This is a genomic window from Burkholderia sp. GW821-FHT14F03, assembly GCF_058803765.1.
The window spans coordinates 1-42,202 of sequence record NZ_JBXAPG010000055.1 but is presented as its reverse complement, the minus strand read 5'-3'; the positions used below and the strand labels follow the sequence as shown (position 1 = coordinate 42,202).

At 65.9% G+C, this 42,202-nt stretch carries 36 protein-coding genes and 2 pseudogenes; 30 read left to right on the top strand and 8 right to left on the bottom strand.

The window, feature by feature from the left end; genetic code table 11:
- The 3 genes and pseudogenes from AC1RQF_RS28535 to map all read right to left on the bottom strand — a co-directional run.
- A pseudogene (locus AC1RQF_RS28535) lies at positions 1 to 526 on the bottom strand (hypothetical protein); the annotation flags it as partial.
- A gap of 106 nt (positions 527 to 632) precedes the next feature.
- On the bottom strand, positions 633 to 3,209 hold the full coding sequence (locus AC1RQF_RS28530; RefSeq protein WP_274002485.1) for a [protein-PII] uridylyltransferase: 2,577 nt from the start codon (positions 3,207 to 3,209) through the stop codon (positions 633 to 635).
- Between the two features lie 40 nt (positions 3,210 to 3,249).
- Positions 3,250 to 4,065, bottom strand: coding sequence for a type I methionyl aminopeptidase (map, locus tag AC1RQF_RS28525; RefSeq protein WP_274002487.1), 816 nt, complete (start codon positions 4,063 to 4,065; stop codon positions 3,250 to 3,252).
- A 378-nt stretch (positions 4,066 to 4,443) separates the two neighbouring features.
- Here map and rpsB point away from each other — a divergent pair, with 378 nt between their 5' ends.
- The 16 genes from rpsB (at position 4,444) to AC1RQF_RS28445 (ending at position 20,057) form a co-directional block, all read left to right on the top strand.
- Positions 4,444 to 5,184, top strand: coding sequence for a 30S ribosomal protein S2 (gene rpsB, locus AC1RQF_RS28520; protein ID WP_492873467.1), 741 nt, complete (start codon positions 4,444 to 4,446; stop codon positions 5,182 to 5,184).
- Positions 5,185 to 5,360: 176 nt separating this feature from the next.
- Positions 5,361 to 6,242 carry a translation elongation factor Ts gene (tsf, locus tag AC1RQF_RS28515; protein WP_492873466.1) on the top strand — a complete coding sequence of 294 codons (882 nt, stop codon included), beginning with the start codon at positions 5,361 to 5,363 and terminating at the stop codon, positions 6,240 to 6,242.
- A gap of 160 nt (positions 6,243 to 6,402) precedes the next feature.
- Complete coding sequence (gene pyrH, locus AC1RQF_RS28510) at positions 6,403 to 7,116, top strand: UMP kinase (protein WP_252987338.1); 714 nt, start codon at positions 6,403 to 6,405, stop codon at positions 7,114 to 7,116.
- An 83-nt stretch (positions 7,117 to 7,199) separates the two neighbouring features.
- Positions 7,200 to 7,760 (top strand): ribosome recycling factor, encoded by a 561-nt coding sequence (gene frr, locus AC1RQF_RS28505; protein ID WP_274002491.1) that lies wholly within the window; start codon positions 7,200 to 7,202, stop codon positions 7,758 to 7,760.
- A gap of 47 nt (positions 7,761 to 7,807) precedes the next feature.
- Positions 7,808 to 8,590: a polyprenyl diphosphate synthase gene (gene uppS / locus AC1RQF_RS28500; RefSeq protein WP_274002492.1), complete on the top strand. Its 783-nt coding sequence runs from the start codon at positions 7,808 to 7,810 to the stop codon at positions 8,588 to 8,590.
- Positions 8,584 to 9,405: a phosphatidate cytidylyltransferase gene (locus AC1RQF_RS28495; RefSeq protein ID WP_492873465.1), complete on the top strand. Its 822-nt coding sequence runs from the start codon at positions 8,584 to 8,586 to the stop codon at positions 9,403 to 9,405. The genes uppS and AC1RQF_RS28495 overlap by 7 nt, the downstream gene beginning before the upstream one ends.
- A 16-nt stretch (positions 9,406 to 9,421) precedes the next feature.
- Positions 9,422 to 10,618: a 1-deoxy-D-xylulose-5-phosphate reductoisomerase gene (locus tag AC1RQF_RS28490; protein WP_274002495.1), complete on the top strand. Its 1,197-nt coding sequence runs from the start codon at positions 9,422 to 9,424 to the stop codon at positions 10,616 to 10,618.
- 11 nt (positions 10,619 to 10,629) lie between these two features.
- Complete coding sequence (gene rseP, locus AC1RQF_RS28485) at positions 10,630 to 12,000, top strand: RIP metalloprotease RseP (RefSeq protein WP_492873464.1); 1,371 nt, start codon at positions 10,630 to 10,632, stop codon at positions 11,998 to 12,000.
- A 67-nt stretch (positions 12,001 to 12,067) separates the two neighbouring features.
- Positions 12,068 to 14,374, top strand: a complete 2,307-nt coding sequence (bamA, locus tag AC1RQF_RS28480) for an outer membrane protein assembly factor BamA (protein ID WP_274002498.1) — start codon at positions 12,068 to 12,070, stop codon at positions 14,372 to 14,374.
- A 67-nt stretch (positions 14,375 to 14,441) separates the two neighbouring features.
- A complete protein-coding gene (locus AC1RQF_RS28475) occupies positions 14,442 to 14,942 on the top strand; it encodes an OmpH/Skp family outer membrane protein (protein ID WP_274002499.1) in 501 nt (166 codons plus the stop codon).
- A 15-nt stretch (positions 14,943 to 14,957) separates the two neighbouring features.
- Positions 14,958 to 16,040: a UDP-3-O-(3-hydroxymyristoyl)glucosamine N-acyltransferase gene (gene lpxD, locus AC1RQF_RS28470; RefSeq protein ID WP_492873463.1), complete on the top strand. Its 1,083-nt coding sequence runs from the start codon at positions 14,958 to 14,960 to the stop codon at positions 16,038 to 16,040.
- A gap of 125 nt (positions 16,041 to 16,165) precedes the next feature.
- The gene (gene fabZ / locus AC1RQF_RS28465; protein WP_274002501.1) at positions 16,166 to 16,633 is read left to right on the top strand and encodes a 3-hydroxyacyl-ACP dehydratase FabZ; all 468 of its coding nucleotides are present in this window, start codon (positions 16,166 to 16,168) and stop codon (positions 16,631 to 16,633) included.
- Between the two features lie 54 nt (positions 16,634 to 16,687).
- Positions 16,688 to 17,476 carry an acyl-ACP--UDP-N-acetylglucosamine O-acyltransferase gene (lpxA, locus tag AC1RQF_RS28460; protein ID WP_274002503.1) on the top strand — a complete coding sequence of 263 codons (789 nt, stop codon included), beginning with the start codon at positions 16,688 to 16,690 and terminating at the stop codon, positions 17,474 to 17,476.
- A gap of 3 nt (positions 17,477 to 17,479) precedes the next feature.
- Complete coding sequence (lpxB, locus tag AC1RQF_RS28455; RefSeq protein WP_274002505.1) at positions 17,480 to 18,649, top strand: lipid-A-disaccharide synthase; 1,170 nt, start codon at positions 17,480 to 17,482, stop codon at positions 18,647 to 18,649.
- On the top strand, positions 18,646 to 19,278 hold the full coding sequence (rnhB, locus tag AC1RQF_RS28450; protein ID WP_443111569.1) for a ribonuclease HII: 633 nt from the start codon (positions 18,646 to 18,648) through the stop codon (positions 19,276 to 19,278). Before lpxB ends, rnhB begins: the two co-directional genes overlap by 4 nt.
- Positions 19,275 to 20,057 (top strand): TrmH family RNA methyltransferase, encoded by a 783-nt coding sequence (locus tag AC1RQF_RS28445; RefSeq protein ID WP_274002506.1) that lies wholly within the window; start codon positions 19,275 to 19,277, stop codon positions 20,055 to 20,057. The genes rnhB and AC1RQF_RS28445 overlap by 4 nt, the downstream gene beginning before the upstream one ends.
- Before the next feature lie 80 nt (positions 20,058 to 20,137).
- Here the strand turns inward: AC1RQF_RS28445 and ppsR are convergent, their stop codons facing one another.
- Positions 20,138 to 20,953, bottom strand: coding sequence for a posphoenolpyruvate synthetase regulatory kinase/phosphorylase PpsR (ppsR, locus tag AC1RQF_RS28440; protein ID WP_274002508.1), 816 nt, complete (start codon positions 20,951 to 20,953; stop codon positions 20,138 to 20,140).
- Positions 20,954 to 21,171: 218 nt separating this feature from the next.
- Here ppsR and AC1RQF_RS28435 point away from each other — a divergent pair.
- From AC1RQF_RS28435 to AC1RQF_RS28420, 4 genes and pseudogenes are all read left to right on the top strand, one after another.
- A pseudogene (locus AC1RQF_RS28435) lies at positions 21,172 to 21,930 on the top strand (phytochelatin synthase family protein); the annotation flags it as partial.
- A 267-nt stretch (positions 21,931 to 22,197) separates the two neighbouring features.
- Positions 22,198 to 24,600 carry a phosphoenolpyruvate synthase gene (gene ppsA, locus AC1RQF_RS28430; RefSeq protein WP_492873462.1) on the top strand — a complete coding sequence of 801 codons (2,403 nt, stop codon included), beginning with the start codon at positions 22,198 to 22,200 and terminating at the stop codon, positions 24,598 to 24,600.
- A gap of 115 nt (positions 24,601 to 24,715) precedes the next feature.
- Positions 24,716 to 25,150: an NfeD family protein gene (locus tag AC1RQF_RS28425; protein WP_492873461.1), complete on the top strand. Its 435-nt coding sequence runs from the start codon at positions 24,716 to 24,718 to the stop codon at positions 25,148 to 25,150.
- Between the two features lie 49 nt (positions 25,151 to 25,199).
- Positions 25,200 to 26,132, top strand: coding sequence for an SPFH domain-containing protein (locus AC1RQF_RS28420; RefSeq protein ID WP_274002513.1), 933 nt, complete (start codon positions 25,200 to 25,202; stop codon positions 26,130 to 26,132).
- Positions 26,133 to 26,225: 93 nt separating this feature from the next.
- Here AC1RQF_RS28420 and smpB read toward each other — a convergent pair whose 3' ends face one another.
- Complete coding sequence (gene smpB / locus AC1RQF_RS28415; RefSeq protein ID WP_274002514.1) at positions 26,226 to 26,672, bottom strand: SsrA-binding protein SmpB; 447 nt, start codon at positions 26,670 to 26,672, stop codon at positions 26,226 to 26,228.
- Between the two features lie 99 nt (positions 26,673 to 26,771).
- On the opposite strand from smpB, the gene AC1RQF_RS28410 reads away from it, so the two are divergent.
- Positions 26,772 to 27,209, top strand: a complete 438-nt coding sequence (locus tag AC1RQF_RS28410) for a type II toxin-antitoxin system RatA family toxin (protein ID WP_274002515.1) — start codon at positions 26,772 to 26,774, stop codon at positions 27,207 to 27,209.
- Between the two features lie 4 nt (positions 27,210 to 27,213).
- Entirely contained in the window at positions 27,214 to 27,537 is a 324-nt protein-coding gene (locus AC1RQF_RS28405; protein WP_274002517.1) for an RnfH family protein, read from the top strand.
- Between the two features lie 147 nt (positions 27,538 to 27,684).
- On the opposite strand, the gene AC1RQF_RS28400 is transcribed toward AC1RQF_RS28405, so the two are convergent.
- Positions 27,685 to 28,653 (bottom strand): DMT family transporter, encoded by a 969-nt coding sequence (locus AC1RQF_RS28400; protein WP_274002519.1) that lies wholly within the window; start codon positions 28,651 to 28,653, stop codon positions 27,685 to 27,687.
- A gap of 282 nt (positions 28,654 to 28,935) precedes the next feature.
- Here AC1RQF_RS28400 and guaB point away from each other — a divergent pair, with 282 nt between their 5' ends.
- The 8 genes from guaB to AC1RQF_RS28360 all read left to right on the top strand — a co-directional run bounded on the left by guaB (position 28,936) and on the right by AC1RQF_RS28360 (position 39,394).
- Positions 28,936 to 30,396: an IMP dehydrogenase gene (guaB, locus tag AC1RQF_RS28395; protein WP_274002521.1), complete on the top strand. Its 1,461-nt coding sequence runs from the start codon at positions 28,936 to 28,938 to the stop codon at positions 30,394 to 30,396.
- Positions 30,397 to 30,401: 5 nt separating this feature from the next.
- Positions 30,402 to 30,998 carry a hypothetical protein gene (locus AC1RQF_RS28390; RefSeq protein WP_274002522.1) on the top strand — a complete coding sequence of 199 codons (597 nt, stop codon included), beginning with the start codon at positions 30,402 to 30,404 and terminating at the stop codon, positions 30,996 to 30,998.
- An 86-nt stretch (positions 30,999 to 31,084) separates the two neighbouring features.
- Positions 31,085 to 32,704, top strand: coding sequence for a glutamine-hydrolyzing GMP synthase (gene guaA, locus AC1RQF_RS28385; RefSeq protein ID WP_274002523.1), 1,620 nt, complete (start codon positions 31,085 to 31,087; stop codon positions 32,702 to 32,704).
- A gap of 520 nt (positions 32,705 to 33,224) precedes the next feature.
- Positions 33,225 to 35,933: an AAA domain-containing protein gene (locus AC1RQF_RS28380; RefSeq protein WP_492873460.1), complete on the top strand. Its 2,709-nt coding sequence runs from the start codon at positions 33,225 to 33,227 to the stop codon at positions 35,931 to 35,933.
- A 308-nt stretch (positions 35,934 to 36,241) separates the two neighbouring features.
- Entirely contained in the window at positions 36,242 to 36,988 is a 747-nt protein-coding gene (locus AC1RQF_RS28375) for a glucose 1-dehydrogenase (RefSeq protein WP_274002526.1), read from the top strand.
- A 150-nt stretch (positions 36,989 to 37,138) separates the two neighbouring features.
- Positions 37,139 to 37,996, top strand: coding sequence for a DJ-1/PfpI family protein (locus AC1RQF_RS28370; RefSeq protein WP_492873459.1), 858 nt, complete (start codon positions 37,139 to 37,141; stop codon positions 37,994 to 37,996).
- A 128-nt stretch (positions 37,997 to 38,124) separates the two neighbouring features.
- Positions 38,125 to 38,589, top strand: coding sequence for a YybH family protein (locus tag AC1RQF_RS28365; RefSeq protein WP_492873458.1), 465 nt, complete (start codon positions 38,125 to 38,127; stop codon positions 38,587 to 38,589).
- Positions 38,590 to 38,683: 94 nt separating this feature from the next.
- A complete protein-coding gene (locus AC1RQF_RS28360) occupies positions 38,684 to 39,394 on the top strand; it encodes a DJ-1/PfpI family protein (protein WP_492873457.1) in 711 nt (236 codons plus the stop codon).
- A 29-nt stretch (positions 39,395 to 39,423) separates the two neighbouring features.
- Here AC1RQF_RS28360 and AC1RQF_RS28355 read toward each other — a convergent pair whose 3' ends face one another.
- Both AC1RQF_RS28355 and AC1RQF_RS28350 read right to left on the bottom strand, forming a co-directional pair.
- Positions 39,424 to 40,371 (bottom strand): GlxA family transcriptional regulator, encoded by a 948-nt coding sequence (locus AC1RQF_RS28355; protein ID WP_274002532.1) that lies wholly within the window; start codon positions 40,369 to 40,371, stop codon positions 39,424 to 39,426.
- 72 nt (positions 40,372 to 40,443) lie between these two features.
- The gene (locus AC1RQF_RS28350; RefSeq protein ID WP_492873456.1) at positions 40,444 to 41,697 is read right to left on the bottom strand and encodes a lipoprotein-releasing ABC transporter permease subunit; all 1,254 of its coding nucleotides are present in this window, start codon (positions 41,695 to 41,697) and stop codon (positions 40,444 to 40,446) included.
- Between the last annotated feature and the right edge of the window lie 505 nt (positions 41,698 to 42,202).

Sequence of the window (42,202 nt, the reverse complement as noted above, 5' to 3'; positions counted from 1 at the left end):
GGGCGCTGTCGCGCGGGCCGGTCCGGTCATCGGCGGAGCGGAACGGGCGGCCTTCGCCGCGCGGTGCGCGCGGCTTGGCATCGCCGGCGCGGTCGTCGCGTTTCCAGGCGGGTTTCGCATCGCTACGGCGCTCGGTGCGTGCGTTGTCGCGCGGGCCGCCGCGGTCATCGGCGGAGCGGAACGGACGGCCTTCCCCGCGTGGTGCGCGCGGCTTGTCGTCACCGGGGCGGCCGTCGCGCTTCCAGGCGGGTTTCGAATCGCTACGGCGCTCGGGCCGTGCGCTGTCGCGCGGGCCGCCGCGGTCATCGGCGGAGCGGAACGGGCGGCCCTCGCCGCGCGGCGCGCGCGGCTTGGCGTCGCCGCCGCGATCCTCGCGTTTCCAGCCCGGCTTCGCGTCGGTCCGACGCTCGGCGCGCGAGCCGTCGTCGCTTGCGCGGAATCCGCGGGCGGGGGCGCGATCCGCGCCGCCGGCGGGTTTCTTCTTGGCCGGCGCGGCGGGCTTCGCGGCGGGCGCGACGGCGCGCACCGGCTTGCGGCCGACCAGGCTGCCGGCGCGCACGGGGGCGCGGCTCGGCGAGGCCGGTCGCGGATTCTTCACGGTCAATTTGGTGCGCATAAACGCAGAAACTTACTCACACTGCGATCGCACGCAGCAACTCGGTCTCGACCTGGATCTGCAGGCGGTTGTCGGACAAGCCGGCACCGTCCAGCAGGAACACGTCCTCGACGCGCTCGCCGAGCGTATTGATCCGCGCCGCATGGACGCCGACCCGGTGCTCAGCCAGCACGCGCGCGATCGAATAAAGAAGGCCCGGCCGGTCGTTGGCGGACACGGACAGGATGTAGTACTGGCCGCGCTCGTCGGCCCGGAGGTCGACGCGCGGTGTGATCGGGAAGGTGCGCGACAGGCGCGACAGCCGTCCCTTCGACGGGTCGGGCAGCGGCGCCGCGCCGGCCAGGCGCGCGGCGAGTTGCTGCTCGACGAGATTGGCGATGTCGCGATAATGCACGTCGCGCTCGGTCCGGGTCACGATGAAGTTGTCGAGCGCATAGCCGTGACGCGTCGTGCTCACGCGCGCATCGAGCACCGACAGCCCGTTGCGGTCGAAGTACGCGCAGATCCCCGCGAACAAGTCGGAGCGGTCCTGCACGTAGACGAGCACCTGCAGCGCGTCGCCGATCGGCGACGGACGGGCGCGCACGATCGCGGTGTCCGCGCGCACGTGCCGGCACAGCACGCGGGTCTGCCACGCGATGTCGGCCGGATCGTGCCGCAGGAAGTAGCCGACGTCGAGCTGGTCCCACAGTTCGCGGTGCGCATCGTCGGGCACGGTTTCGAGGCGCAGCAGCGCAAGCGCCTCCTCCTGGCGCGACTTCAGCTCCGAATGGGCGTCGGGCCGTGCGCCGCCGAGCACCGCGCTGGTCGCGCGGTACAGGTCTTCGAGCAGCTTGCCCTTCCACGCGTTCCAGACCTTCGGGCTGGTGCCGCGGATGTCCGCGACGGTCAGCAGGTACAGCGCGGTCAGCCAGCGCGGGTTGCCGACCAGCCCCGCGAAGCGCTTTATCACCTCGGGGTCGCTGGTGTCCTGCTTCTGCGCGACCTGGCTCATGGTCAGGTGATGCTGGACCAGCCACACGATCAGCGCGGCGTCCTCGCCGTCGATGCCGTGCTCGCGGCAGAAGCGTCGCGCATCGGCCATGCCGAGCGTCGAATGGTCGCCGCCGCGGCCCTTGGCGATGTCATGGAACAGCGCGGCGATGTACAGCACCCAGGGCCGTTCGAAGTTCGCGAACAGCTGGCTGCAGTACGGGTATTCGTGCGCGTGCTCGGCGAGCGCGAAGCGGCGGATGTTGCGCAGCACCATCAGGATGTGCTGGTCGACCGTGTACACGTGGTAGAGGTCGTGCTGCATCTGGCCGACGATGCGGCGGAAGTTCAGCAGGTAGCGGCCGAGCACGCTGGTCTGGTTCATCAGCCGGAACGCATGCGTGATGCCCTCGGGCTGCTGCAGGATCCGCAGGAACAGTTGGCGGTTCTGCGGATCGCGCCGCCAGGCGTTGTTCATCACGTCGCGCGAGTTGTACAGCGCGCGCAGCGTGCGCGCCGACAGGCCCTTCACGCCGCGGATCGTCTCGTACAGCAGGAATGCCTCGAGGATCGCGTCCGGGTGGCGCTCGAACAGGTCGTCGGCCGCGATCTCGAGCATCCCTTGCTTCTCGACGAAGCGGCCCGGCGACAGCACGCGCGTGATGCCGCTCGTGGCCGGGAACAGCTGGGCCTCGATGTTCTGGATCAGGATCGTCGCGAGCTGGGTGACCGCCTTCGCGGCCCAGTAGTAGCGGCGCATCAGCTGTTCGCTCGCGCGCCGCGCGGGCGTCGACGCGTAGCCGAAGCTCTCCGCGGCCTGGGTCTGCAGGTCGAACACGAGGATGTCCTGGCGGCGGCCGGCGATCACGTGCAGGCGCGCGCGCAGCGTTTTCAGGAAGCCCTCGTTGCGGCGCAGCTCGCGCGCCTCGCGCTCGGTGATGAGGCCGCGCGCCTCAAGCTCGCGCCAGCTGCTGCCGAAGCCCGCCGCGCGCGCGATCCACAGGATCGTCTGCAGGTCGCGCAGGCCGCCCGGGCTTTCCTTGAGGTTCGGTTCGAGGCTGTACGGCGTGTCCTGGAACTTCGCGTGGCGCTGGCGCATTTCCAGCACCTTGGCCTGGAAGAACGAGCGGGCGTCGAGGGCGTCGTGGTAGCGCAGCGTGAAGCGCTCGAACAGCGCGGTGCTGCCGATGATGCGGCGCGCCTCGAGCAGCGAGGTGCGCACCGTTACGTCCTGCTCGGCTTCCTCGAGGCATTGGTCCACCGTGCGCACGCTGCTGCCGATCTCGAGCCCGAGATCCCAGGCCATGCCGATGAAGCGCTCGATGCGCGCGTCCAGCTCGGCCGGATGCGCGTCCGGCAGCAGCACCAGGATGTCGACGTCGGAATAGGGGGCCAGTTCGCCGCGCCCGTAGCCGCCGACCGCGGCCAGCGCGAGCTGCGCCGGCAGCCCGCAGTCGTGCCAGACCTGGCGCAGCGCGTCGTCGGTGACGCGCGACAGCGCGTGCATCAGCGAGGTGACGTTGGCGGCCTGCCGGAAGCGGCCGAGCAACTCGGCCTTGGCCGCCTTGAACTCGGCCTTGTGCACGAGCGCTTCGGAGGGGACGGCGACGGGAACGCTCATGGACGGGACGGCGGGCGCGCGGCGGGTGGGCGGGGCAGGCTCAGAGCGCCGCGGCGGGGGCCGCGAACACCGGGCGCGCGGGCGTGCCGGCCGACACGGTCAGCACGTCGTAGCCGGTCTCGGTGACGAGCACCGTGTGTTCCCACTGCGCCGACAGGCTGCGGTCGCGGGTCTTGACGGTCCACTGGTCGGGCATCGTGCGGATGTCGCGCTTGCCGGCGTTGATCATCGGCTCGATCGTGAAGATCATGCCGGCCTGCAGCTCGATGCCGGTGCCTGGCCGGCCGTAGTGGACGACCTGGGGATCCTCGTGGAACACCGTGCCGATGCCGTGCCCGCAGTACTCGCGCACGACGCTGTAGCCCTGCGCCTCCGCGTGCTTCTGGATCGCGTGGCCGATGTCGCCGAGGTGGGCGCCGGGGCGCACCTGGTCGATGCCGAGCCACATGCACTCGTAGGTGGTCTGCACGAGCCGCTTCGCGAGGATCGAACCTTCGCCGATCAGGAACATGCGGCTCGTGTCGCCGAAGTAGCCGTCCTTGATGACGGTGATGTCGATGTTGAGCGCGTCGCCGTTCTTGAGCGTCTTGTCGCCCGGGATGCCGTGGCAGATCACGTCGTTGACCGAGGTGCAGATCGCCTTCGGGAACGGCGGGTAGCCGGGCGGCTGGTAGTTGAGCGGCGCGGGGACCGTGCCCTGCACGTTGAGCATGTACTCGTGGCAGAGGCGGTCGAGTTCGCCCGTCGTCACGCCCGCGGCGACGAACGGCGTGATGTAGTCGAGCACTTCGCTGGCGAGCCGGCAGGCGACCCGCATTTGCGCGATGTCATGTTCGTTCTTGAGCGTGATGGACATGGGTTGGTGCCTGGAATACGTTGAATCCCGCAATTATCGCACCTTATGCTCCGGGTCGCAGCCCTTGGCGGGCGCGCGGCGGGCCGTCGGCCGGGTTCGCCCCGATTGCGCGCACGGGCGGGCCGGGGGCGGGAAAATGGCGGGCGGCTTGAGGGGAGCGATAGGGGCGTGCTATACTCGCTGGCTAAGTCGATGCTGAATATCGCGTACTTTCCCCAATATGGGGCGGGAGTGCGCGGCAGAAGGCGGAGGCGCAGGGTCCGGCGTGTTGTGCCGGGCCGAATCGCAAGCCGGCGCATCCAGGGTGTCGTGGCGAGGTGAAAACCGCGTCCATGATACGGCAGCCGGCTTAAGACCCAACCCTCGCGGAGAATTCTCATGGCAATCACGATGCGCCAAATGCTGGAAGCCGGTGTCCACTTCGGTCACCAAACGCGCTTCTGGAACCCGAAGATGGCCCCCTTCATCTTCGGTCACCGTAACAAGATTCACATCATCAACCTCGAAAAGACGCTGCCGATGTACAACGACGCGCTGAAGTACGTGCGTCAGCTGGCAGCCAATCGGGGCACGATCCTGTTCGTCGGTACGAAGCGCCAATCGCGCGACACGATCTCGGAAGAGGCGCTGCGCGCCGGCATGCCGTACGTGAACGCGCGCTGGCTCGGCGGCATGCTGACCAACTTCAAGACGCTGAAGGTATCGATCAAGCGCCTGAAGGACATGGAAGCGGCCGTCGAATCGGGTGAAACCGAGAAGATGAGCAAGAAGGAAGCGCTGCTGTTCGAACGCGAGATCGCCAAGCTGCAAAAGTCGATCGGCGGCGTGAAGGACATGGGTGGCATTCCGGACGCCATCTTCGTGGTGGACGTCGGCTACCACAAGATCGCCGTGACGGAAGCGAACAAGCTCGGCGTGCCGGTCATCGCGGTGGTCGACACGAACCACTCGCCCGAAGGCGTGGACTACGTGATCCCGGGTAACGACGATTCGAGCAAGGCTGTTGCGCTGTACGCGCAAGGCGTCGCCGACGCGATCCTCGAAGGCCGTGCGAACGCGGTCAACGAAGTGGTCCAGGCGGCGCGCGGCGACGACGAATACGTCGAGGAAAACGCGTAACCGGTCCCGAGCCGGCATAAAAAGGGGGCTCTCAACAGGCCCCCTTTTTTTAAGCCGCTTTTCCTGGCAGGTGCGCTGGATCGCAGAGTGCGAAAAAGCGCGGAATTCCGGAAACGAATGCCTGCTGCCTGCGTCGAAGTGCGGGCGGCGTTGTAAACAGACTCAAGGAGCGAATGATGGCGGCAATTACCGCAAGCATGGTGGCAGAACTGCGCGCAAAGACCGATGCGCCGATGATGGAATGCAAGAAGGCCCTCACGGAAGCCGACGGCGATCTGGCGAAGGCGGAAGAGCTGCTGCGCGTGAAGCTCGGCAACAAGGCCAGCAAGGCTGCGTCGCGCGTGACGGCGGAAGGCATCGTCGCATCGTTCGTCGGCGCGGGCGCGGGCTCGCTCGTCGAACTGAACTGCGAAACCGACTTCGTCGCGAAGAACGACGACTTCAACGCGTTCGCGAAGACCGTCGCGGAACTCATCGCGACCCAGAACCCGGTCGACGTGGCCGCGCTGTCGGCGCTGCCGCTCGAAGGCAAGACCGTTGACGAAGTGCGTCTCGCGCTGGTCGGCAAGATCGGCGAGAACATCTCGATCCGCCGCTTCGTGCGCTTCGCGACCGCGAACCAGCTCGCGACCTACCTGCACGGCAGCCGTATCGGCGTGATCGTCGAGTACACGGGCGCGGAAGAGCAGGTCGGCAAGGACGTCGCGATGCACATCGCGGCCATGAAGCCGGTCGCGCTGTCGTCGGCCGACGTGCCGGCCGATCTGATCGAGACGGAACGCCGCGTGGCCGAGCAGAAGGCTGCGGAATCGGGCAAGCCGGCCGAGATCGTCGCGAAGATGGTCGACGGCAGCGTCCAGAAGTACCTGAAGGAAGTGTCGCTGCTGAACCAGACGTTCGTGAAGAACGACAAGCAGACGATCGAACAGATGCTGAAGGCCGCCAATGCGGCAGTGCAAAAATTTGCACTGTTCGTGGTCGGCGAAGGCATCGAGAAGCGTCAGGACGACTTCGCGGCCGAAGTGGCCGCGCAGGTCGCTGCCGCAAAGCAGCAGTAATTCGCAGTCCGCTTGACCCGCGGCGCGCGTCCGTGCGCCGCGGGCCGGCAGCGCCGCCGGGCGGGGCCTCCCGGTCCCGCCGCGACGGCGGCGCTTGCCCGAATCAGCATTTCGCCCCTACAGTTCGTGCTTGTCATCCTCTCGTCGCTCGGAAGCCCCTATGTCCAATGCCTATAAACGCGTCCTCCTCAAACTTTCCGGCGAAGCGCTGATGGGCGATGATGCCTTTGGCATCAACCGCGCAACGATCGAACGGATGGTGGCCGATATCGCGGAGGTCGTGCGGCTCGGCACGCAGCTCGCGGTGGTGATCGGGGGCGGCAATATTTTCCGCGGCGTCGCGGGCGGCGCGGCCGGCATGGATCGCGCGACCGCCGACTACATGGGAATGCTCGCGACGATGATGAACGCGCTCGCGCTGCAGGATGCGATGCGCCACGCGGGCATCGAGGCGCGCGTGCAGTCCGCGCTGCGCATGGATCAGGTGGTCGAGCCGTACATCCGGCCCCGTGCGATTCGCCAGCTCGAGGAAGGCCGGGTCGTGATCTTCGCGGCCGGGACCGGCAACCCGTTCTTCACGACCGACACGGCGGCCGCGCTGCGCGGCTCCGAGGTGGGCGCGGAGGTGGTGCTGAAGGCGACCAAGGTCGATGGCGTGTACTCGGCCGATCCGAAGAAGGATCCGTCGGCGACCCGCTATTCGACGATCAGTTTCGACGAAGCGATCGGCCGCAATCTGCAGGTCATGGACGCGACGGCGTTCGCGCTGTGCCGCGACCAGAAGCTGCCGATCCGTGTGTTTTCGATCAACAAGCCGGGCGCGCTCAAGCGCATCGTGCTGGGTGAGGACGAGGGCACCCTCGTCCACGTGTAAACTCTCGCGGAAGCGGGCCCGGCATGACGCCGCGCGCGTGCGGGCCCGCCTCGTTTTGAAGAATAGAAGGTTCGGAGGTTGAAATGAGTGTCGCTGATGTCAGGAAGAACGTCGAGCAGAAGATGCAACGCTCGATCGAAGCATTCAAGAACGATCTGGCGAAGATCCGCACGGGCCGCGCCCACGCCGGTCTGCTCGATCACGTGCAGGTCGACTACTACGGCTCGATGGTGCCGATTTCCCAGGTCGCCAACGTGACGCTCGTCGATGCGCGCACGATCGGCGTGCAGCCGTGGGAAAAGAACATGGTCGCGAAGGTCGAGAAGGCGATCCGCGAAGCGGACCTGGGCCTGAACCCGGCGACCACCGGCGACCTGATCCGCGTGCCGATGCCCGCGCTGACGGAAGAGCGCCGCCGCGAGCTGACCAAGGTCGTGAAGGGCGAGGGCGAGACGGCGAAGGTGGCCGTGCGCAATCTGCGCCGCGACGCGAACGAGCAGTTGAAGAAGCTCGTCAAGGACAAGGAAATCTCGGAAGACGACGAGCGCCGCGCGAGCGACGACGTGCAGAAGCTGACGGACAAGTCCGTCGCCGAGATCGACAAGCTCGTGCAGACCAAAGAAGCCGAGATCATGACGGTTTGACGCGCTTCGTGCGTCGCATTTTTCCCGCAGCCAGAGTCTCAGCGGCCATGACTTATACCAGCTCTACCGTTCGCGTGCCTGACGTCGCACACGTGCCGCGTCACATCGCGATCATCATGGACGGCAATGGCCGTTGGGCGACCGAACGCCGCCTGCCCCGCGTCGCGGGGCACACCCGCGGCGTCGACGCGGTGCGTTCGGTCGTCGAAGGCTGCGCGCGCGCGGGGGTCCAGTACCTGACGCTGTTCGCGTTCAGTTCCGAGAACTGGCGGCGGCCGACCGACGAGGTGTCGTTCCTGATGCGCCTGTTCGTCACCGCGCTCGAGCGCGAGGTCGGCAAGCTGCACGCGAACGGCATCCGCCTGCGCGTCGTCGGCGATCTGACGAAGTTCGAGCCGCGCATCCAGGACCTGATCCGCCGCGCCGAAACCAAGACGGCCCGCAACACCCGCCTGACCCTGACGATCGCCGCGAACTACGGCGGCCGCTGGGACATCCTGGAGGCGACCCGCAAGCTGGTCGCGGAAACGGCCCGCGAAGGCCGCGAGGCCGAGGTGTCCGAGGACGCCTTCGCGCGCCACCTGGCGATGGCCTATGCGCCCGAGCCGGACCTGTTCATCCGCACGGGCGGGGAGCAGCGCGTCAGCAACTTCCTGCTGTGGCAGCTCGCCTACACCGAGTTCTATTTCACCGATAAATACTGGCCGGACTTCGACGCGGCGGCGCTTGCCGAGGCGCTTGCGTCGTACACCGAGCGCGAACGCCGCTTCGGGCGCACCAGCGCGCAACTCGAACCGCAGGCCCAGGACGCCGACTCCCTTTCATGCTGAAAACCCGTGTCATCACGGCGATCGTGCTGCTGGCGGTGCTGCTGCCCGTCACGCTGTTCGCGCCGCTTGGCGGGTTCGGCGCGTTGATCGCGCTGGCCCTCGTGTTCGCCGCATGGGAATGGGCGCGCCTGCTCAAGGTGGGCGGCCCGGGGCCCGTCCTCTACGCGCTCGCCGCCGCCGCCGTGCTTGCCGCGAGCACGCGGCTCGGCATCGGCGTGACCGAATCGCGGCCGCTGTTCGAGGCGGCCGGCGTGTTCTGGCTGCTGGCCGGCCCGTTCGCGCTGTGGCGCAAGCCGACCCTGGCCGAGCGTGCCTGGCGGCCGTTCCTGCTGATCGCGGGCCTCGTCGTGTTCGCCGCCTGCTGGCATGCGCTTGTCGCCGCGCGCGCGCAGGGCGTGCCGTTCGTGCTGTCGCTGCTGCTAGTGGTATGGCTGGCCGATATCGGCGCATACTTCGCGGGCAAGGGCTTCGGCAAGCACAAGCTCGCGCCGTCCGTGAGCCCGGGCAAGACCTGGGAAGGCGCGGCGGGCGGCTGGCTCGCGGTGATGATCGTCGCGGGCGTCGCGATCGCGACGCATGCCTATGACCCGACCCTGTTTTCGTCCCTGGCGGGGCGCTATGGCGCCGCGGGCGCGTTCGCGGCGCTGACGCTGCTGGTCGCGTTCAGCGTGATCGGCGACCTGTTCGAATCGCTGCTGAAGCGCCAGGCCGGCGTGAAGGATTCGAGCGGCCTGCTGCCGGGTCACGGCGGCGTGCTCGACCGGGTGGATGCCCTGTTGCCGGTGCTGCCGCTCGCGATGCTACTGCTCGGTTAAAACCAGACTGATATCTATGCAAAAACGCCTGACATTGCTCGGTTCCACGGGCTCGATCGGAGACAGCACGCTCGACGTCGTCGCGCGGCATCCCGAGCGCTTCTCGGTCTACGCGCTGACCGCCCACCGCAACGGGGACAAGCTCGTCGGGCAGTGCCTGACCTTCGCGCCGGAAGTCGCGGTGGTCGGCGACGCCGACACCGCCGCGCAGGTCGAGGCGCAGTTGCGCGCGGCCGGCAGCCGGACCCGCGTCGAATACGGCCCGCAGGCGCTCGTCGAGGTCTCGAAGAGCGACGGCTGCGACACGGTGGTGGCCGCGATCGTCGGCGCGGCGGGGCTCGCGCCGAGCCTGGCCGCCGCGCGCGCGGGCAAGCGCATCCTGCTGGCGAACAAGGAATCGCTGGTGATGTCGGGTTCGATCTTCATGGACGCGGTCCGCGACCACGGCGCGATCCTGCTGCCGGTCGACAGCGAGCACAACGCGATTTTCCAATGCATGCCGCGCGACGCGGCCGAGCACGGCGGGATCGCGAAGATCATCGTGACCGCGTCGGGCGGCCCGTTCCGCACCCGCGAGCCGGCGACGCTCGTCGACGTGACGCCGGATGAAGCGTGCAAGCACCCGAACTGGGTCATGGGCCGCAAGATCTCGGTCGATTCGGCGACGATGATGAACAAGGGCCTCGAGGTGATCGAGGCGCACTGGATCTTCGGCCTGCCGAGCGAACGCATCGACGTGCTGATCCACCCGCAGAGCGTGATTCACTCGATGGTCTCGTACCGCGACGGCTCGGTGCTCGCGCAACTCGGCAACCCCGACATGCGCACCCCGATCGCGCACGCGCTGGCCTATCCGGAGCGGGTCGACGCGGGCGTCGCCTCGCTCGATCTCGCACAGATCGCCTCGCTGACCTTCGAGAAGCCCGATTACACGCGCTTTCCGTGCCTCGCGCTCGCGATCCAGGCGCTCGAGGCGGGCGGCGTCGCGAGCGCCGCGCTGAACGCGGCCAACGAGATCGCGGTCGACGCGTTCCTGTCGCGCCGGATCGGCTTCATGGCGATCGCGCAGACGGTCGACTCGGTTCTGAACGGCCTGTCCAATCGCACGCCGAGCGGGCTTGACGACGTCATCGGCGCCGACGCCGACGCGCGTCGCGCGGCCGCCACCTTCATCGAGACGCTGCCCACGCCGAGCGTGGAGCGCGCGTTCTGAGCGGGGTGCTCGTGGGCGTGCTGGTCGAACTGGCGGCATTCGCGGTGGCGATCGGCGTGCTGGTCGTCGTGCACGAGTACGGGCACTATCGCGTCGCGCGCTGGTGCGGCGTGAAGGTGCTGCGTTTCTCGATCGGCTTCGGCACGCCGCTCGTGCGCTGGGTCAGCAAGAAGACCGGCACCGAGTGGACTTTGTCCGCGCTGCCGCTCGGCGGCTACGTGAAGATGCTCGACGAGCGCGACCCGGGGCCGGGCATCCGGCCCGAGGAGCGGGGGCAGGCCTTCAACCGCCAGCCGGTCGCGAAACGGATCGCGATCGTCGCGGCGGGTCCGGCCGCGAACTTCCTGCTGGCGATCGCCTTGTTCTCGCTGGTGTTCGCCACCGGCGTGACCGAACCGGCCGCCATCGTCGCGGCGCCGCCCGCGGGCACGGTCGCCGCGCGGGCCGGCTTCGACGGCAACGAGACCATCGTGTCGATCCGCGCCGCGCAAGGCGGCGAGGCCGAGCCGGTGCGTTCCTGGTCGGACCTGCGCTGGAAGCTGCTCGGCGCGGCCTTCGATCACGGCGAGGTGGTGCTCGGCGCACGCGTCGACGGCGCGACCTACGACTTCCGCGTGGATCTGCGCGATTTCCCCGACCGCAACATCGACGACGATTTCATGACGCGCCTCGGCTTCGAGGTCGGCGGCGGCGCGCCGTCGGTCGCGTCGGTGCTGCCGGGCAGCGCGGCCGAGCAGGCGGGGCTGCGGCCGGGCGACCGGCTGATCGCGCTCGACGGCGCGCCGGTCGGCAGTTCGACGCGTTTCATCGGCGACGTGAAGTCGCATGCGGGCCGTTCGCTTGCGCTGCGCATCGAGCGCGGCGGCGTCGAACAGACCCTGGCGATCGTGCCGCAGGCGCAGCGCGACGAGGAGACCGGGCAGACGATCGGCCGCATCGGCGCGGCGCTGACGATGCCCGCGCGCGGCGTCGAGGTGCGCTACGGCCCGCTCGAGAGCGTGGAGCTGGGCGCGCGCCGGACCTGGGAGATTTCGCTGTATTCGCTGCGAATGTTCGGGCGGATGATCACCGGCGAGGCGTCGATCAAGAACCTGTCCGGGCCGGTGACGATCGCCGACTACGCGGGCAAGAGCGCGCGCCTCGGATGGTCGGCGTTCCTATCGTTTCTCGCCCTTGTCAGCATTAGCCTGGGGGTGTTGAACTTGTTACCGATTCCCGTTTTGGACGGGGGGCATCTGTTATATTATCTGGTTGAAGCCGCAACCGGTAAAGCCGTATCGGAACGCTGGCAACTGATTCTGCAACGCGCCGGATTGATCTGCATCGTCGTGCTGTCGGCGATCGCGCTGTTCAACGATCTGGCTCGGTTAATCCATTTCTGAAGCGTCAGGCGGGTGCCGGAGGGCGACCCGCCTGATCTGATGCAAGCTTAAACACTGGGGATGCACGTTGTTCAAACCTCATCGCTTTGTACCTAAGACGGTTGCAGCCGTGGCGCTCGCCGTGCACGGCCTCGCGGCCCACGCAACGGCACCTTTCGTCGTGCAAGACATCCGGATCGAGGGCTTGCAGCGCGTCGAAGCGGGGACCGTGTTCGCCTATCTGCCGATCAAGCAGGGTGATACGTTCTCCGACGACAAGGCGTCCGAGGCGATCCGCGCGCTGTACGCGACCGGCTTCTTCACCGACGTCCGGGTCGCGACCCAGGGCAGCGTGGTGATCGTGCAGGTGCAGGAGCGGCCGGCGATCGCGTCGATCGACTTCACCGGCATCAAGGAATTCGACAAGGACAACCTGAACAAGGCGCTCAAGGCCGTCGGGCTGTCCCAGGGGCGCTACTACGACAAGTCGCTCGTCGACAAGGCGGAGCAGGAGCTCAAGCGCCAGTACCTGACGCGCGGCTTCTACGCGGCGGAGGTGACCACCACGGTCACGCCGGTCGACGCGAACCGCGTGTCGATCCTGTTCTCGGTCGCCGAGGGGCCGAGCGCGAAGATCCGCCAGATCAACTTCATCGGCAACAAGACCTACAGCACCAGCGCGCTGCGCGACGAGATGCAGCTGTCGACACCGAACTGGTTCTCCTGGTACACGAAGAACGACCTGTACTCGAAGGAAAAGCTCACGGGCGACCTCGAGAACGTCCGCTCGTACTACCTGAACCGCGGCTACCTCGAGTTCAACATCGAGTCGACCCAGGTCTCGATCTCGCCCGACAAGAAGGACATGTACCTGACGGTCACGCTGCATGAAGGCGAGCCGTACACGGTGTCGGGCATCAAGCTCGGCGGCAACCTGCTCGACCGCGAGGCCGAACTCAAGAAGCTGATCACGATCAAGCCGGGCGACCGCTTCTCCGCGGAGAAGCTGCAGAAGACCACGCGCGCGATCGTCGACAAGCTCGGCGAGTACGGCTACGCGTTCGCGACCGTCAACGCGCAGCCGGAGATCGACCAGGTCACGCACAAGGTGAACCTGACGCTCGTCGTCGACCCGAGCCGCCGCGTATACGTGCGCCGCATCAACGTCGTCGGCAACACCCGCACGCGTGACGAGGTGGTGCGCCGCGAGATGCGCCAGCTCGAAAGCTCGTGGTTCGATTCGAGCCGCCTCGCGCTGTCGAAGGACCGCGTGAACCGGCTCGGCTATTTCACCAACGTCGACGTGTCGACGGTGCCGGTCGACGGCACCGCGGACCAGGTCGACGTGAACGTCAAGGTCGAGGAAAAGCCGACCGGCGCGATCACGCTGGGCGCGGGCTTCTCGTCGACCGACAAGGTCGTGCTGTCGGCGGGCGTGTCGCAGGACAACGTGTTCGGCTCGGGCACGAGTCTCGCGGTCAACGTGAACACCGCGAAGAGCTACCGCACGCTGACCGTCACGCAGGTCGACCCGTACTTCACGGTCGACGGCATCAAGCGGATCACCGACGTCTACTACCGGACGTACCAGCCGCTGTACTACTCGACGAACTCGAGCTTCCGCATCATCACGGCGGGCGGCAACCTGAAGTTCGGCATCCCGTTCTCGGAAACGGACACGGTGTTCTTCGGCGCGGGCTTCGAGCAGAACCGCCTCGACGTCGACTCGAACACGCCGGCCGCGTACCAGGATTACGTGAACGAGTTCGGCCGCGTGTCGAACACGGTGCCGCTGACGGTCGGCTGGTCGCGCGACGCGCGCGACAGCGCGCTGATCCCGAGCCGCGGCTACTTCACGCAGGCGAATGCCGAGTACGGCGCGCCGATCGGCAAGATCCAGTACTACAAGATGGACCTGCAGGCGCAGTATTACTATTCGTTCTCGCGCGGCTTCATCCTGGGCCTGAACCTGCAAGGCGGCTACGGCAACGGTATCGGCAATCCGTACCCGATCTTCAAGAACTACTACGCGGGCGGTATCGGGTCGGTGCGCGGCTACGAGCCGAGCTCGCTCGGCCCGCGCGATACGATCACCAACGATCCGATCGGCGGCTCGAAGATGGTGGTGGGTAATATCGAGCTGACGTTCCCGCTGCCTGGCACGGGGTACGACCGCACGCTGCGCGTGTTCACGTTCCTCGACGCCGGTAATGTGTGGGGCAATGCGCCGGGCGGCACCAGCACCGGCGCGAACGGTCTGCGCTATGGCTATGGCGTGGGTCTCGCGTGGATCTCGCCGATCGGGCCGCTCAAGCTGAGTCTGGGCTTCCCGCTGCAGAAACACGAAGGCGATCAGTACCAGAAGTTCCAGTTCCAGATCGGGACGGCATTCTGATCGAACCAGCATTGACTACAGCATCGAGAGGGTAATTTTGCTAACCGGTAAGTTTTCGAAACGAGTGATGTGTGCGTTGGCGCTGGCGGCCGCCCTGGGCGCGACCGCGGCGCACGCCCAGGACGTCGCCCGCATTGCGGCGGTCAATTCGGATCGGATCCTGCGCGAGTCCGCGCCCGCGAAGGCGGCGCAGACGAAGCTCGAAGCCGAGTTCGCGAAGCGCGACAAGGATCTGCAGGACATGGCCGCGCGCCTGAAGACGCTGTCCGACGGGCTCGACAAGAACGGCGCGTCGATGTCGGCGACCGATCGCGCGCAGAAGCAGCGCGACCTGGCGCAGCTGGACACCGACTTCCAGCGCAAGCAGCGCGAGTTCCGCGAGGACCTGAACCAGCGCCGCAACGAGGAGCTGGCGGCGGTGCTCGACAAGGCGAACAAGGTCATCAAGCAGATCGCGGAGCAGCAGAACTACGATCTGATCGTGCAGGAAGCCGTCTACGTGAGCCCGCGCATCGACATCACCGACAAGGTGCTGAAGGCGCTGTCGTCGTCTTCCACGTCGAACTGACGGAGCGGCACGCGCATGGCATTGACGCTTGACGCACTCGTGACCCGGTTCGGCGGCGAAGTCGCCGGCGATCGGACCTGCGAAGTCGCCGGCCTCGCGCCGCTCGACCAGGCGGGGCCGGGGCAACTGGCGTTCCTCGCGAACCCGAAGTACCTGGCGCAGGTCGAGACGACTCGCGCCGGCGCGGTGCTGATCGCACAGCGCGACCTCGAGAAGCTGGGCGCGGCCGCGGCCGGGCGCAACTTCATCGTGACGCCGAATCCGTACGCGTACTTCGCACGGGTCGCGCAGATGTTCATCGATCTGGCCGCGCCGCCGAGCGCGGCCGGCGTGCATCCGAGCGCGATCATCGATCCGGCCGCGCAGGTTGCCGCGAGCGCCGTGATCGGCCCGCGCGTGACGGTCGAGGCCGGCGCCGTGATCGGCGAGCACGCACGGCTCGACGCGAACGTGTTCGTCGGCCGGGGCACGCGCATCGGCGAGGGCGCGCACCTGTATCCGAACGTGTCGGTCTACCACGGCTGCCGGCTCGGGCCGCGCGTGATCGTGCACGCGGGCGCGGTGATCGGCTCGGACGGCTTCGGTTTCGCGCCGGACTTCGTCGGCGACGGCGACGCGCGCACCGGCACCTGGGTCAAGATCCCGCAGGTCGGCGGCGTGTCGATCGGGGCGGATGTCGAGATCGGCGCGAACACGACGATCGACCGCGGCGCGATGGCCGACACGGTGATCGAAGACTGCGTGAAGATCGACAACCTCGTGCAGATCGGCCACAACTGCCGGATCGGCGCGTACACGGTGATCGCCGGCTGCGCCGGGATCGCGGGCAGCACGACGATCGGCCGCCACTGCATGATCGGCGGCGCGGTCGGCGTCGCCGGCCACGTCACGCTGGGCGACTACGTGATCGTCACCGCGAAGTCGGGCGTGTCGAAATCGCTGCCGAAGGCCGGCATCTATACGAGCGCGTTCCCGGCCGTCGAGCATGGCGACTGGAACAAGAGCGCCGCGCTCGTGCGCAATCTCGACAAGCTGCGCGATCGCATCAAGGCGCTCGAAACCGCGCTCGCGGCGCGCGACGGCGGCGCCGGCGCATAACCGCATGATCAGGGCGGGCCGGCTTCCGGGCCGGCTGTTCCGACCGCCGGGCGAGCGTTGCCTGGGCTGCGCCCGCCCGCATTCGTATTCAATCCCCACGCAGCCATTGCGTGAGACGAACCATCATGAGCACTGAAAAAATCAACCTCGACATCCACAAGATTCTCACGCTGCTGCCGCATCGCTACCCGATCCTGCTGGTCGATCGCGTGCTCGAGCTCGAGCCGCACAAGGGCATCAAGGCGCTGAAGAACGTGACGATCAACGAGCCGTTCTTCACGGGACATTTCCCGAAGCGGCCCGTGATGCCGGGCGTGCTGATCCTGGAAGCGCTCGCGCAGGCCGCCGCGCTGCTCACGTTCGCGGAAGAACAGCCGAAGGATCCCGAAAACACGCTGTACTACTTCGTCGGCATCGACGGCGCGCGCTTCAAGCGCGTGGTCGAGCCAGGCGACCAGCTGATCCTCAATGTCACGTTCGAACGCTATATCCGTGGCATCTGGAAGTTCAAGGCGGTCGCGGAAGTGGACGGCAAGGTCGCGGCGGAAGCCGAGCTGATGTGCACGGTCAAGACGACCGACTCGGCGCCCTGAGGCGCGCGGCACGCATCGGGCACAACGCGACTTCACACTGAGAGGCAAGGGCGCATGAGCAGGATTCACTCCACGGCGATCATCGAGCCGGGCGCGCAGGTTCACGAAACGGTCGAGATCGGCCCGTACGCCATCGTCGGTCCGCACGTGACGATCGGGGCCGGCACCACGATCGGCTCGCACAGCGTGATCGAAGGCCACACGACGATCGGCGCCGATAATCGCATCGGCCACTATGCGTCGGTCGGCGGCCGTCCGCAGGACATGAAGTACAAGGACGAGCCGACCCGGCTCGTGATCGGCGATCGCAACACGATCCGCGAATTCACCACGATCCACACGGGCACCGTGCAGGATGGCGGCGTGACGACGCTCGGCGACGACAACTGGATCATGGCCTATGTGCACATCGGCCATGACTGCCGGGTCGGCAGCAACGTGATCCTGTCGAGCAACGCGCAGATGGCGGGGCACGTCGAGATCGGCGACTATGCGATCGTCGGCGGCATGTCGGGCGTGCACCAGTTCGTGCGGATCGGCGCGCATTCGATGCTGGGCGGCGCGTCGGCGCTCGTCCAGGACATCCCGCCGTTCGTGATCGCGGCCGGCAACAAGGCGGAGCCGCACGGCATCAACGTCGAGGGGCTGCGCCGCCGCGGCTTCTCGCCGGATGCGATCTCGGCGCTGCGCAGCGCCTATCGCCTGCTGTACAAGAACGGCCTGACGCTGGAGGACGCGAAGCTGCAACTGCGCGAGCTGGCGACGGCGGGCGGCGACGGCGATGCGCACGTCAAGGCGCTCACCGACTTCATCGACGCGTCGCAACGCGGCATCATCCGCTAAGCGATGGCGCTCCAACCGAATCCGCTGCGGGTCGCGCTGGTCGCCGGCGAGCCGTCGGGCGACCTGCTCGCGGCCTCGCTGCTGGGCGGGCTGCAGGCGCAGCTGCCGGCGTCGTCCCGCTACTACGGGATCGGCGGCCCGCGCATGGCCGCGGTCGGCTTCGACGCGCACTGGCCGATGGAGAAGCTCTCGGTGCGCGGTTACGTCGAGGCGCTGCGCCACATCCCGGAGATCCTGCGGATCCGCGGCGAGCTGAAGCGGCAGTTGCTGGCGGAGCCGCCCGATGTGTTCATCGGCGTCGATGCGCCGGACTTCAACTTCGGGCTCGAGCACGCGCTGCGCGACGCCGGCATTCCGACGATCCATTTCGTCTGCCCGTCGATCTGGGCGTGGCGGGGTGGCCGGATCAAGAAGATCGCCAAGGCCGTCGACCACATGCTGTGCGTGTTCCCGTTCGAGACCGCGCTGCTTGAGAAGGCGGGCGTCGCCTCGACCTACGTCGGCCATCCGCTCGCGGACGAAATCCCGCTCGAACCGGACACGCACGGCGCGCGCATCGCGCTCGGCCTGCCGGACAGCGGCCCCGTGATCGCGGTGCTGCCGGGCAGCCGGCGTTCGGAGATCGAGCTGATCGGCCCGACCTTCTTTGCCGCGATGGCGCTGATGCAACAGCGCGAGCCCGGCGTGCGCTTCGTGATGCCTGCCGCGACGCCGGCGCTGCGCGCGCTGCTGCAGCCGCTCGTCGACGCGCATCCGCACCTGTCGCTGACGCTCACCGACGGGCGTTCGCAGGTCGCGATGACGGCCGCCGACGCGATCCTCGTGAAGAGCGGCACGGTCACGCTCGAGGCGGCGCTGCTCAAGAAGCCGATGGTGATCTCGTACAAGGTGCCCTGGCTGACCGGGCAGATCATGCGTCGCCAGGGCTATCTGCCGTACGTCGGCCTGCCGAACATCCTCGCCGGCCGGTTCGTGGTGCCGGAGCTGCTGCAGCATTTCGCGACGCCCGAGGCGCTCGCGGACGCAACGCTCACGCAGCTGCGCGACGAAGCCAACCGGCGCACGCTGGTCCAGATTTTCACCGACATGCATCATGCATTGCGCCAGAACACCGCGCAGCGCGCGGCCGAAGCCGTCGCGCGCGTGATCGAAAGCAGGAAACCCCGTTCATGAATGCCATGCGTGGCGCGTCCGCCGCGCCTCAATCCGGTCTCGACTTCAGCCTGCCCGACGAACGCGTGTGCGGCGTGGATGAAGCCGGGCGCGGCCCGCTCGCCGGCCCGGTCGTCGCCGCCGCGGTGATCCTCGATCCCGCCCGCCCGATCGACGGGCTCGACGATTCGAAGGCGTTGAGCGCCAAGAAGCGCGAACGGCTCTATGAGCTGATCGTCGCGAACGCGCAGTCCTATTGCGTTGCCTCGGCGTCCGTCGAGGAGATCGATACGCTCAACATCCTGCACGCGACGATGCTCGCGATGAAGCGCGCCGTCGAAGGTCTCGCGGTGCGTCCGACGCTCGCGCAGATCGACGGCAATCGCTGCCCGACGCTGTCGGTGCGCAGCGAGGCGATCATCGGCGGCGACGCGCTGGTGCCGAGCATCTCCGCCGCGTCGATCCTCGCGAAGGTGACGCGCGACCGGATGCTGGTCGAACTGCATGCGCGCTTCCCGATGTACGGCTTCGACGCGCACGCGGGCTACGGCACCGCGAAGCATCTCGCCGCGCTGCGCGAGCATGGCCCGTGCGAGGCGCACCGCCGCACCTTCGCACCGGTGCGCGCGGCCTTGAAGCCGTCCCGATGAAAGCGATCACCTCCCGCGACAACCCGCTCTACAAGCGCCTGAAGGCGCTGGCCGGTTCGACGCAGCAGCAGCGGCGCGCCGGCCAGGCGCTGCTCGAAGGGCTGCATCTCGCGAGCGCGTACCTCGATACGGCCGGGCAGCCGGCGCTGTGCGTGGTCACCGACGGCGCGCTGCAACTCGACGAGGCGCGCGCGCTGGTCGAGCGCGTCGGCGCCGAGCGGGTCGTCACGCTGCCGGATGCCTTGTTCGGCCAGTTGTCGACGCTCGTGAACGGCATCGGCTTCCTGATGCTCGTCGAGACGCCCGCGCCGACGCTGCCGGAGCGGGTGGCCGTGACGAGCGTCGTGCTCGACGGCGTGCAGGACGCGGGCAACGTCGGCTCGATCCTGCGCAGCGCGGCGGCGGCGGGCGTGACGCAGGTGTTCTGCGCGCCGGGCACCGCGCATGCGTGGTCGTCGAAGGTGCTGCGCGCGGGCATGGGCGCGCATTTCCTGCTCGAGGTGTACGAGGACGTCGACGCGCAGACGCTGATCGAACGGCTCGACGCGCCGGTCGCGCTGACCGATTCGCATGGCGCGCAGGCGCTCTACGATTGTGATCTCGCGCAGCCCGTGGTGTGGGTGTTCGGTAACGAGGGCGCGGGCGTGTCGGCGCGCTGGCGCGAGGCCGCGACGCATCGCGTGACGATTCCGCAGCCGGGCGGCATGGAATCCCTCAATGTCGCGGCTGCTGCGGCGGTGTGCCTGTTCGAGCAGTGCCGGCAGCAGCGGGGCGCGTGACGCGCGCGTCGCGAGCCATGAAAAAATGCCGCGGCGACGCGGCATTTTTTCTGTGAGGCGCGGCACGCGGCCGTCCGGTTTCAGTACGACTGCCGTTCGAGCTTGATTTCCTGCAGGATCGTTGTCGCGATCTCCTCGATCGACTTGTGGGTCGACGACAGCCATTTGATCCCTTCGCGCCGCATCATCGCCTCGGCCTCGTTGATCTCGTAGCGGCAGTTCTCCGGGGCGGCATATTTGCTGCCCGGTCGGCGCTCGTTGCGGATCTCCGAGAGCCGCTGCGGATCGATCGACAGCCCGAACAGCTTGTCGCGGTGCGCGACGAGCGGCGTCGGCAGCTTGCCGCGCTCGAAATCCTCGGGGATCAGCGGGTAGTTGGCCGCCTTCACGCCGTACTGCATCGCGAGATAGAGGCTGGTCGGGGTCTTGCCGCTGCGCGACACGCCGACCAGGATCACGTCGGCGTCGGCCAGGTTGCGGTTCGACTGGCCGTCGTCGTGCGCGAGCGAGAAGTTGATCGCCTCGATCCGGCTCTTGTATTCATCGGTGTCGGCGTTCTGGTGGCCGCGCCCCATCGCGTGGCTCGACTTCATCTGGAGTTCCAGTTCGAGCGGTTCGACGAAGCGCTGGAACATGTCGAGCACGAGCGCGTTCGAGCGCTTGACGATCTCGTTCGATTCGCCGTCGACGAGCGTGGTGAACACGATCGGCCGGCGGCCGTCGTGGATCGTCGCCTCGTTGATCTTCTCGACCGCCGAATAGGCTTTGTCGAGCGAATCGATGAACGGCACGCGGACGAGCCGGAATTTCTGGTCGAACTGGGACAGGATCGAGTGCGCGAAGGTCTCGGCAGTGATCCCGGTGCCGTCGGAGACGATGAATACGGTTGGCAGCATGAATCGGGGCGTCGGGCTGTGAACGAGGGCGGCTGCGCGAGGCAGCCCGGAACGGCCATTCTAGCAGCGCGCCGGGCCCTCGGGCGAGGGTCCGGCGCGCCGCGCCGAATCGCGCTAAGCTTGCCCGGCCGCGCGAGGCGGCCCGATGCCGGCTCCGGCGTCGCGAACCCGCGAACGGGAGGACTGCGATGCGTATCACCTGGATGGGCGGCGTCTTGATGATCGCGCTCGCCGCCGGCGCGCCGGGCCTGGCGCAAACCTTGCCGTTGCCGCCGCAACTGATCGACCTCGGCAGCGCCGCGGGCGAGCAGCTGCTCGCCGACAGCGCCGCGCGCGCCGCCTACGTGCCGCTCGGCAGCCAGTTCGTCACGCAGAAGACGGAGAGCTACTGCGGCGTCGCGTCGCTCGTGATGGTGCTGAACGCATTGCGGATGCCCGCGCCCGCCGCCGAGCAATACCCGCCTTACCATTACTTCACGCAGGACAATCTGCTCAACGATGCGACCGAGCGGATCCGGCCGCGCGCGCTGATCGAGCAGCGCGGCATGACGCTCGACCAGCTCGGCGCGCTCGCGCGCGCCAGCGGCGTTTCGGCGACCGTGCGGCATGCCGGCGGCGTATCGCTCGACGCGTTCCGCGCGGAGGCCGCCGCCTCGCTCGGCCGGCCGGGGCGCTACGTGCTCGTCAACTACCTGCGCCGCCAGCTCGGCCAGCAGACGGGCGGCCACATCTCGCCGCTCGCGGCCTACGACGCGGCGGCCGACCGCTTCCTGATCCTCGACGTGTCGCGCTACAAGTACCCGCCCGTGTGGGTGCGCGCGGCCGACCTGTATGCGGCGATGCGCACGCCCGACGCCGACAACGGCGACGCGAGCCGCGGCTACGTGCTGGTGGACGCCTCGGCGCCCGATGCGCGCGCATCGAGCGGGCAGACTAGCCGGGCGGCGCCACAGGCGGCGGCCGGCACGGTAGAATAGCGGCAACCTGTTGGATAAGCCCTTGCGGGGACGGGTCGGCGCAAGCCGGGCCGTATCGCCGGGCGAACAATAAACTCCCGGCAAGTTTGGCGATTTGTCTGCTTTATTCGCCCATCTGCCGGGATTTTTGCAAACTGCGCTTTTGTAAGGCCGCTTGCCGCGAAGGTTTATCCGACAGGTTGTGCACTGCGCGTCCCGCTTTTTGCAAGCGGCCGCGCCCGAGCCCGCGTGCATGATCGAGCATTTTCTTCACACTTAGGGGCTTGTATGACTAACGCAGCAAACGTCGCAAAGGACCAGGCGTATGTAATTCCGTTCGAGCAGTTGCGGATGATCGATGTTGAAATCGTGGGCGGCAAGAACGCGTCCCTGGGCGAGATGATCAGTCAGCTCGCCGAGGCAGGGGTTCGGGTGCCCACGGGTTTCGCGACCACCGCGCTCGCTTTCCGTGATTTCCTCAAGCACAACACGCTCACCGAACGTATCGCCAAGCGTCTCGAGTCGCTCGACATCGACGACGTGAAGGCGCTCGCCGAAGCGGGCGGCGAAATCCGCAAGTGGATCGTCGACGCGCCGATGCAGCCGCGTCTCGAGGCGGAAATCCGCGCGCAGTTCGAGATCCTCCAGAACAACTCGCCCGAGGAGCTGTCGTTCGCGGTGCGCTCGTCGGCGACCGCGGAAGACCTGCCCGACGCCTCGTTCGCCGGCCAGCAGGAGTCCTACCTGAACGTGGTCGGCGTCACCGACGTGCTCGATCGCATGAAGCACGTGTTCGCGTCGCTGTACAACGACCGCGCGATCTCGTATCGCGTCCACAAGGGCTTCACGCACGCAGAGGTCGCCCTGTCGGCCGGCGTGCAGCGCATGGTGCGCTCCGACGTCGGCGCGGCGGGGGTGATGTTCACGCTCGACACCGAGTCGGGCTTCAAGGACGCCGTGTTCATCACCTCCAGCTACGGCCTCGGCGAGACGGTCGTGCAGGGCGCGGTGAACCCGGATGAGTTCTATGTGTTCAAGACCACGCTCGCGCAGGACAAGTATCCGATCATCCGCCGCTCGATCGGCTCGAAGCTGATCAAGATGGAGTTCACGCAGCCGGGCGAGCCGGGCCGCGTGAAGACGGTCGACGTGTCGCACGAGCAGCGCAACCGCTACTCGATCACCGACGAGGACGTGATCGAGCTGGCGAAGTACGCGGTGATCATCGAGAAGCACTACCAGCGTCCGATGGACATCGAGTGGGGCAAGGACGGCCGCGATGGCAAGATCTTCATCCTGCAGGCGCGCCCCGAGACGGTGAAGAGCCAGGCGGCCGGCAAGGCCGAGCAGCGCTTCAAGCTCAAGGGCCAGTCGCAGGTGCTCGCGACCGGTCGCGCGATCGGCCAGAAGATCGGCGCGGGCCCGGTGCGGGTGATCCACGATCCGTCCGAGATGGAGCGCGTGCAGCCCGGTGACGTGCTGGTTGCCGACATGACCGACCCGAACTGGGAGCCGGTGATGAAGCGCGCCGCCGCGATCGTCACGAACCGCGGCGGCCGCACCTGCCACGCGGCGATCATCGCGCGCGAGCTGGGCGTGCCGGCCGTGGTCGGCTGCGGCGACGCCACCGACGTGCTGAAGGACGGCGCGCTCGTCACCGTGTCGTGTGCGGAAGGCGACGAAGGCAAGATCTACGACGGCCTGCTCGAGACCGAGGTCACCGAGGTGCAGCGCGGCGAGCTGCCGGCGATCCCGGTGAAGATCATGATGAACGTCGGCAATCCGCAGCTCGCCTTCGATTTCTCGCAGCTGCCGAACGCGGGCGTCGGTCTCGCGCGCCTCGAGTTCATCATCAACAACAACATCGGCGTTCACCCGAGGGCGATCCTCGAGTACCCGAACATCGACCAGGACCTGAAGAAGGCGGTCGAGAGCGTTGCGCGCGGCCATGCGTCGCCGCGGGCGTTCTATGTCGACAAGCTCACGGAAGGCATCGCGACGATCGCCGCGGCGTTCTATCCGAAGCCCGTGATCGTGCGCCTGTCCGACTTCAAGTCGAACGAGTACAAGAAGCTGATCGGCGGTTCGCGCTACGAGCCGGACGAGGAAAACCCGATGCTGGGCTTCCGCGGCGCGTCGCGCTACATCGCCGAGGACTTCGCGCAGGCCTTCGAGATGGAATGCCTGGCGCTCAAGCGCGTGCGTGGCGAGATGGGCCTCGACAACGTCGAGATCATGGTGCCGTTCGTGCGGACCGTGAGGCAGGCGGAGCGCGTGGTCGGCTTGCTCGCGAAGTACGGCCTGAAGCGCGGCGAGAACGGCCTGCGCCTCGTGATGATGTGCGAGGTGCCGTCGAACGCGATCCTCGCGGAAGCGTTCCTCGAGTATTTCGACGGCTTCTCGATCGGCTCGAACGACCTCACGCAGCTCACGCTCGGCCTCGATCGCGATTCCGGCATGGAGTTGCTCGCGGCCGACTTCGACGAGCGCGACCCGGCGGTCAAGTTCATGCTCAAGCGCGCGATCGATGCGTGCCGCGCGCAGAACAAGTACGTCGGCATCTGCGGCCAGGGCCCGTCCGATCACCCGGACTTCGCGCAATGGCTGACCGATGAAGGGATCGCCTCGATCTCGCTGAATCCGGATACGATCATCGATACGTGGCAGGCACTGGCCGCGGCGAAGAAGTAATCGGCGGACCGTCAACCGGGTGGCGGTTTGTCGCCATTCGATTGAAGGCAAATTGCAAGCTTCGTGCTATAAACACCCCGGTACACACCGGGGTGTTTCATTTTGGGAGGCTGAAATGTTGTCAGGCCAGCTGTTTTGGTGGATCGGGGCCGGCGTGTTCATCGTCGCGGAGTTGCTGTCCGGCACCTTCTATCTGTTGATGATCGCGCTCGGCTTCGCGGCGGGCGGGCTTGCCCATCTCGCGGGCGGCTCGCCGCACTGGCAGCTCGCGGGCGCGGCGATCGTCGCGCTGGTCGCGGTGATCGTGCTGCGGCGCTCGGGGCTCGGCCGCAAGCAGAAGCGCGACGCGTCGAGCAATCCCGATGTCAACCTCGACATCGGCGCGACGATCGCCGTCGACGGCTGGCGCGACCGCCACGCCCGCGCGCAGTACCGCGGCGCGCAGTGGGACGTCGAGCTGGCCGCCGGCGAGCGCGACGACGCGCGCCTCTACGAGGTGCGCGCGGTGCGCGGCAACTGCCTGATCGTTGCCGCGAAACCCGCGGCCTGACGCGCGACACCCCGCATTCACGCTATGTTCACTACTGGAGGTTAATTACATGGACTCGCTCATCATTTGGGTGGTGCTGCTCGTCATCGTGTTCGTGATCGTGTCGCAGACGGTCAAGATCGTTCCGCAACAGCACGCATGGGTGCTCGAGCGCTTCGGCCGCTATCACGCGACGCTGTCGCCGGGCCTGAACATCGTGTTGCCGTTCGTCGACCGGATCGCGTACCGCCACGTGCTGAAGGAAATCCCGCTCGACGTGCCGAGCCAGGTCTGCATCACGCGCGACAACACGCAGCTGCAGGTCGACGGCGTGCTGTACTTCCAGGTGATGGACCCGATGAAGGCGTCGTACGGGTCGAGCAACTTCGTGCTCGCGATCACCCAGCTGTCGCAGACGATGCTGCGCTCGGTGATCGGCAAGCTCGAACTCGACAAGACCTTCGAGGAGCGCGACTTCATCAACCACAGCATCGTGTCGGCGCTCGACGAGGCGGCGGCGAACTGGGGCGTGAAGGTGCTGCGCTACGAGATCAAGGACCTGACGCCGCCGAAGGAAATCCTGCACGCGATGCAGGCGCAGATCACCGCCGAGCGCGAGAAGCGGGCGTTGATCGCGGCGTCCGAGGGGCGCAAGCAGGAGCAGATCAACATCGCGTCGGGCGGCCGCGAAGCGGCGATCCAGAAGTCCGAAGGCGAGCGGCAGGCGGCGATCAACCAGGCACAGGGCCAGGCGGCTGCGATCCTGGCGGTCGCGGAGGCCAATGCGCAGGCGATCCAGAAGATCGCGCAGGCGATCCAGTCGCAGGGCGGGATGGATGCGGTGAACCTCAAGATCGCCGAGCAGTACGTGGGCGCGTTCGGCAATCTCGCGAAGCAGGGCAATACGCTGATCGTGCCGTCCAACATGTCGGATCTGAGCACCGCGATCGCCTCGGCGCTCACGATCGTCAACCGCGCCGCGCCGGGGGCCGCCAAGACCTGAGCGCGCGCCTGCGTGCTTGCGCAATGAAAACGGCCCGCTCGGATGAGCGGGCCGCTTGTCTTGTGCGGGGCGGGTGGGGCCGTCAGGCGGCCGTCAGACGCCCGAGCGCATGATGCGCGCCTTTTCGCGCTCCCAGTCGCGCTTTTTCTCCGTCTCGCGCTTGTCGTGCAGCTTCTTGCCCTTGGCGAGGCCGATCTCGCATTTGACGCGGCCGCCCTTGTAGTGGAAATTCAGCGGCACGAGCGTGTAGCCGCGCTGCTCGACCTTGCCGATCAGTTTCTTGATCTCGTCGCGGTGCAGGAGCAGCTTGCGGGTGCGCACCGGATCGGGGGTGATGTGCGTCGAGGCTTCGGGCAGGGGGCTGATGTGCGTGCCGATCAGGAAGATCTCGGCATTGCGCACGACCACGTAGCCTTCCTTGATCTGGCCGCGTCCGGCGCGCAGCGCCTTGACCTCCCATCCTTCGAGCACGAGCCCCGCTTCGTAGCGTTCTTCGACCTGATAGTCGAAGAACGCTTTTCTGTTGTCGATGATGCTCATGAAGGGATTCGCCCAACTCGTTTAAAATCGCAATTTTAGCAAAGCCGGATGCGCCGCGTCCGGCCCCGCTGTCTTTACTTTAGCGACGCCGCGCGATTTATGGCAGATGTCCAGAAAACCGTATTGATCCGCCATTCGGTGGAGCAGATGTTCGACCTCGTCACCGACGTCGCCGACTACCCCAATTTCCTGCCCTGGTGCGGGGGGATCGAGATCCGCCGCCAGGACGAAAACGGCATGGAAGCCCGGATCGACATCAATTTCAAGGGGATCCGGCAGCACTTCGCCACCCGCAACACCCAGCAGCGGCCGACCCGCATCGACATGGAGTTCGCCGACGGGCCGTTCCGCAAGTTCACCGGCTACTGGCGCTTCACGCCGCTGCGGGCCGACGCCTGCAAGATCGAGTTCGCGCTGCATTACGAATTCTCGAACATCCTGCTCGAGAAGCTGATCGGGCCGGTGTTCAGCCATATCGCGAACACCTTCGTCGATTCGTTCGTGAAGCGCGCCGATCAGCGCTACGGCAAGGGGTAGGCCGATGCTCGCAGTCCAGGTGTGCTATGCGCTGCCCGACCGGCAGACGCTGATCGACGTCGAGGTGCCCGACGGCGCGACCGTGCGCGACGCCATCGACGCGAGCGGCGTGCTCGCGCGTCATCCCGACATTGACCCGGCGGCCCTGAAAACCGGCATTTTCGGCAAGCTCGCGCCGCTCGATGCGCGGCTTTCCGCGCATGACCGGGTCGAGATCTACCGTCCGCTCATCGTCGACCCGAAGCTGGCCCGCCAGCGGCGCGTCGACAAGACCCGCCGCGCCGGCTCGATCGAGGGCCGCAAGTGGCAGAACAAGGATTCCCGCTAGGTGCGGCCGGCCAGGTGCGGCAGGCCAGGCGCGCGCCGCCCGGCCGCCCGGATGGACGAAGGCCCCGCCGGCTTGCGCCGCGGGGCCTTTTTGCTGAGGTCGCGCCGGGCCGGAGGCGACGCGTTTGTCTGACGAATGGCGGCCGGCTCAGTGCGCGGGCAGATTCGCTTCGAGGCTGTCCGCCTCGCGGCACGCTTGATCGTGGCGGCGCACCGACGCGTACACGCCGGCGAGCAGCAGCGCGAGCGCGGCCAGCTCCAGCGCGCGCGGCAGGCGGTGGTCGTAAATGAACGCATAAAACAGCGCGAAGACGGTCTCGAACACGATCAACTGGCCGGACAGCGTGAGCGGCAGCCGCTTCGACGCGGCGTTCCAGAGCCCGTTGCCGAGCCAGGACGCGCCGATCGCGAGACCGAGATTCAGGACCCAGAACCATTCCCAGCGCGCGGCGGGCAGCGGCGCCTGCACCGTGTGCGCGGGCAGCGCGAGGATCGCCAGCCAGAGCAGGCCGCCGACCAGCCCCGTGACGACGCCCCACAGCACCGACCACTCGTTGCCGCTGAAATGCGGCTGGCGGCGCAGGTAGCGCGCGTTCGCGACCGCGTACCAGGTCCAGCTTGCAAGCGCGCCGGCCGCGCAGGCCATGCCGGCGAGCTTTTGCGCGAGCGTGGTCGCGTGCGCGGCTTCCGACGTGAACAGGTCGACGTTGATGCAGACGATGCCCGCGATCACGAGCGAGAGCGGCCCGGCGAGCCGCCGCAGCGGCACGGCGTCGTGGTCGCCGAGGCCCGCCAGCGTCACGGTGACGGGCAGCACGCCGATGATGAGCGAGGTGGGGGCGATGCCGATCAGGTGGACCGCGCCCGACAGCAGCATGTAGTAGGCGACGTTGCCGACCACGGCGAGCTGCACGAGCGCGACGAGATCGGTGCGGGTGAGGCGCGCGAGCAGGGCGCGCGCGTTCGGCAGCGCGACGGCGAGCGCGACCACGCCGTACATCGCGTAGCGCCCGGCGCTCAGCAGCAGCGGGGAGAAATCGGCGAGCAGCCGGGGCACGAGGAACACCATGCCCCACAGGGCCCCCGCCAATACGCCATACACCACGCCGCGCTGCATCGACCACTCCGCAAGAATCCATTTCGAGCGCGCATGATAGCGGCGCGGTGGGCGGTCGTCTTGTCGAATCCTGCACTTTCGGACCTGGGCGAGCGGCGCCGGCGACCCGATGTTCGGCCGCGTTGCTCGCGCCCTGAAAACGAAACCCGAGCGAAAACGACCTGAAGCGCGGACCGAACGCGGCGCGGCCCCGGCATGAAAAATACCGCTAAGCCGTTGTTCGTGTTGTGAAATTCCGGCGCGCATCGCGTATAATTCGGTTTTGCGCCCATAGGATTTGCCATGCGTCTGATCCAAAAAGCACTCACTTTCGATGACGTGCTCCTCGTCCCGGCGTTCTCCGACGTTCTGCCGCGCGACACCAGCCTCAAGACCCAGCTCACCCGCTCCATTTCCCTGAACATGCCGCTCGTGTCCGCCGCGATGGACACGGTCACCGAAGGTCGTCTCGCGATCGCGATGGCGCAGCAGGGCGGCGTGGGCATCGTCCACAAGAACCTGACGCCGGCCGAGCAGGCGCGCGAGGTCGCGAAGGTGAAGCGTTTCGAGTCGGGCGTGGTGCGTGATCCGATCACGGTGCCGCCGCAGATGAAGGTGCGCGACGTGATCGCGCTGTCGCGCCAGCACGGCATTTCCGGCTTCCCGGTGGTCGAAGGCGCGCAGCTCGTCGGCATCGTGACGAACCGCGACCTGCGTTTCGAGACCCGCCTCGACGAAGCCGTGCAGTCGATCATGACGCCGCGCGAGCGGCTCGTGACGGTCAAGGAAGGCACGCCGCTCGCTGAAGCGAAGGCGCTGATGCACAGCCACCGCCTCGAGCGCGTGCTGGTCGTGAACGACGCGTTCGAACTGCGCGGCCTGATGACCGTCAAGGACATCACGAAGCAGACCGAGCACCCGGACGCGTGCAAGGACGAACACGGCAAGCTGCGCGTCGGCGCGGCGGTCGGCGTCGGTGCGGACAACGAGGAACGCGTCGAGCTGCTGGTGCAGGCGGGCGTCGACGTGATCGTCGTCGATACGGCGCACGGCCACAGCAAGGGCGTGCTCGAGCGCGTGCGCTGGGTCAAGCAGAATTTCCCGAAGGTCGAAGTGATCGGCGGCAACATCGCGACGGCCGCCGCCGCGAAGGCGCTCGTCGAGTACGGCGCGGACGGCGTGAAGGTCGGCATCGGCCCGGGCTCGATCTGCACGACGCGGATCGTGGCGGGCGTCGGCGTGCCGCAGATCAGCGCGATCGCGAACGTGTCGGCCGCGCTCAAGGGCACCGGCGTGCCGGTGATCGCCGACGGCGGGATCCGCTTCTCGGGCGACGTGTCGAAGGCGCTTGCCGCCGGCGCGAACGCGGTGATGATGGGCAGCATGTTCGCCGGCACGGAAGAATCGCCGGGCGACGTGTTCCTGTATCAAGGCCGCCAGTACAAGTCGTACCGCGGCATGGGTTCCGTCGGCGCGATGAAGGACGGCGCGGCCGATCGCTACTTCCAGGACAACTCCGCGAACATCGACAAGCTCGTGCCGGAAGGCATCGAAGGGCGGGTCGCCTACAAGGGCTCCGTGAACGCGATCATCTTCCAGCTGATCGGCGGCGTGCGCGCGAGCATGGGTTACTGCGGCTGCAAGTCCATCGCCGAGTTGCACGACAAGGCCGAGTTCGTCGAGATCACCGCGGCCGGCATGCGCGAGTCGCACGTGCACGACGTGCAGATCACGAAGGAAGCGCCCAACTACCACGTGGACTGAGCGCGATGAAGCCGCTGCTGCGAGCCGTCCTGCTGGTCGATGCTCTGCTGCTTGCCGGGTTCGGCGCGCTGCTGCTGTTGAGCCCGTGGAAGTCGTTGTACGACGCGCTGCAGCTGGCGACCGTCGAGCCCGCCATGGTCGGGCAGGCGTTCGGCGTCGCGTTGCTCGGGCTCGCGTGGCTGTCGCTGCACGCGGCGGTCAACGGCGATCTCACGGCAGGCGTCGCGCGCGCGGTCGGCCATGTGAACTGGCTCACGGGCGTCGTGATGCTGGTCTGGCTGATCGGCTTGCGTACGCCGTCGCTGTCGGCGTTTGGCCAGATGGTGTCGGTGGGCGCTGCGGCGGTGCTGCTCGTGGTCGGGCTGGGCGGTGTGCGCCTGGCCGGGGCCGTGCGGCGTCGCGAGCGGGCCGCCGGCCCGGCCGCGAAGGGCGCCGATGCCCCGCGGCCTGCCGCGGAGCCGGAGGCGCCGCGCCTGATCACCGCGCCCGGGCGCACCGAGCCCACGGCGGTTCCCGTGGCGGCAGCCGCCGGGTTCGGGCCGGCTTCGACCGAAGGCGGCGAGCCGCGCAGCGATGCGCCGCGGCCGCCGGTCCAGCCCTAGTTGCGCGGGCCGTCCCGTTTCGTTTTTGATGCAGCGCCGTGTGCGCTGTTTTTCTTACCTGTTTGTTTTTCATCCCGTCCGCAGCCATGCACGACAAAATCCTGATTCTCGACTTCGGTTCGCAAGTCACCCAACTGATCGCGCGGCGTGTCCGCGAGGCCCACGTCTACTGCGAAATTCATCCGAACGACGTGACCGACGAATTCGTGCGCGAGTTCGCGCCGAAGGCCGTGATCCTGTCCGGCAGCCATGCGAGTACCTATGAGGACCACCAGCTGCGCGCGCCGCAGGCGGTGTGGGATCTCGGCGTGCCGGTGCTCGGCATTTGCTACGGGATGCAGACGATGGCCGTGCAGCTCGGCGGCAAGGTCGAGTGGAGCGACCATCGCGAGTTCGGTTACGCGGAAGTGCGTGCGCACGGTCATACGCGCCTGCTCGACGGCATCGAGGATTTCGCCACGCCGGAAGGCCACGGCATGCTCAAGGTGTGGATGAGCCATGGCGACAAGGTCGGTGAGCTGCCGCCGGGCTTCAAGCTGATGGCATCGACGCCGAGCTGCCCGATCGCCGGGATGGCCGATGAAGCGCGCGGTTATTACGCGGTGCAGTTCCATCCGGAAGTCACGCACACGGTCAAGGGTCGCGCGCTGCTGGAGCGTTTCGTGCTCGATATCGCGGGTGCGAAGCCGGACTGGATCATGGGCGATCACATCGAGGAAGCGGTTGCGAAGATCCGCGAGCAGGTGGGCGGCGAGGAAGTGATTCTCGGCCTGTCGGGCGGGGTGGATTCGAGCGTCGCGGCCGCGCTGATTCATCGCGCGATTGGCGATCAGCTGACCTGTGTGTTCGTGGATCACGGGTTGCTGCGGTTGAATGAAGGGCAGATGGTGCTCGATATGTTCGAGGGGCGTTTGCATGCGAAGGTCGTGCATGTGAATGCGTCCGAGCAGTTCCTCGGGCATCTGGCCGGGGTGACCGATCCGGAGGCGAAGCGCAAGATCATCGGGCGCGAGTTCGTTGAAGTGTTCCAGGCGGAAGCGAAGAAGCTGAGCAATGCGAAGTGGCTCGCGCAGGGCACGATCTATCCGGATGTCATCGAATCGGGCGGCGCGAAGACCAAGAAGGCGACGACGATCAAGAGCCACCACAATGTCGGCGGCTTGCCGGAGACGCTCGGGTTGAAGCTGCTGGAACCGCTGCGCGATCTGTTCAAGGATGAAGTGCGTGAGCTGGGTGTCGCGCTCGGGCTGCCGGAAGAGATGGTGTATCGCCATCCGTTCCCGGGGCCGGGCCTGGGCGTGCGGATTCTCGGTGAGGTGAAGCACGAGTACGCGGAGCTGCTGCGTCGCGCGGATGCGATCTTCATCGAGGAACTGCGCAATACGATCGCCACCGAGCAGGATGCGGCGGCCGGGCTGTGCGAGGCAGGGCAGGTCGGGAAGAGCTGGTATGCGCTGACGAGCCAGGCCTTTGCCGTGTTCCTGCCGGTGAAGTCGGTGGGGGTGATGGGGGATGGGCGCACGTATGACTACGTGGCCGCGCTGCGCGCGGTGCAGACCACCGACTTCATGACCGCGCATTGGGCGCATCTGCCGTACTCGCTGCTGGGCCGGGCGTCGAACCGGATCATCAATGAAGTGCGCGGGATCAATCGGGTCGTTTATGACGTGTCGGGGAAGCCGCCGGCGACGATTGAGTGGGAGTGATCGTCCCATCGCTCATATTGGTTCCGATTGCTGGATGATCGAACCAAATATTCAATCGAATTGATGTAAATTCCGGATCGTAAATGCGAATGACGATCTTGGTGGTTTCGAGTTCGATCCGGAATGTTTGACTGCACGATAACGGGAAAATGGGCGAGACGGCGTCTCGTCCATTTTTCCGCTTCTGGCTTCGTTAGTTCTCTATCCGGGCGAGACCCGCATATCGGTCCTGTTTCCAGCGCGAGCCCGTTGACCCGATGCGTCGCAGCCCCGCTGCTACGATTCTGCATGTCCCTTTCGATCGCGGCGGCGAGTAAGTCGCGATATCCCTGAAGTGAATAAATCCCATTGATACGGTTGTCGGAACACCGACAGGGCCGGCCTTTTCCGAAGGTGGCGGATGCCCTGCTTGTCGTGTCAAGACGAGACACCCGGCCACAAGCCTTTTACCCTGCGCGACGTTTACAATGGAAAACACATGATGTTTTTATGCTTCGAATAATGCGTGCATAAGGATCATATGATTTCCATTTACGTGGATGACGAGGATAGAACTCGGCAAATCGTCGACTGGACGATGCGCTTCAATTCCAAGGGCGGCGAGTTGACGCTGACTTGCCATTTTCGTTCCGGCAAGACGTTTAGCCGCCCGATCGACAATTGCCGGATTGAGCCCACCGAGGTGGTGCAGCAAAAGCTGTTGTCTAAAAAGGGCGGCGTGTCGTTCGGCCCCATCGACCAGGCGGTGATCTATGGCGGAAAGTACGCCGCTGTCCAGTATCGAGGACAGCCGAAGGTCTACCTGATGAGCGCGGACGAAATAACCTTCAGCGTGGAGACGGAACTGAAGGACAGCGAGCTATTCCACTATTTCCTCGACGTGGCCAACGCTCGGATCGAGCAGGCCAATTCGAAAGACAAGAAGGCGATTGCCGAGAACGTTCTGAATCAAATGCGCAAGATCGTTCCACATGAGGACACTGCGCTGCACGCCTACTGCACGGGCCGGAATCGGCCGCGGGATCCTGCCGGGGGCTTCATTTATCCGTTCGGCGTCAACGCAAGCCAGCTCAAAGCGGTGGAGCGGGCCTTTTCCTCGCAGATCAGCCTGATCGAAGGCCCTCCGGGAACCGGCAAGACACAGACGATATTGAACATCGTCGCCAACATCGTGTTGCGCGGAAGCACCGTGGCCATCGTGTCCAACAACAACGCGGCCGTCGGAAACGTTTACGAAAAGCTCGGCAAGGCCGGGTTGGATTACGTGGTTGCCAAGCTGGGGAGCGTGGACAATCGAGCCGAGTTCTTCGATGAGCTGCCCGCCGTGCCGTCGGACGCCATCGAGCCCGGGCCGGGTATGGCGCGCCTTCAAGACGTCCTGCAGCGTCTCAAGCAATATCTTGAGGCCCAGAACACGGCAGCGCGGCTTCAGGCCGAGATCGACGAACTGCACATCGAGCGGCGCTATCTGCAGCAATGGCAGCGTGAAAACGGCGTGGCGTCACCGGTCTCACTGGACAAGTACAGATTGTCCCCCCGGAAGTCCTCGGATCTGATGGCTTACCTGTCCCATCTTGCCGAGCGTCGCGTCACGCTCAAGGACAGAATCGAGCTGTTGCTCAATTTCAGGGTCCTGCGCGTGAAACCCTTCGACGATTGGGAAAAGCGCAAGTCCGTCATCTACGCGTTGCAACTCCACTACTACGAGAAGGCAGTGCTGGACAGGGAGTCGGCCCTTGCGGCGCATCGGGAGGCGCTGGCGGCCGGCAACGTCGATGCATTGCTCGATGAACTTGTCAGTGGATCGATGGCGCATTTCAAAAGCCATCTCCAACGACATGTTGCGCATCAGGAGGGATTCGATGCGCAGAACTATCGCCGTCAGTTCGACGCCTTTGTGAAGCGCTTTCCGATTATCGGCAGCAGCACCCATTCCATCGTCAATTCGATCGGAGCAAACGTGCTCCTCGACTATGTCATCGTCGACGAGGCTTCGCAGCAGGACATCGTTCCAGGGATCCTGGCGCTGGGCTGCGCACGCAATCTGATCATTGTCGGCGACAGGAAGCAGCTTCCGCATATTCCGGCGAATCTCGGCATCGGTGCGCCCGCCCAGTTCTACGATTGCGATCGGTACAGCCTGCTCGACTCATGCATCGGTGTTTTCGGGCAGGCGCTCCCGGTAACGCTGCTGAAAGAGCATTACCGCTGCCACCCGAGAATCATCCAGTTCTGCAACCAGCAGTTTTACGACAATCAGTTGGTTCCGATGACGCAGGATGCCGGCGAGACCTCGCTGAAGCTGATCGTCACCAGCAAGGGAAACCACACGCGCAACAACGCGAATCGCAGAGAACTCGATTCATTGCTCGAAACGCTCAAGTGGGATGGCGAGCGTGACTGGGATCCGGCGCACGGCAGGGGCTTCATCGCGCCTTACAACGCTCAGGTCGCGCTTTCCCGTGCGCACCTGCCTGACGATTTCGTGAAGGACACCGTGCACAAGTTTCAGGGCCGGGAGTGCGAGGAAATCGTCTTTTCCACGGTGCTCGACAAAAAGCACGGCAGCCAACAACGCTTGAGCTTCGTGGACGATCCTCACCTGGTCAACGTGGCGGTATCGCGGGCCAAGCACGCATTCACACTCGTAACGGGCGATGACGTCTTTGCCGAGAACAATCAGCACATCGCCGCGCTGGTGCGCTATATCGAATACTACGCGGACGACAGGCAGATTCATCGTGCGCCCGTCGTGTCGGCTTTCGATCTGCTCTACAAGGAGTACGATCAATCCTTGGAGCGACTCAACGCAAGGCTGCGATCGAGCGATTCGCGCTACAAGTCGGAACAGATCGTGGCGCAAATACTGCGGGATACGTTGTCCCTTGATACGTATCGATCGATCACGTTCTATTCCCAGATCGCCTTGATCCAGGTGGTTTCATCGACAGACGAGGCATTCACGTCTCAGGAGCGCGATTTCATGCGAAATCGCGCCAGCTGCGATTTTGTGCTGTATTTCAAGGTGGGGAAGGTGCCGCTGGGCGTGATCGAAGTGGATGGAGGCTCCCATGACCAAGCACCACAGGCGAGGCGGGATGCATTGAAGGACAGCATCCTGGGAAAAGGCGAAATCCCCTTGCTGAGGTTGAAGACCGTCGAGAGCCACATCGAGGAAAAGATTGCGGTCTTTCTATCTCAGTGGGTGAGCAACGGATCGAGCGCCTGACGGAAGACGGGGAGCGCGCTCACCTCGACAGGCGCGGTTTCCGCGAATCGCCAAGCCGCGGCGCCGTCTGCCGCACCGGCGTGATCTTCCCGATGCCGTTGTTTCCACGCGACCTCGCGAACACGGGATAGAGCCCAATATCATTGGGCCTCGTTGATCCGCCGTATGACGCTTTTTAAGGGTTATACGTCCTTTGAGTCATTCACCTCAAGTTCCATAATTTGCTCACGAAATCAAGCCGGGCCACGCGCCGCCGCGCGTTGAACCCCCGGCTTGATCCCTTGCGACGCAGAGAAAGGAACATGAACATGAGGCTCAAGAACAAGTCGGCTTTGATCACCGGCGGGACGAGCGGCATCGGTCTCGCCACGGCCAAGCTCTTCATTGCGGAAGGCGCCCGAGTGGCCGTGACCGGCCGCGACGAATCCGTCTTCGAGCGCGTGAAGGCCGAACTCGGCGAACAAGCACTCGTCCTCAAGGGCGATGTCCGTTCGATCCAGGACATGCGGGCGATCGCCGCCGAGGTGAACGCGCAGTTCGGCGGCCTGGATGTCGTATTCGCCAACGCCGGCTGGGCTTTCCCGTCCGCCATCAACGACATCGACGAAGCACGCTATGACGAGATCATGGACATCAACGTCAAAGGCGTGGTGTTCACGCTTCAAGCGGTGCTGCCGGACTTGCGCGAGGGCGCCTCGGTCATCCTCAATACCTCGTTCGTCGCGCAGACCGGCAAGCATGGCATCTCGTTGACCGCGGCGGCGAAGGCCGCGGTGCGATCGCTTGCCCGCAGCTGGTCCTACGAGTTTCTCGACCGCAAGATCCGTTTCAACGCGATCGCGCCCGGCGCGATCAACACGCCTCTCATCACCAAATGGGGCATGTCCGACGAGTGGGTCCGCGACCGCCGGGCCGAATTCTCCCAGGCGATTCCGGTGGGCCGCTTGGGCCAGGCCGAGGACATTGCCTACGCGGCACTTTATCTCGCCAGCGACGAATCCTCCTATGTCGTCGGCACCGAACTGGTCGTCGATGGCGGGGCCTCGCAGCTTTAAGTCTTCGCCGGCCGATTTCAGTCCCCGCACGTCATCGCGGCAATCCCAATCCCAGGCAAACGCCCGCCAGGCTGCGCGTCGTGGCGGTTTTTCAATCTGGCCCAACCCGGCTGCGCTTGCCCAGGGGCCAAAGTGCAAGGAGAAGTTATCTTGACCGACCGTAGCAAAAACAATGCCTCTGGCGAGCCTCTCGGCAGGGCAGGTCATTCGCGCCGCGATGCGCTCAAGTTTGGAGGCGTCGCCGCGTTCGGCGCCGTGCTGGGCGGCGGCGCCTTGCTTGGCCGCACCGCGCCCGTCGTTGCGCAAGAGGTAGCCGGCCAGGGCGAGCTGGCGCCGCACGATCCCTTCAACATTCTGATCGTCAATTACGACGGCGGCACGCTGCTTGATTTCGCGGGCCCCAGCGAGATTTTTCACCGGTTGCCGAATACGCACGTTCGCTATGCAAGCCTGAATGGCGGCAACGTGACCCTCGAGTTCGGGGTGGTTTACGGCAAGACCGAACGACTGGCCGATATCAAGCAGACCGACCTGATCCTGGTGCCCGGCGGATCGGATTTGTCGGTGCCGATGCGCCCGGAATATCTCGCGCAGATTCGGCGTCTGGCTGACGGCGCCAAACACGTCACGTCGGTTTGCAACGGATCGCTCGTACTCGCCGCAACGGGCATTCTCAAAGGCAAGCGAAGCGCCTGCCATTGGGCCTTCATCAACAAGCTGTCCGAATATGGCGCGATCGGTGTTCCGGAGCGTTTCGTCGAGGACGACAACGGCCGCTTCATGAGCGGCGGCGGCGTGACGGCGGGCATCGACTTCGCACTGCGCGTTGCCGCGAAGATGCGAGGTCGACAAGCCGCCGAATTCACGCAACTCGCGATCGAATACGATCCTGCTCCGCCGTTCCATTCCGGTCATCCCAGGGATGCACGGCCGGAAGTCATCGCGATGGTCGACAAGGATCTGCCCGGCGCGTCCAGGGGCCTCGCGCGGATCCCGGGCGTTCGCTGAAATGCATGCGGGCAATGCGTGCGAGGCCACTCGTCGGCCTCGGTCGAGGCGACAGCCGACATTGCCTGCTTGACCTGCCCGAGTTGATTTACCTCCCTTCAATCCAAGCAAAAATCGGAACTCCACACATGCAACAGATTCGTCTTTGTGCGGCTGTCCTTGCCGCCTGCCTGTCCGTTTCCGCGTTCGCCGCGCCGGCAGTTGCCGGTCGTCCCCAAGCTCGAATCGAAGCGGCGATCAAAGCCGAGAACGCCCGGTGGGCGGAAGCCTATGCGCGCGGAGACTATGAGGCAGTGGGCCGTCTGTACACGAAAGACGGCTCGCTCCTGCCGCCCGGCGGCGACAGAATCACGGGTGCCGGCGCAATCACGGCGTACTTCACCAAGCTGGCTGTCGAATCGAAGCCCGACACCGTATCGTTCAGCAATGAAGAGTTTTACGGCGACGATCGGGTCGTGACGGAGGTTTCGGATGCGGAGATCCACGACCAGGCCGGCAAGCTCAAATATCGCGGTAAGCAAACGCTCATCTTCTTGAAGCAGGGCGGCGTGTGGAAGTTGCATCGCGATATGTGGAACGATGCAGCGCCCTGAGTGAAGTCGGGGCAACCGTCTTTCCCGATGTCGACCTTATCACCCGAGCATGGTCGACGCCCGATCAGTCCATGGAACATGAGGTGCAAGGAGTATGGCGGCGATTCCTGAGCATAGGCGTTTGGAGATTGGCGGCTTGATCTTCCCGAACATGGACCAATGCGATTTCACGGGCCCCTTTGAGGTGCTGTCGCGCGTGCCGAACTCGACTTTCCACACCGTGTGGAAGGACAAAGGTGTTGTGCGGGATAGGCGAGGCTTGCAGCTGGTCCCGGACACTGTGTTCGACGAAGCACCTCAGTTCGACGTGCTGCTCGTTCCGGGCGGGTATGGTCAGGAAGAAGCCGCAGCCGACGAGGTCGTTCTTGCATTTATCCGTGAGCAAGCCAAGCGCGCCGTGTATGTGTATTCGGTATGTACCGGCGCGCTTATCTGCGGCGCTGCTGGCTTGCTGCATGGCCGGAAGGCGACAACCCACTGGACGGCAATGGAAGCGCTGCCGTTCTATGGTGCCATCCCCAGCCATGACCGCGTCGTTGTCGACGGCGATTACGTGAGCGCGGGCGGGGTGACATCGGGCATCGACGGCGCGCTCATCCTGGCCGCACTGCTGCGTGGAGATCGGGCGGCCAAGGAACTTCAACTCTACATGGCCTACGACCCGCAGCCGCCGTTTGATTCGGGCTCCCCGGCGAAGGCATCGGCTGAGGTCCTGGGCGCCGTTCGTGCGCGTGCGCGAGGCATCACCGAACAACGCCTGGCCAGCGCTCGCAAGTACGCGCACCGGGCCTCAGGTCCTGTGTAACGACGCATGGCGTACCCGCCGTGGATCGATCAGCGGTTGCCGACGAGCCGGCTCTCGCGTCGAATCGATTGCGGCGGATGCCCATACAGTTTGACGAAGGCTCGCCGCATGCGCTCCGGATCGGTGAATCCCACGGCCAACGCAATCTGTTCGATCGGCTCGCTACCGTCCTGCAAACGCAGTCGCGCCGCTTCAACCCGCAGACGCTCGACCGCCTTGGCCGGCGTTTCACCCGTTTCCCGGCGAAAAGCCCGCCCGAATTGTCGCGGACTCAAACTCGCGGCATCTGCGAGTCGTTCGACAGGGAGTGCTTCGGCCAGATGTTCCCTGGCGAAGTTCAGCGCGATGCGGATGCGGTCCGATTCCGGGTCCATCTGCGACATGGCGGAGAACTGGGACTGGCCGCCGGGTCGGCGATACGGAACCACCAGGAGCCGGGAGACGGTGCGGGCCGTTTCCGGGCCCATATCCCGTTCGATCATGGCCAGTGCCAAGTCGATTCCGGAGGCGATGCCTGCCGACGTCCAGATGTGGCCGTCCGCGATATAGATGCTATCGCCCTCGACACGGGTGCGAGGGAAGCGGGACTGCAATTGGGCGGTGTATCGCCAGTGCGTTGTCGCTCGGAGTTCGTCCAGCAGGCCGGCTTCCGCCAGCAAAAATGCCCCGGTGCACACGCTTGCCACCCGTGAGGCCTTGGCGCTCAATTTCCTGGCGGCGGCGATGTTTTCCGGTTCCTGCATCGGGTCGATGTCGCCGCCCACGAAGATGACCGTGTCAAACGCGCGTCGTCCGATCGGCTTTGTTTCGATCGGAAGACCGGCATTGCCCAGAACCGACCCTCCCGCCTGCGAGATGACGTGAAGCTCATAGGGCGTGTGGCCGGCGGCCGTGGCGACCTGATTGAACGCCGAGAGGGGGCCGGCAAGATCGAGCGCATCGTAGCCGCGGCAAACGAAGAATCCGATTCGATGCATGATGAGGTCGCCAACCGAAAGCCCTGGGATGTCCTAGTTTAAGGGAAAGTCGGAAATAGAGCCATGCATCGCTCACTCATACCGCAACGCCTCCGCCGGCTTGACCCTCGCCGCGCGCCAACTCGGATAAAGCGTGGCGACCGACGACATCAGGAACGCGAGCACCGCCACCTCGACCACATCGGATGCCACTAGCTTCGACGGCAGCTCACTGAGGAAATAAACGGACGGCGTCAGGAACTGCACGCCAATCGCACGCTCGATCGCAGGCAGCAGCCAAGGAATGCTCCACGACACCACGCAGCCGAGCACCACGCCCGCGAGCGTGCCCACCAAGCCGATCGTCATGCCCTGGATCGCGAAGATCTTCGTGATCGAGCCCGGCTGCGCGCCGAGCGTGCGCAGGATCGCCACATCGCCTTGCTTTTGCGTGACCGTCATCACGAGCGACGACACGAGGTTGAACGCCGCGACCGCGATGATCAGCATCAGGATCACGAACAGCATGCGTTTCTGCAATTGCTCGGCGATGAACCACGTGCGGTTCTGCTGGGTCCAGTCGCGGATGTAGAGATCGCCGGACAACGAGCGCGACAATTCCAGCGCCACATCCGGCGCGCGATCGAGATCAGCGATGCGCAGCCGCACGCCGGTCGGCGCGGGGCGATTGAACAGGTTCTGCGCGTCTTCCAGATTGATGAACGCGAGCGCGCTGTCGTATTGGTAGTGCCCGGATTCGTACGTGCCGACCACCTTGAACTGCTTGAACTGCGGCAGGAAATTGCTGAGCCTGGTCGAGCCGCCCGGCGCGAAGAACGTCAGTCGATCGCCGACCCGCACCTGCAGGCTGGCCGCGAGCGGCACGCCGAGCACGATCCCCAGTTCGCCCGATGCGAGCGCATCGAGACGGCCCGTCTTCATATCCTTCGCGATGTCGGACACCTGCGGCTCGCGTTGCGGATCGATGCCGCGCAATGCGACGCCCGTGATCTTGCCGCCATGCCTGAGCAGCACCTGCGCCTCGACGTACGGTGCGGCGCCCTTGACCGCCGGATTGCGCAGCGCTTCGCCGGCGGTCAGCGTCCAGTTCGGCATCGCGCCTGTCGGCGAGAAGATCTCGATATGCGCGAGGACCGACAGCATGCGGTCCCGCACCTCGTTCCGGAAGCCGTTCATCACCGACAGCACGATGATCAGCGCAGCCACGCCCAGCGCGATGCCGGCCATCGAAACCGTGGCGATGAACGAGATGAAGCCGTTGCCGGTCGTGCGTTTGCCGGCGCGCGTGTAGCGCAGGCCGATCTGCCATTCGTACGGGAGTTTCAAGCGATGTCCTCGGGGCGCGTCTGTCTAGCAAGGGAGGCATTCTAGCGAAGATCGCTGGCGGGCGAGGTGGGGTTGGGTTGAGGCATGCGGATGCGTGCTGCGGATTGCTCGGATGGCCCAATGGGGCCAGGTTGGTGCGGATATCACGAGCGTGTGGCGTGAAAATGGATCCGGATACCGAGCTGCGCAAGATGCACGCGGCGTTGAAGTCCGGCGGGCGGCTCGCGCTCAGGCGCGCGGAGTGATGCGACGATGCTGGGAGTGTGTCGCGCGTGCTGCGGTTCTACAAGTCGATGCGAATGCGAGGGCGCTATGTGCCGACGTTAGGCGAGCGACGTGAATGTCGACGGTCTATGTCGGACGCCGACTCGTTCGATGTGAAGTCATGCATCGAATGGCGGCACTGTATTGCAGAAGACCCTCCCGGAGGACCTGTCCGGGATTTTGTGGGCGGGGCATATCATGAGAGGTAAAAGTCATGGATATGCCGATGCCGAAAAAACGA

Coding starts and splice junctions, on each gene's coding strand:
- AC1RQF_RS28530 (WP_274002485.1), bottom strand. CDS start 3,209: ATGAGCGTTCCCGTCGCCGTCCCCTCCGAAGCGCTCGTGCACAAGGCC.
- map (WP_274002487.1), bottom strand. CDS start 4,065: ATGTCCATCACGCTCAAGAACGAACATGACATCGCGCAAATGCGGGTC.
- rpsB (WP_492873467.1), top strand. CDS start 4,444: ATGGCAATCACGATGCGCCAAATGCTGGAAGCCGGTGTCCACTTCGGT.
- tsf (WP_492873466.1), top strand. CDS start 5,361: ATGGCGGCAATTACCGCAAGCATGGTGGCAGAACTGCGCGCAAAGACC.
- pyrH (WP_252987338.1), top strand. CDS start 6,403: ATGTCCAATGCCTATAAACGCGTCCTCCTCAAACTTTCCGGCGAAGCG.
- frr (WP_274002491.1), top strand. CDS start 7,200: ATGAGTGTCGCTGATGTCAGGAAGAACGTCGAGCAGAAGATGCAACGC.
- uppS (WP_274002492.1), top strand. CDS start 7,808: ATGACTTATACCAGCTCTACCGTTCGCGTGCCTGACGTCGCACACGTG.
- AC1RQF_RS28495 (WP_492873465.1), top strand. CDS start 8,584: ATGCTGAAAACCCGTGTCATCACGGCGATCGTGCTGCTGGCGGTGCTG.
- AC1RQF_RS28490 (WP_274002495.1), top strand. CDS start 9,422: ATGCAAAAACGCCTGACATTGCTCGGTTCCACGGGCTCGATCGGAGAC.
- AC1RQF_RS28475 (WP_274002499.1), top strand. CDS start 14,442: ATGTGTGCGTTGGCGCTGGCGGCCGCCCTGGGCGCGACCGCGGCGCAC.
- lpxD (WP_492873463.1), top strand. CDS start 14,958: ATGGCATTGACGCTTGACGCACTCGTGACCCGGTTCGGCGGCGAAGTC.
- fabZ (WP_274002501.1), top strand. CDS start 16,166: ATGAGCACTGAAAAAATCAACCTCGACATCCACAAGATTCTCACGCTG.
- lpxA (WP_274002503.1), top strand. CDS start 16,688: ATGAGCAGGATTCACTCCACGGCGATCATCGAGCCGGGCGCGCAGGTT.
- lpxB (WP_274002505.1), top strand. CDS start 17,480: ATGGCGCTCCAACCGAATCCGCTGCGGGTCGCGCTGGTCGCCGGCGAG.
- rnhB (WP_443111569.1), top strand. CDS start 18,646: ATGAATGCCATGCGTGGCGCGTCCGCCGCGCCTCAATCCGGTCTCGAC.
- AC1RQF_RS28445 (WP_274002506.1), top strand. CDS start 19,275: ATGAAAGCGATCACCTCCCGCGACAACCCGCTCTACAAGCGCCTGAAG.
- ppsR (WP_274002508.1), bottom strand. CDS start 20,953: ATGCTGCCAACCGTATTCATCGTCTCCGACGGCACCGGGATCACTGCC.
- ppsA (WP_492873462.1), top strand. CDS start 22,198: ATGACTAACGCAGCAAACGTCGCAAAGGACCAGGCGTATGTAATTCCG.
- AC1RQF_RS28425 (WP_492873461.1), top strand. CDS start 24,716: ATGTTGTCAGGCCAGCTGTTTTGGTGGATCGGGGCCGGCGTGTTCATC.
- AC1RQF_RS28420 (WP_274002513.1), top strand. CDS start 25,200: ATGGACTCGCTCATCATTTGGGTGGTGCTGCTCGTCATCGTGTTCGTG.
- smpB (WP_274002514.1), bottom strand. CDS start 26,672: ATGAGCATCATCGACAACAGAAAAGCGTTCTTCGACTATCAGGTCGAA.
- AC1RQF_RS28410 (WP_274002515.1), top strand. CDS start 26,772: ATGGCAGATGTCCAGAAAACCGTATTGATCCGCCATTCGGTGGAGCAG.
- AC1RQF_RS28405 (WP_274002517.1), top strand. CDS start 27,214: ATGCTCGCAGTCCAGGTGTGCTATGCGCTGCCCGACCGGCAGACGCTG.
- AC1RQF_RS28400 (WP_274002519.1), bottom strand. CDS start 28,653: ATGCAGCGCGGCGTGGTGTATGGCGTATTGGCGGGGGCCCTGTGGGGC.
- guaB (WP_274002521.1), top strand. CDS start 28,936: ATGCGTCTGATCCAAAAAGCACTCACTTTCGATGACGTGCTCCTCGTC.
- AC1RQF_RS28390 (WP_274002522.1), top strand. CDS start 30,402: ATGAAGCCGCTGCTGCGAGCCGTCCTGCTGGTCGATGCTCTGCTGCTT.
- guaA (WP_274002523.1), top strand. CDS start 31,085: ATGCACGACAAAATCCTGATTCTCGACTTCGGTTCGCAAGTCACCCAA.
- AC1RQF_RS28380 (WP_492873460.1), top strand. CDS start 33,225: ATGATTTCCATTTACGTGGATGACGAGGATAGAACTCGGCAAATCGTC.
- AC1RQF_RS28375 (WP_274002526.1), top strand. CDS start 36,242: ATGAGGCTCAAGAACAAGTCGGCTTTGATCACCGGCGGGACGAGCGGC.
- AC1RQF_RS28365 (WP_492873458.1), top strand. CDS start 38,125: ATGCAACAGATTCGTCTTTGTGCGGCTGTCCTTGCCGCCTGCCTGTCC.
- AC1RQF_RS28360 (WP_492873457.1), top strand. CDS start 38,684: ATGGCGGCGATTCCTGAGCATAGGCGTTTGGAGATTGGCGGCTTGATC.
- AC1RQF_RS28355 (WP_274002532.1), bottom strand. CDS start 40,371: ATGCATCGAATCGGATTCTTCGTTTGCCGCGGCTACGATGCGCTCGAT.